The organism is Micromonospora foliorum, from assembly GCF_022229015.1.
Classification (GTDB): Bacteria; Actinomycetota; Actinomycetes; order Mycobacteriales; family Micromonosporaceae; genus Micromonospora; species Micromonospora foliorum.
The window spans coordinates 1-44,679 of sequence record NZ_JAKKFF010000583.1 but is presented as its reverse complement, the minus strand read 5'-3'; the positions used below and the strand labels follow the sequence as shown (position 1 = coordinate 44,679).

The 44,679-nt window shown below is 69.5% G+C and carries 40 protein-coding genes and 2 pseudogenes; 12 read left to right on the top strand and 30 right to left on the bottom strand.

The window, feature by feature from the left end; genetic code table 11:
- Positions 1 to 208: 208 nt before the first annotated feature.
- The 3 genes from PSH25_RS33155 to PSH25_RS33145 form a co-directional block, all read right to left on the bottom strand.
- Complete coding sequence (locus PSH25_RS33155; RefSeq protein ID WP_013734295.1) at positions 209 to 328, bottom strand: SapB/AmfS family lanthipeptide; 120 nt, start codon at positions 326 to 328, stop codon at positions 209 to 211.
- Positions 329 to 333: 5 nt separating this feature from the next.
- Entirely contained in the window at positions 334 to 2,931 is a 2,598-nt protein-coding gene (gene lanKC / locus PSH25_RS33150; protein WP_238662810.1) for a class III lanthionine synthetase LanKC, read from the bottom strand.
- A gap of 154 nt (positions 2,932 to 3,085) precedes the next feature.
- The gene (locus PSH25_RS33145; RefSeq protein WP_238662809.1) at positions 3,086 to 3,619 is read right to left on the bottom strand and encodes a carboxymuconolactone decarboxylase family protein; all 534 of its coding nucleotides are present in this window, start codon (positions 3,617 to 3,619) and stop codon (positions 3,086 to 3,088) included.
- Between the two features lie 489 nt (positions 3,620 to 4,108).
- On the opposite strand from PSH25_RS33145, the gene PSH25_RS33140 reads away from it, so the two are divergent.
- Positions 4,109 to 4,687 (top strand): hypothetical protein, encoded by a 579-nt coding sequence (locus PSH25_RS33140; RefSeq protein WP_238662808.1) that lies wholly within the window; start codon positions 4,109 to 4,111, stop codon positions 4,685 to 4,687.
- A gap of 265 nt (positions 4,688 to 4,952) precedes the next feature.
- Entirely contained in the window at positions 4,953 to 5,558 is a 606-nt protein-coding gene (locus tag PSH25_RS33135; protein WP_238662807.1) for a lytic polysaccharide monooxygenase auxiliary activity family 9 protein, read from the top strand.
- Here the strand turns inward: PSH25_RS33135 and PSH25_RS33130 are convergent.
- From PSH25_RS33130 to PSH25_RS33110, 5 genes are all read right to left on the bottom strand, one after another.
- Positions 5,551 to 5,793 (bottom strand): hypothetical protein, encoded by a 243-nt coding sequence (locus PSH25_RS33130; RefSeq protein ID WP_238662806.1) that lies wholly within the window; start codon positions 5,791 to 5,793, stop codon positions 5,551 to 5,553. The genes PSH25_RS33135 and PSH25_RS33130 overlap by 8 nt on opposite strands.
- A gap of 167 nt (positions 5,794 to 5,960) precedes the next feature.
- Complete coding sequence (locus tag PSH25_RS33125; RefSeq protein WP_238662805.1) at positions 5,961 to 6,827, bottom strand: serine hydrolase; 867 nt, start codon at positions 6,825 to 6,827, stop codon at positions 5,961 to 5,963.
- Positions 6,828 to 6,876: 49 nt separating this feature from the next.
- A complete protein-coding gene (locus PSH25_RS33120) occupies positions 6,877 to 7,491 on the bottom strand; it encodes a hypothetical protein (protein WP_238662804.1) in 615 nt (204 codons plus the stop codon).
- A 217-nt stretch (positions 7,492 to 7,708) separates the two neighbouring features.
- A complete protein-coding gene (locus PSH25_RS33115; protein WP_238662803.1) occupies positions 7,709 to 8,209 on the bottom strand; it encodes a SigE family RNA polymerase sigma factor in 501 nt (166 codons plus the stop codon).
- The gene (locus PSH25_RS33110) at positions 8,202 to 9,095 is read right to left on the bottom strand and encodes a hypothetical protein (RefSeq protein WP_238662802.1); all 894 of its coding nucleotides are present in this window, start codon (positions 9,093 to 9,095) and stop codon (positions 8,202 to 8,204) included. The genes PSH25_RS33115 and PSH25_RS33110 overlap by 8 nt, the downstream gene beginning before the upstream one ends.
- A gap of 356 nt (positions 9,096 to 9,451) precedes the next feature.
- Between PSH25_RS33110 and PSH25_RS33105 the strand changes: the two genes are divergently transcribed.
- From PSH25_RS33105 to PSH25_RS33095, 3 genes are all read left to right on the top strand, one after another.
- On the top strand, positions 9,452 to 9,709 hold the full coding sequence (locus PSH25_RS33105) for a three-helix bundle dimerization domain-containing protein (protein ID WP_238662801.1): 258 nt from the start codon (positions 9,452 to 9,454) through the stop codon (positions 9,707 to 9,709).
- Positions 9,710 to 9,939: 230 nt separating this feature from the next.
- Positions 9,940 to 13,854 carry a Pls/PosA family non-ribosomal peptide synthetase gene (locus tag PSH25_RS33100; protein WP_238662800.1) on the top strand — a complete coding sequence of 1,305 codons (3,915 nt, stop codon included), beginning with the start codon at positions 9,940 to 9,942 and terminating at the stop codon, positions 13,852 to 13,854.
- Positions 13,851 to 15,191, top strand: coding sequence for a M1 family metallopeptidase (locus PSH25_RS33095; protein WP_238662799.1), 1,341 nt, complete (start codon positions 13,851 to 13,853; stop codon positions 15,189 to 15,191). Before PSH25_RS33100 ends, PSH25_RS33095 begins: the two co-directional genes overlap by 4 nt.
- 103 nt (positions 15,192 to 15,294) lie before the next feature.
- On the opposite strand, the gene PSH25_RS33090 is transcribed toward PSH25_RS33095, so the two are convergent.
- Positions 15,295 to 16,566 (bottom strand): CehA/McbA family metallohydrolase, encoded by a 1,272-nt coding sequence (locus PSH25_RS33090; RefSeq protein ID WP_238662798.1) that lies wholly within the window; start codon positions 16,564 to 16,566, stop codon positions 15,295 to 15,297.
- A gap of 210 nt (positions 16,567 to 16,776) precedes the next feature.
- On the opposite strand from PSH25_RS33090, the gene PSH25_RS33085 reads away from it, so the two are divergent.
- The 3 genes from PSH25_RS33085 (at position 16,777) to PSH25_RS33075 (ending at position 20,662) form a co-directional block, all read left to right on the top strand.
- Complete coding sequence (locus tag PSH25_RS33085) at positions 16,777 to 17,688, top strand: GNAT family N-acetyltransferase (protein ID WP_238662797.1); 912 nt, start codon at positions 16,777 to 16,779, stop codon at positions 17,686 to 17,688.
- A gap of 349 nt (positions 17,689 to 18,037) precedes the next feature.
- Entirely contained in the window at positions 18,038 to 18,622 is a 585-nt protein-coding gene (locus PSH25_RS33080) for a DUF642 domain-containing protein (protein WP_238662796.1), read from the top strand.
- Positions 18,623 to 19,270: 648 nt separating this feature from the next.
- On the top strand, positions 19,271 to 20,662 hold the full coding sequence (locus tag PSH25_RS33075; RefSeq protein WP_372492896.1) for an endo-1,4-beta-xylanase: 1,392 nt from the start codon (positions 19,271 to 19,273) through the stop codon (positions 20,660 to 20,662).
- A 178-nt stretch (positions 20,663 to 20,840) separates the two neighbouring features.
- On the opposite strand, the gene PSH25_RS33070 is transcribed toward PSH25_RS33075, so the two are convergent.
- Positions 20,841 to 21,278: an ATP-binding protein gene (locus PSH25_RS33070; protein WP_238662794.1), complete on the bottom strand. Its 438-nt coding sequence runs from the start codon at positions 21,276 to 21,278 to the stop codon at positions 20,841 to 20,843.
- Positions 21,279 to 21,471: 193 nt separating this feature from the next.
- Here PSH25_RS33070 and PSH25_RS33065 point away from each other — a divergent pair, with 193 nt between their 5' ends.
- On the top strand, positions 21,472 to 22,692 hold the full coding sequence (locus PSH25_RS33065) for a PP2C family protein-serine/threonine phosphatase (RefSeq protein ID WP_238662793.1): 1,221 nt from the start codon (positions 21,472 to 21,474) through the stop codon (positions 22,690 to 22,692).
- 5 nt (positions 22,693 to 22,697) lie between these two features.
- Here the strand turns inward: PSH25_RS33065 and PSH25_RS33060 are convergent, their stop codons facing one another.
- Positions 22,698 to 23,153 (bottom strand): hypothetical protein, encoded by a 456-nt coding sequence (locus PSH25_RS33060; RefSeq protein ID WP_238662792.1) that lies wholly within the window; start codon positions 23,151 to 23,153, stop codon positions 22,698 to 22,700.
- Between the two features lie 302 nt (positions 23,154 to 23,455).
- On the opposite strand from PSH25_RS33060, the gene PSH25_RS33055 reads away from it, so the two are divergent.
- Entirely contained in the window at positions 23,456 to 24,541 is a 1,086-nt protein-coding gene (locus PSH25_RS33055; RefSeq protein ID WP_238662791.1) for a hypothetical protein, read from the top strand.
- A 139-nt stretch (positions 24,542 to 24,680) separates the two neighbouring features.
- On the opposite strand, the gene PSH25_RS33050 is transcribed toward PSH25_RS33055, so the two are convergent.
- Positions 24,681 to 25,844 (bottom strand): low temperature requirement protein A, encoded by a 1,164-nt coding sequence (locus PSH25_RS33050; protein WP_238662790.1) that lies wholly within the window; start codon positions 25,842 to 25,844, stop codon positions 24,681 to 24,683.
- 288 nt (positions 25,845 to 26,132) lie between these two features.
- Here PSH25_RS33050 and PSH25_RS33045 point away from each other — a divergent pair, with 288 nt between their 5' ends.
- Complete coding sequence (locus PSH25_RS33045) at positions 26,133 to 27,473, top strand: carbohydrate-binding protein (RefSeq protein WP_372492894.1); 1,341 nt, start codon at positions 26,133 to 26,135, stop codon at positions 27,471 to 27,473.
- 74 nt (positions 27,474 to 27,547) lie between these two features.
- Positions 27,548 to 27,670 carry a hypothetical protein gene (locus PSH25_RS33830; RefSeq protein ID WP_274528300.1) on the top strand — a complete coding sequence of 41 codons (123 nt, stop codon included), beginning with the start codon at positions 27,548 to 27,550 and terminating at the stop codon, positions 27,668 to 27,670.
- A 49-nt stretch (positions 27,671 to 27,719) separates the two neighbouring features.
- On the opposite strand, the pseudogene PSH25_RS33040 reads toward PSH25_RS33830, so the two are convergent.
- The 18 genes and pseudogenes from PSH25_RS33040 to PSH25_RS32955 all read right to left on the bottom strand — a co-directional run.
- Positions 27,720 to 27,839, bottom strand: a pseudogene (locus PSH25_RS33040) (cation transporter); the annotation flags it as partial.
- A 38-nt stretch (positions 27,840 to 27,877) separates the two neighbouring features.
- The gene (locus tag PSH25_RS33035) at positions 27,878 to 28,186 is read right to left on the bottom strand and encodes an ArsR/SmtB family transcription factor (protein ID WP_238662788.1); all 309 of its coding nucleotides are present in this window, start codon (positions 28,184 to 28,186) and stop codon (positions 27,878 to 27,880) included.
- Positions 28,183 to 29,022 (bottom strand): metal ABC transporter permease, encoded by an 840-nt coding sequence (locus tag PSH25_RS33030; RefSeq protein ID WP_238662787.1) that lies wholly within the window; start codon positions 29,020 to 29,022, stop codon positions 28,183 to 28,185. The genes PSH25_RS33035 and PSH25_RS33030 overlap by 4 nt, the downstream gene beginning before the upstream one ends.
- A complete protein-coding gene (locus PSH25_RS33025) occupies positions 29,006 to 29,893 on the bottom strand; it encodes a metal ABC transporter permease (RefSeq protein ID WP_238662786.1) in 888 nt (295 codons plus the stop codon). The genes PSH25_RS33030 and PSH25_RS33025 overlap by 17 nt, the downstream gene beginning before the upstream one ends.
- Positions 29,890 to 30,660, bottom strand: coding sequence for a metal ABC transporter ATP-binding protein (locus PSH25_RS33020; RefSeq protein ID WP_238662785.1), 771 nt, complete (start codon positions 30,658 to 30,660; stop codon positions 29,890 to 29,892). Before PSH25_RS33020 ends, PSH25_RS33025 begins: the two co-directional genes overlap by 4 nt.
- Position 30,661: 1 nt before the next feature.
- Positions 30,662 to 31,651 carry a metal ABC transporter substrate-binding protein gene (locus PSH25_RS33015; protein ID WP_238662784.1) on the bottom strand — a complete coding sequence of 330 codons (990 nt, stop codon included), beginning with the start codon at positions 31,649 to 31,651 and terminating at the stop codon, positions 30,662 to 30,664.
- 121 nt (positions 31,652 to 31,772) lie between these two features.
- Positions 31,773 to 32,534: a methyltransferase domain-containing protein gene (locus tag PSH25_RS33010; protein ID WP_238662783.1), complete on the bottom strand. Its 762-nt coding sequence runs from the start codon at positions 32,532 to 32,534 to the stop codon at positions 31,773 to 31,775.
- A gap of 112 nt (positions 32,535 to 32,646) precedes the next feature.
- The gene (locus tag PSH25_RS33005) at positions 32,647 to 33,837 is read right to left on the bottom strand and encodes an aminotransferase class V-fold PLP-dependent enzyme (protein ID WP_238662782.1); all 1,191 of its coding nucleotides are present in this window, start codon (positions 33,835 to 33,837) and stop codon (positions 32,647 to 32,649) included.
- Position 33,838: 1 nt separating this feature from the next.
- Entirely contained in the window at positions 33,839 to 35,143 is a 1,305-nt protein-coding gene (locus tag PSH25_RS33000) for a pyridoxal-phosphate dependent enzyme (RefSeq protein WP_238662781.1), read from the bottom strand.
- 11 nt (positions 35,144 to 35,154) lie between these two features.
- Positions 35,155 to 36,633, bottom strand: coding sequence for a Y4yA family PLP-dependent enzyme (locus PSH25_RS32995; protein WP_238662780.1), 1,479 nt, complete (start codon positions 36,631 to 36,633; stop codon positions 35,155 to 35,157).
- Positions 36,634 to 37,141: 508 nt separating this feature from the next.
- Positions 37,142 to 37,792 carry a choice-of-anchor M domain-containing protein gene (locus tag PSH25_RS32990; protein WP_238662779.1) on the bottom strand — a complete coding sequence of 217 codons (651 nt, stop codon included), beginning with the start codon at positions 37,790 to 37,792 and terminating at the stop codon, positions 37,142 to 37,144.
- Positions 37,789 to 38,445, bottom strand: a complete 657-nt coding sequence (locus PSH25_RS32985) for a choice-of-anchor M domain-containing protein (protein WP_238662778.1) — start codon at positions 38,443 to 38,445, stop codon at positions 37,789 to 37,791. Before PSH25_RS32985 ends, PSH25_RS32990 begins: the two co-directional genes overlap by 4 nt.
- A 63-nt stretch (positions 38,446 to 38,508) precedes the next feature.
- On the bottom strand, positions 38,509 to 39,414 hold the full coding sequence (locus tag PSH25_RS32980) for an anchored repeat-type ABC transporter permease subunit (protein ID WP_238662777.1): 906 nt from the start codon (positions 39,412 to 39,414) through the stop codon (positions 38,509 to 38,511).
- Positions 39,414 to 40,127 carry an anchored repeat-type ABC transporter ATP-binding subunit gene (locus tag PSH25_RS32975; RefSeq protein ID WP_372492895.1) on the bottom strand — a complete coding sequence of 238 codons (714 nt, stop codon included), beginning with the start codon at positions 40,125 to 40,127 and terminating at the stop codon, positions 39,414 to 39,416. Before PSH25_RS32975 ends, PSH25_RS32980 begins: the two co-directional genes overlap by 1 nt.
- Before the next feature lie 26 nt (positions 40,128 to 40,153).
- Positions 40,154 to 41,134, bottom strand: a complete 981-nt coding sequence (locus PSH25_RS32970; protein WP_502361373.1) for a choice-of-anchor M domain-containing protein — start codon at positions 41,132 to 41,134, stop codon at positions 40,154 to 40,156.
- Positions 41,135 to 41,145: 11 nt separating this feature from the next.
- Positions 41,146 to 42,729, bottom strand: a complete 1,584-nt coding sequence (locus tag PSH25_RS32965; RefSeq protein ID WP_238662774.1) for an anchored repeat ABC transporter, substrate-binding protein — start codon at positions 42,727 to 42,729, stop codon at positions 41,146 to 41,148.
- Complete coding sequence (locus tag PSH25_RS32960; protein WP_238662811.1) at positions 42,726 to 44,309, bottom strand: TIGR03773 family transporter-associated surface protein; 1,584 nt, start codon at positions 44,307 to 44,309, stop codon at positions 42,726 to 42,728. Before PSH25_RS32960 ends, PSH25_RS32965 begins: the two co-directional genes overlap by 4 nt.
- A gap of 148 nt (positions 44,310 to 44,457) precedes the next feature.
- Positions 44,458 to 44,679, bottom strand: a pseudogene (locus tag PSH25_RS32955) (WxL protein peptidoglycan domain-containing protein); the annotation flags it as partial.

The window sequence follows — 44,679 nt, the reverse complement described above, 5'->3', positions numbered from 1 at the left end:
CGCGGCCGAGGGCCGCGGGCAGCAACAGTTCGGCGGCCGCGCCGAGCAGCGCGACCGCCGCGAGTCCGGCGGTCCAGCCGCCGCCCGCCAGGACCGTCTGCCGCAGCAGCCTGTCCCCCACGGCGAACGTCGGCATCGGTCCTCCCGTTGGTACGCGGTTGCCCTGGGTGGGCACGTCTACCCACCCAGGGCCCCACGTGTGCGTGGATCAGTTGCAGGTCGTGACGGAGAGCGAGCTGTCGCCGCAGAGCAGCAGGCTCGCCCGGCTACCGCCACCGGTGCGGTCGGCCGGAGCCATCTCCAGGCCCTGGAGGTCCAGAAGTGCCATGTCGTTCACCTCCCTTCCTTCCGTTCGCCGATCAGGTCGCCCCCGCTGTCGCGAGGGAGTCTCTTCGCGCCCGGCAGGGGCGCGAGGAAGGGCAGCGCCGGCGGCTCGTCGTGCCGCGCGCTGGCCAGCGCGTACAGCACGCCGGCGGTGCCGGTGCCGAAGTCCATGGAGAGCCGCAGCAACTGCTCACCGGGGAACGCGGTCCCCTCCCGGTACGGCAGCGCGTGCCAGGCCAGCCGATCCAGCTGCGCGTGGAGTTCGCGGCGGTCGGCGTCGTCTGTCGAGGCGGCGAGGTAGGCGATGATGCCGGCCCGGCCGGCGAAGAGCCCGGACTGTGCGTAGAACGGTGAGCGTGCCGCGCGGCGGACGCCGGCGCTCGCCTCGGTGAACTGGTCGTCGGCCCGGTGGCGCAGGTACTGGTCGAGGACCAGCCCGATACCGACACTGCCGTGCGCCAGGTAGGGCATGGTGCGCCAGCCCTCGTTCACCTCCAGGGCGCCGTCCGGGCGCAGCACACAGCGGCGCAGATCCTGACGCAGTGCCGTGGCGGCGTGCCCCAACAACTCCTCGTCGCCGCTGAGCTCGTAGAGCCGCACCAGCATCAGCGCCGGTCCCGTCCGGCCGCGCAGCAGCCCGGCGTACGGGTTACGCCCGCCGCTGACGTCCGGGCCGGGGTCGTCAGCCAGCTGCCCGATCACCCGCTCGGCGGCCCGCCACGCGGCGTCGTGCAACGACACCTCCCCGGTACGCGCAGCCATCTCGGCCAGGTTGAGCGCGATCCCGGACAGTCCGCTCGCCAGGCTGTGGTCGAGCCCGTCCAAGGGTTCCCGCAGGCAGATGTCGAGCACGTCCAGCGCGTCCTGCCGACGTCCGAGGTGAACGAGCGCGTACGCGACGCCGTGCAGCCCGTCGTAGAAGCCGCAGCGGGTGCCGGACGGGGGCGCTGTCGCCCGCCGCACCAGCCAGTCTTCGTGCTCGGGCCACCGCCCGGCGCCGCTCTTGTCGAGCGCGTACAGCACTCCCGCCGCTCCGTGGGCGAGGTTGAGGCCGCCACTGCGGAACTGCTCGATGTCACCGGGAAAGAGCCGGTCGTCGCGCTCGGGGGTGGCGCTGGCCACGATCGCCGTCGTCAGCCGGTCCCGCACGGTGCGGAAGTCGTCCGCGCCGACGTCTGTTCGTGGGTCCCCGGTGACCCGCCGAACACCGCTGATCTCCTCCACCGCCGGGTCGAGGAAGGACCTCGGCACCGGGAAGTTCGCGGCGATGATGTCGGCCAGGTGGGTCACCTTCGCCGGGGCGAGGCGGACCAGCTGGGTCAGTGGCAGGAACAGCGCCAACCGCAGGCACGCCAGGGCATATCGGTCGACCGCCGGCCCGCTGCGGTCGCGCGGTGCCGCGAAGCCCTGGTTGCGCAGCCCGGGTCGGCGGTGCCCGGCGATCGGGGCGGCCACCTCGAAATCGACAAGGGCGACCCGGTCGTCCGGCCGGATCATGATGTTGAACAGGTGCAGGTCCCCGTAGACCAGGCCGCGCTCGTGGATCGCCGCCACGACGGATTCGACCTGCTCGTAGGTCTGGCGGGCCCATTGGGCGTACGCCGCCCGGTCGCTGTCGGTCGCGTCGGCGTCGATCAGCGGGTACCGGTCGACCAGCACCTTGTTCAGCGGCCGGCCCTCGATGAACTCGAGCGCGAGGAACCGGTGCTCGCCGAGCGCGAACTCGTCGTGTACCCGCGGCACCTGCGGCAGGTCGGCGAGTTGCCGCAGGGCCTGCGCCTCGCGGGCCAGCCGGGCGACGGCGTCGGTGCCGTCGGCGTCCAGGCCGGCGTGCGGTCGGGCCTCCTTCAGCACCACCTCGGTGTCGGTACGCAGGTCCCTGCCCACGTACAGCCCGCCGCCGTTCGAAAAGTGGATCACCCGCTCGATCCGGTACGGCACCTGGTCCGTGCTGGTGCCGCTCCGGGCGGCCAGGTGCGGGCCGAGGAAGTCGGGCAGGGTGATCCAGGACGGTACGTGGAAGACGGGCTCTCGGCGGTCCGGCACCAGCGTGCCGGAGTCGTCCTCGATCGCCGGCACCACCTGGCCGTCCGGAGAGTGGCAGTAGCGGGCGGCGAAGCCGCCGTAGCGCACGTAGACCGGGCCGGCGCCGTAGCGGAGGTCACTGAGGATGTACGGGCCGGGTTCGCCGGTGAGCAGTTCGTCGAGCTCCTTGCAGGCCAGCTCCAGCTCGGCGTCGTCGCGGGGGTAGACCGTGACGAACTTGCCGCTGGCGGCCCGGGCGGCGTACTTGGAATTGCGCAGCAGCAGCGTGCGCGGCCCGCGCAGGAACTTGAAGGACAGGTCGCGGGGGACGCAGTAGTTCCAGACCGCGTCCAGCACCCGCTCGGCGTTCGCCAGGCCCGCCGAGATGTGGATCTTCCAGCCCTGCTGCGGCAGCGAGCCGCCGTCGGGCGCGTAGATCAGCCAGTCGTCGAGCGGCTCGCGGCGCCAGCCGGTCGGCATCGGCCGTTCGGCGGCCGGGAAGACGGGCTGTGCGACGGCGCTGCCGAGCGAGTCGTAGAACAGCGGATCCGCGGCGCAGTAGCTGTCGTAGCGTTCGTCCACCGTCCCGCCGCCCCTCGAATCCGGCCGGCTGGTTGTTCCGGCGTCGAATCGAGTCTCATCGACAAGACGGGGCGGGCTCCAGTGCGCTTAGTCACGACGTTCGATGCGGGGTGCACAGGTACTCATGACATTAGTCAGGCCCGCACGGCCGCGGTCAGGTCGGTGTCGCGGCACCGTAGACGGCAGCGCCCATCGGCTCGTCGACGTCCAGGTCCGCCACCGCGGCGACCCGGGCGATCATCATGTACTGCCCGATCACCATCAGGAGTTCGACCACCTCGCGCGGGGGGAGCAGCCCGGTCAGTACGATGACGGTGTCGTCGGGCGGGCGGACGTCGCGGACGACTTCGGTCGTGAAACGCAGGACGATCCGCTGGCCTGACGTGAAACAGTCGTCCCCGATCTCGTCGCGCCCGAGCGCGTGGATCATCTCGTCCGTGGCGCCGACGGAGCGGGCGATCGGCGTGTGCTGAACCCACTCGTAGGAGATGTCGCTCAGCTGGGCAACTCGCAGGATCGCGAGTTCGCGGAGCAGCGGGTCGAGGGCCAGGTTCGTGAGCAGCGTGCCTCCCCAGCGCATCCAGTCCGGAAACGCCGTCTCGGCGTTGGCCATGACGCGGAAGAAGTTCAGGGGACGCGCGGCCTGCAGCGCGTCGCGGACCGGCGCCGGGACATCGGCAGGGTTCACATATGGCAAACGGCTCATATTTTCCCTTTACAAGCGTCAAGTCGGGCGTAACGGACCATATCCGATCCCGGTTGCGCTCGCCGCGGATCTGTTCGGGGAGACCAGCGGCGGTGCGGCGATGAGCACTCGTGCGCGACGAAGGTGCGGGCGGCCCGGCCAAATCTACGCTGATGCTCGTCGATGTTGCCAGAGCCGGCCCAGACGTGTTGGAATGGCTCATATCGCCGCAGCGCGGGGGCAACCGCGCTGAGAACGGCCAGCACGGGAGCATCGCAGCGCCGGCAGCGCGCCGCCCTTGGCGGACGCCCGCCTGCCGGATCGCCGGGCCATCTCTACGACGACGGGCATCATGCCGGGCAGTCATCCCCGCCCGCCGTAGGTACACCCCGACACGTGTCCCCGACAGCCGACGCGCCCGACGCCCGAACCACCAGGGGCATCCGATTCGGCCTGCCAGCACCAGAACCGGCGACGAGGTGAGAAGCAATCATGAGTTCCCGAGAGAATTTCGCGGGTTGGTACCGAAACCGCTTCGTGTGGGTGGCGGTGATCCTGCTGGCGGTGTCGGCCGGCGCGGTGGTACTGGTCAACCGGGCCGACCCGGAGGCGGAGCCGGCGGACCTGCAGACGCAGGTCACCGCCCGGATGCGCACCACCCTCGAACAGACGGACCCGGGGCAGCACAACCACGCCGGACACAGTGCCCAGCAGGCCACCACCACGGCGAAGCCGGCGGTGATCTGCGGGGTCCGCGTCTACGGCTACGAGCCGACCGGGGCCACCGCGCTCGCCGACGTGCAGACGGTCTACGGCTTCCACCTCTGCGGGGTCGCCGAACAGAAGCGCCCCTGGGACGTGGCGGTCAAACTGGCCGGTCCCGTGATCATGGACATGTCCACCGAGCCGCCGGGCATCCAGGTGGTCGAGGCGACCGCCGAGGTCATGTTCACCGACCGGGTGCGGCAGATGCTCCCGCCCAAGTACGCGGAACTGGCGCTGAAGGAGGCGCTGACCGAGTCGGAGATGGCCGACCAGCGCAGACGGTACGACGCAGCAGCCGGCCTGTGAGCATCCCGGGGCCGGCGGCGTGGTCGTACCCGCATCCGGATCCGAACCGGGCGGCTACGGACAGCCCGGTCAGCTCGATCCACATCCGACCATAGATAGATGAGTATTGATATCTAGGCCAATAGATGTAACAGTTGGCTTGGGAGCGTTCCCATACTGATTTGTAGTTCCGAAGAGCGGAGGATGAACAGTGCGTTCACTCAAGTCCGATCGATCCGGCGGACGATCCCGGTCACCCGTCCGGCGGTCGCTTCGAGCGCTCGTCATGGTGTTCGCCATCGTGGCCGGCATGCTGCCCTTCACCGGGGCAGCCCAGGCCCACGGCACGATCATCAACCCGATGAGTCGCGCCTACCAGTGCTGGAAGACCTGGGGCAGCCAGCACATGAACCCGGCCATGCAGCAGCAGGACCCCATGTGTTGGCGGGCGTTCCAGGCCAACCCCGACACCATGTGGAACTGGATGAGCCAGCTGCGGGACGGCCTCGCCGGCCAGTACCAGGCTCGCACCCCGGACGGGCAGCTGTGCAGCAACGCCCTGTCCAGGAACGACAGCGTGAACCAGCCCGGGGCGTGGAAGACGACCACCGTCAGCCGCAACCTCACGGTCCAGCTGTACGACCAGGCCAGCCACGGCGCTGACTACTTCCAGGTCTACGTCACCAAGCAGGGGTTCAACCCAGCCACCCAGAAGCTTGGGTGGGGCAACCTCGACCTGCTCACGACGACCGGGCGCTACGCGCCGGCGCAGAACATCTCGTTCAACGTCTCGCTCCCGGCACGCACCGGAAACCACATCCTGTTCGTGCTCTGGAGGGCGTCGCACCTGGACCAGACCTACATGTGGTGCAGCGACATCAACGTCACCTGATCGGCACGACCGACTGCTGCAGCACCACTCCGGCCCAGGGCGTTCGCGCCCTGGGCCGGATTGTTCTTCCGGTACCGCCTACCTGCGGCCGCATCGACGGCGACGCCGAGACCATCGGCGCGCTGGCCGACGTGCTCGGCGCACCGCTGGCGGTGCCCTCGGTGTCGGTGCCGCCGCAGGCGGACAGGGCCAGCACGGCGATTACGCCGACCGTGGCAAACAGGCGCCGCTTCATACGAACTCCTCAGATGCTTGTACTCGATTGCTGCTGTCATGAGGCATTCGAGGCCGACCCGCAGACGGATGGGTACAAGATCTGAATTTTCTTTTCTGCCGACAATGACGAGCGCCCGGCCCGGGCAGGTCGACCGAACCCACGGTCGGCCTGCCCCGACGTCGGGTCTACCCCTGGGAAGGACCGTCGCCCGCTGTGGCGGCGCGCATCTCCTTCAGCACGTACGTGGCGACCTTCTCGACGACGCGGATGCCCTCTTTCTGGCTCACGTGATGGTCGGAGAGCACGGCGATCAGCCAGTCATGACGGGCCTCGACGACCCGTCCGATGCTGTTGACGAGCCAGCGGCCGCCGTCGACATCAACGGTGTCCCAACCGTTCTTGACGTACACGGAACGATTGCCCGGCTCCCGCGCGGCGGTGACTCCCCATCGTTGCTCGGGGATCACCTTTTTCATGAGGCCCATGACGAAGGCACGGTCCTGCGGGGTCAGCGGTCCCGTCGGCGACGTCAGCGCGGTCAGCAGACGCAGCTGGTCGGCAGCCGTGGTCGTGGTGAGTCCCCAGTGCGGGTTGGGTTTGGTCTCCCGCAGACCGAGTGCGCGGTTTGCGGCGGTGAGGCCGCGCGAGCCCTCAATCCGCTGCCACAGGGCTACCGCCGCGTCGTTGTCACTGGACACGATCATGGCCTCGGCCAACCGTCGGGTGTCAGAACCCAGGGCCCTGCCCGGCGGTCGCTGGCGCAGCAGAAGGGCCGCGAGGATGTTGACCTTGACGATGCTGGCGGTCTCGAACCGTCTGCCGCCGACCGTCACCGCAGCCGTTCCCTGTCGGTCCAGTGCCGCGACCGCCACGCGGCCGTCGTACCGCTCCAGGTAGGCCTTGATGCGCGTTCTCGCCTGGTCGACCCGGTCGATGGCCGGCGTCGTGGGGATCGGAATGGCAGGGGACGAACTGCGCGCTGGGCCGGCTATGTTGTCGGAGCGACCGCGCGTGGCACCGAAGGCGGCCGTCGCGACGCCGGCGAGAGACATGGTGACCGCGGAGACGACCCAGCGGCGTTGCAGCTGCCGACCTCTCCCCTCAGCCAAGACGGGCCACCGCCTTCGCCGCGATCGAGTCCACCGCAGCCTGGCTGCCCGAGTCGGGCAGCCTGACCGTCGAGACCGTCTCGCCTCGTCTCAGCATCACGAAGTACGTGACGGTGTCCGGGATGTCGGCATGCGCGATGCGTCCTCGAATGAGCATGCCGACGCCCTCCAGATAATGTGGATCGACGACGTCGAACGAGACCTGCGATCCCAGCACCAGGTAGCTCGCACACCGCAGGAGGACCTGACGGACGTCCTCGACATTCCGCTCGGCCCATCCAGGTTCGTACGTCTCCACCACGTGGTGGGCTGGCGACGAGCCGTCGGACGGCCGGTAGGAGCGCTCCACGGCAGCGCGCCGATGCGACTTGGCCGGGTAGTCGCTGCTCTGGTAGTTGGGGCAGGTGTCCTGCTCCCACGGCCAGGGAGGCAGACCGGTTCGCGCCTCGTCCTCATGCCAGTCCGAACCCAGATCGCCCGCCCCCAGCAGCATGCTCGGATCGGCCCGTGCCGCGGTCGCGGTGTGTCGCTCACCAGGGCCGACGTCGGGCTCCGACCGATGACAGCCTGCGGCCATCACCGCCAACGCCGTCAGGACCGCCGGCACGACCGCGACCGAGCCTCGGCTCCGGCCTCGGCATGTCCTGCTGCTCGATACGGACACCGAAACCTCCCCAAACGCAGACAGTTGCCACCGCAGGTGGCGCTTCAGGCGACGATCCGAGGTGGCACGCTCGCCGCGGCCGCATGACCGGTGCGGCGATTCCCGACCGGCGGCCCGACACCGCCGGGATCCGCCGCACCCCGCCCGGCGACGGGACCGGTCAATGGCGTTCCTCGGCGAACAGCTCCGAACGGGTCTCGCCGAGCAACTCGCGCAGACGGTTGAGGGAGCGCATGCTCTGGCTCTTGACGACGGCGGTGGAGACGCCCACAACCTCGGCAGTTGTCTCCACGCTCAGGTCGTCCCAGTAGCGCAGGACGATGATCGCCCGATCCCGCAACGGCAGGGTGGCGACCGCGTCCAGCAACGTCATGCGCAACTCGGCAGGATGTTCCTCGCCCCGATCCGGGGGCGCCGACACCGCCAACTCGCGGCTGGAGCGACGCCGCTGCTGGTCGATCATGCAGCGCAGCAGGACCTTGCGGGCGTACGCGTGGGGGTCGTCGGCCCGGCGGACCAGCCTCCAGTGGGCGTACACCTTGGCCAGCGTCGTCTGGGTGAGGTCCTGGGCGAGATGCCAGTCGCGGCACATCAGGAACGCGGCGTCGCGCAGGCGGCCAGCGGCCGCCTGCGCGAACTCCACGAAGTCTTCGTCAGCCATTCGACCGGGCCAGCGTCGAGAACCTCTTGGCGCCGTTGACGACGAGCCCGGCCGGCAGTTTCGTCCCCCAGATCGAGTTGGCGGCGATCTCGGTCGCCTCCCTCACGGAGAGAACGGGCAGTGCCGGCGACGTCCCCTTGCCCTCCCAGATCAGACAGGTGCAGATCATCAGATCGATCCGGAGGCCACCGCGGTGGTGCACGGTGACCACCTTGTTCCGCACGCAGTCGCCGGGTACTTCGGTCAGCTCCACCGTCCCCGGGCGCGGGCCGCCGCCGAGGTCGTCCTGGTAGATGGCGAGCCGCACCATGCCCGGTCCATCGCCTCGATCCAGGTAGAGCTGGACGTACGGCATGCCGGGACCCGCGCCGCTGCTCTGCAGACTCGCGTAACCGCTGGTGCTCCCCTTGGGCAGCAGCCGGGTCAGCAGTTCCAGAGCGCCCTGCGGTGTGGTGGTCAGCAGTTCACCGTCCGGCCCCGGGCCCACCCTCACGGTGTCGATCACCGTCGTCGGGGGGTTCGGCGGCGCCGACCGATAGGGGTCTCCTCGCGGCTCCTCGTCGGCGCCCCCCTCGAACCGGCCCGGGGCGGCACCATCGGGGACCTCAGCCGGCGATGGCGTGGTGATGGCGACCGGCCCACCCGGCCCGCCGACGTTCGGCCCGGCGGGCTGACCGGCGTCATCCGCACCGACGCCGAACGGCCCGGCGGCCAGGCCGATCACGAGCAGCACCGCCAACGCCGATCCGCCGGCGCCGAACTGCGCCAGACGGCGCTGGCGACGCAGCCGGCGGCCCTGCACCACCGACTGCTGGACCAGATCACCCAACGGCGGCGCGGGGTGTCGGGCCAGGTCGTCCCTGAAACGCCCACGGACGTCGCCCATATCCCGTACCCCTCCTCGCCCGACCGCCCGCAGCGGCGGTCTGTCACCTGACTGACGGGTCGGCCGGCCGATTTGGTTACCGATTCTGGGCGCGAATTCTCGAACTTCGTGGGCTCGCTCGTCGTCAGCTCGGATTCGTAGGTGACGTGGGTCGGTTGCGGCACAATCCGTAAGGCATCCTAGGAGGTTAGGTTGTTGAATGGCCGCTTAGCGGGTGAGGACCCGAGGTTCTCGAACGTCTCACCGACGGCGCGGGAGGGCCGACATCGAAGGTGAACGTTGCGCGAACGAATGCGTGTCGAGCGGATGTTCAGGGCACCACCACCAAGACACAAAGGACGAAGGCGAGGTGTGTGATGACCGAACCCGCGGCCACCGGCGGTCTCGTTGACCCGGAGATCGCCCTGCAACGTCAGGTCGAGACGCTGAAACAACGCTTTCCGGATGCCGACGAGGCCGAGCTTTCCGCCCGCGTTCACGAAACGCACGCGCGGCTCAAGGACGAGGCGACCGTCGACTCGCACCTTGTCGCCCTGACCGAGAAGCAGGTGACGGAGGATCTGCGCAGCGGCGGCGGGACCGTTCACATCCGCAGCGACGAACGGCCCGAGTAGGCACGCGACATCGTCGGCCGCCGCGGTAGGCGTGGAGGGCGGCGGCACCGACTCGGTCACTTCGCGGCATATCGCAGCCGTTCGACGATCGCTGTGGTGGTGGACACGAAGCCGTTGCCTACCCGCCTTCCCGGCCGGGTGCGACGTAGCGTTGAGGGCTGCCCAGGGCGGGTCCGCATGCCGCACGCCTGGTTGACGCCGATCCGCGAGGTGAAGATGGTGAACACCCGGTGCCCGTGACGAGTGATCTGCAGGTGGTCGCGCCTCCTCCGGTGGCTACCGCACGGGTGACCCCGGCGGTGTTCCGATCCCCCTCGGCCCCGGCCCGCCGCACGCTCGTCGACATACTCGACGACTCCGTGCGCACGCACCCCGAGGCTCCTGCTCTCGACAACGGCGCTACGGCACTGACGTACCGCGACCTGGCCGACGAGGTCGAGGCAGTCCGGAGGTCGCTCGCCGGACACGGCATCGGTGTCGGCGACCGCGTGGGCGTCCGGATCTCCTCCGGTACGGCCGAGCTGTACCTGGCGATCCTCGGCGTTCTCGCGGCGGGCGCGGCCTACGTGCCGGTCGACGCGGACGATCCGGAGGAACGCGCCGAGCTCGTCTTCGCCGAGGCGGGGGTCGTGGCGGTCCTCGGTGACGGGCTGACGGTGTCGTTGCGCCGTACCCCCGCGGGTCGGACCGGCCGGCCCGGCCCGGACGACGACGCCTGGATCATCTTCACCTCCGGCTCGACGGGCACCCCGAAGGGGGTTGCGGTCAGCCACGGGGCGGCGGCCGCTTTCGTGGACGCCGAGGCGCAGTTGTTCCTCGCCGACGAGGCCAGCGAGGCGATCGGCCCGCAGGATCGGGTCCTGGCCGGGCTGTCGGTGGCGTTCGACGCGTCCTGCGAGGAGATGTGGCTCGCGTGGCGGCACGGCGCGTGTCTGGTGCCGGCCACGCGGTCGCTCGTCCGCAGCGGCGTCGACCTCGGTCCGTGGTTGGCCGAGCAGCGCATCTCGGTGGTATCGACGGTGCCGACGCTCGCCGCGCTGTGGCCGGTCGAGGCGCTGGAGGAGGTCCGGCTGCTGATCTTCGGTGGGGAGGCCTGCCCACCGGAACTCGCACAGCGCCTGGCCGTCGAGGGCCGGGAGGTCTGGAACACGTACGGACCGACCGAGGCGACAGTGGTCGCCTGCGCCGCGCGGATGACCGGCGAGGGACCGGTACGCATCGGGCTGCCGCTGGCCGGCTGGGAGCTCGCCGTGGTCGACGGCTCCGGCACTCCGGTGGCGATGGGTGAGACCGGTGAGCTGGTGATCGGTGGGGTGGGCCTCGCCCGCTATCTGGATCCGGGCAGGGACGCCGAGAAGTTCGCGACGCTGCCCGCGCTCGGTTGGCAGCGGGCGTACCGCAGCGGGGACATCGTCCGCGCGGAGCCCGAAGGGCTCCTGTTCGTCGGCCGCGGTGACGAGCAGGTGAAGCTCGGCGGACGCCGGATCGAGCTGGGTGAGATCGACGCCGCGCTGCAGGCACTGCCCGGCGTCGCCGGTGCCGCCGCGGCGGTGCAGCGCACCGCCGCGGGCAACCAACTGCTGGTGGGGTACGTGGTTCCGCACGACGGCGTCGCCTTCGATGCCGCGACGGCGGCGCTGCGGATCCGTGAGCAGCTGCCGGCCGCGCTCGTGCCGCTGCTGGCCGTGGTGGACGCGCTGCCGACCCGGACGTCCGGCAAGGTGGATCGGGCCGCGCTGCCCTGGCCGCTGGCCACCGATGAGAACGCTGCGGGTGAGCTGACCGCGACGGAGGAATGGCTCGCGGGCGGTTGGGCGGAGATCCTCGGTGTACGCCCCATCGAGGCCGACGCCGACTTCTTCACCCACGGCGGCAGCAGCCTGAACGCGGCGCAACTGGTGGCATGGATCAGGCGCCGGTACCCGCGCGTCTCGGTGGCCGACATCTACCTCCACCCGAAACTGTCGCGGCTCGCGGCCGTGCTCGACGCGCTCGACACCACGGCGGCGACGCGCCGAGAGGTCCGTCCGACGCCGAGGCGCGCCGGACTGATCCAGGCCGCGCTGATGGTGCCGATGCTCGCGCTGGTCGGGCTGCGCTGGCTGACCGTCCTGGCCGCCCTCGGCAACGTCCTCGTCCTGCTCGCGCCGGCGTCGTGGGCGCCGGTCGTGTCCTGGTGGTGGGTGGCGCTGGGCTGGCTTCTGCTGTTCAGTCCGCTGGGCCGGATCGCCGTGGCCGCCGCGGGAGCGCGACTGTTGCTCCGCGGGGTACGCCCCGGCAGCTACCCACGCGGTGGCGGCGTGCACCTGCGGCTGTGGGCCGCCGAACGCCTCGCCGAGCTGACCGGCGCCACGAGCGTCGCCGGAGCGTCCTGGATGATCACTTACGCCAGGGCTCTCGGCGCGCAGATCGGGGCTGACGTCGACCTGCACTCCGCGCCGCCGGTGACCGGCCTGCTGAAGCTCGGCCGCGGCGCGGCGATCGAGCCGGAGGTCGACCTGTCCGGCCACTGGGTCGACGGCGATGTGGTCCGGATCGGCAGGGTGCGAGTCGGTGCCGACGCCCGGGTCGGATCGCGCAGCACCCTGATGCCGGGCGCCCGGGTCGGCAAGGGCGCCCGCGTCGCCGCGGGCTCGACGGTGACCGGCGCCGTACCGGCCAACCAACAGTGGGCCGGCTCACCGGCCGCAGCCGCTGGGAAGGACTCGGACGGGTGGCCCGGGCAGCGTCCCCCTCGATCGCGGACGGGGGCGCGCCTCTGGCCGCTCGCATACGGGATGACCGCCCAGTTGCTGGGGCTGGTTCCGGTCGTGGCCGCCCTGCCGGCGCTCGCCCTGCTCGGCTGGACGCTCGCCGTCCGACCGGCGGTCGGCGCCGTGTTGGCCGCCGTCGCGGTGGCGACCGTCGCCTACGTCGTGGGCTATGCGCTGCTGGTGCTCGGGGCCGTCCGGGCGCTGAGCATCGGCCTGCGCGCCGGGTACCACCCTGTGCAGGGGCGGGTGGCGTGGCAGGTGTGGACGACCGAGCGGCTGATGGGGATGGCACGGGTCGGGCTGTTCCCGCTCTACGCCAGTCTTTTCACGCCGGTGTGGTTGCGGTTGCTGGGCGCGAAGGTGGGGCGCGGGGTGGAGGCGTCCACCGTGCTCGCACTGCCGGCGATGACCACTGTCGCCGACGGGGCCTTCCTGGCCGACGACACCATGGTCGCGACATACGAGCTGAGCCACGGGTGGCTGCGGGTGGCCCCGGCCCGCATCGGTAAGCAGGCGTTCCTCGGCAACTCAGGAATGGCGGCGCCCGGGCGTTCGGTGCCGAAGCGTGGGCTGGTCGGGGTGTTGTCGTCGGCGCCGTTCAAGGCGAAGAAGGGTTCGTCGTGGCTCGGCGCGCCGCCGATGCCGCTGCGCCGGACCGTGGAAGCCGCCGACACCAGCCGCACCTTCGACCCGCCGGTCCGGCTGAAGCTGGCCCGGGCCGCGATCGAGCTGTGCCGGATCGTTCCGGTGATGTGCGCCGGCGCCCTGGCGATCGGCGTCCTGGCCGTACTCGCGTTCGTCTGGCGGGCTGCCGGGTGGTGGGCGGCGGCGCTCGCCGCCGGGCCGGTGCTGCTGGGCGCCGCGATCGTCGCCGCCGCCCTCGCGACGGCCGCGAAGTGGCTGCTGGTCGGGCGCTTCCGGGTCGCCGAGCGGGCGCTGTGGACCTCGTTCGTGTGGCGCAACGAGCTGGCCGACACGTTCGTCGAGGTCCTTGCCGCGCCGTGGTTTGTCCGCTTTGCGACCGGCACGCCACTGCTGACGGCGTGGCTGCGCACGCTCGGTGCGAAAATCGGCCGAGGCGTCTGGCTGGAGACCTACTGGCTGCCCGAGTACGACCTGGTGCGCCTCGGCGACGGCGCAACGGTGAACCGCGGTTGTGTGGTGCAGACCCACCTGTTCCATGATCGTGTGATGAGCATGGACGTGGTGACACTGGGCGCGGGAGCCGCGCTGGGCCCGCACGGCATCGTCCTACCAGGCGCGAGCATCGGGGCGCGGACCACCGTCGGGCCCGGTTCGCTGGTGACCCGCGGCGACGCCGTGCCGTGCGACAGCCGGTGGTTGGGTAACCCGATCACCACCTGGGCGGCGCCAGCGGCACGGTCGGCGTGAACCCGAAGGCGTCGGCGCGGAGCGGCGCAACGCCCGGCGCCGGTCGCTCGGGCGACTCCTACCTGCCCGAACACGGCAACGGCGGCTACCGGGTGCTGCACTACGACCTCGACCTCGACTACCGGGTCGTGTCGAACCGTCTCGGTGGCCGGGCGGACATCACCGCGGTGGCCGGGCAGTCGCTGTCGCGGTTCACTCTCGATCTCGGTCGGCTCCGGGTCCAGGACGTCCGGGTGGACGGGCGCCCGGCGAAGTACCTGCACCGGCCGGACAAGCTGCAGATCAAACCCGAGCGGCCGATCGCCGCCGGGGACACCTTCCGGGTGGAGATCCGGTACGCGGGAAAGCCGGTGCCCATCTCCGGCCGGTGGGGCGAACTCGGGTGGGAGGAACTCACCGACGGGGTACTCGTGGCCAGCCAGCCGAACGGGTCGCCGTCCTGGTTTCCGTGCGATGACCAGCCCGGCGCCAAGGCCACCTTCCGGGTGACAGTGACGACCTCCTCCCCGTACACGGTGCTGGTGACCGGTGATCCCGTGCTCCAGCGGCGAGGCGCGGGCGGCACGACCTGGGTGTACGAGCGGCGCGAGCCCACCTCGCCGTACCTGATGAGCGTCCAGATCGGACGTTACGAGGTGGTGGACCTGGCTGTCGGTGAGGTGGTGCAGCGCGCGGCGATCCCGCCCGCGCTGCGCCGGAACGTCGCCCACGACTTCGGTCGGCACGGTGAGATCATGTCGGCGCTGCAGCGGCTCTTCGGGCCGTACCCGTTCCGGGAGTACGTCGTCGTGGTCGCCGACGACGACCTCGACGATCCCGTCGAAGCGCAGGGCATGGCCGTCTTCGGACGGAACCACGTCGACGGGCGGCGCACGCACGAGCGGCTCGTCGTGCACGAACTGGCCCACCAGTGGTTCGGCAACAGCCTCACGGTGGCGGACTGGCGGCATATCTGGCTCAACGAAGGCTTCGCCACGTACGCCGAGTGGTTGTGGTCCGGTGTCTGCGGCGACCTACCGACGGATGCCCTGGCCGCGCGGTGGTACGCGTGGATCGCGGATCGCCCCCGCAGCGTCATCGTCGCGGACCCCGGTGTCGACCGGATGTTCGACCCGCTGGTCTACAAGCGCGGCGCGCTCACGGTGCACGCCCTGCGGAAGCGGGTCGGCGACGAGTCGTTCTTCGCGCTCCTGCGCGCCTGGGTCGCCGAACACCGGCACTCGACGGTGACGAGCGAGCAGTTCCGACTGCACGCCCAGCGCTTCGCCCGCGCGCCCTTGGATGATCTGTTCGATGCCTGGCTCGACAGCCCGACGCTGCCTCCACTACCCCGCTGACCACGCTGGGGCGCGGCCATCCCGCGGAGCCGAATGCCGGTCCCGGAACGACCACGCAGCCGTCTGCGGCTGGCCGGCCGTGCCGGGACCGGCACCTCGACGGTCAGGGCCGGAGCCACCAGGGGCTGGTGTAGGCCACACCGAAGTCGTTACACGGGTGACCGGCCGGGCCGGGGGTGCCGTTGGGCAGGGACGGGTCGGAGATCCGGAGCACCACCCAGTCGCCGTCGGTGACGTTGAGCGGCACGGTGAAGTCGGTGACCTGACCGTTGACGGTGTCGATGACATCGACGACGGTCGGCGCCGAGGTGCCGGGACGGAGGACCTGGATCCGCAGGGGCTTGCCGTCCCAGGCCGAGCCGCGGTCCAAATCCAGCAGGAACCGGACGTCGCCGGAGGTCACGTTCAGCACCCCACCCATGCGTACGCCGTTGGCGGTGGAGTCCACCCGTAGCCCCGACACACGGGTGGCGAAGGAACGGCGAGCGGCCATCGCCTCGAACACCGCGGCGCGGGTGTTCTCGGCGACCCACAGGCCGCTGCGACCCTTGCCCTCGTGGAAGCCCCAGGTGGTGCCGTGCTCGTCGGTGACGCCGGTGAGCGCCGGCCGCCAACCGGCGTTCAGGCACGCCACCAGCGGTGACGCCAGGCCCGACGACCAGCCCTCGAAGAGGAAGTCGTCGGTCCGGTTGAACATCTCCAGGCCCACGAGTTGCTCCCGGGCCGAGGCGGTGAAGGAGAAGTTGTTGAACCGGCCCGCCTCCCGACCGGGGTGGTTGAAGCTCGCCAGACCTCCGGGCCGGCCGGCGAGCCAGGTGTACAGGCTGCCGGGGCTGCCGGCCCGCAGCAGGTCGGCGAAGTCGGAGGTGTTCCAGACGTTGATGTGCCCCTGCAGAGGATGCGACCACTCGAACCCGCGGATCGCGGTGAACTGGCCCGGGTCGTTGGCCGCGTTGGCCAGGTCACCGGTCGTCCGCCACTCGGACGAGCTGAGCCCGTCGATGGAGAAGAGCGTGGCGTGATCGGTCAGCGCGGCGACGTCTAGACCGGCCTCGCGCATCGAGGCGAACGCGGCCTCGGCGCTGCCGTCACCGTCCGACATGACCGTGTGGTTGTGCATGTCGGTGTGGACCAGCATCGTGCCCTGGGTGATCAGGGATGCCCGGCCGGCGCCGACCGCCGCGGTCGGGGCGCCAGCCATCGTCGTGTTGGCCGCCCGGGCCGCGGTCGGTAGCGCGGCCAGCATCAGCGTCCCGCCGGCACCGGCGAGAAGGGCCCGTCGGCCGAAGCCTGCGGGGACCTCGACCTGGCCGTACGGCACCTCGTCGTCGGATCCGTGATCGTGGTGGCAGTGGTGTGGGTGATGTCCAGTCATGAATATATAGATGGTGATGGAGCTGGCTGAGACGTCACACCGAGTCGTCGGTCAGGCGAACAGTGCGGTACGCCTCATGCGGCATCACCAGCCAGACCGACCTTGCGGCGGCAGCCCGTTCGCAGGAATCTCGGCTGGCTCAGCGGATGCAGTCCTCGGCCGTACGAAAATCCCGTGTGCACGTCGTACGACGGTGGCTAGCGTACGCAGATGAGCACTGTCCCGATGGCCAAACTGCGGCTGCGGTTCTTCACCGACCCGGGCGAGTTCCTGGTCGCCGCGGGTGACTACCTGCGCGCCGATCCGGTCGTCAGCACGGTCGTGACCACCGTCGCGCACCGGCTGATGTCCCAGCGGGCCGAGGGGATCTCGCAACCCGACCGCACCTGGTGGCTGGTGGTCAGCGACGACTCCGGTGCCGTGGTCGGTGCCGCGATGCGCACCGCGCCGTACGCCCCCTACCCGCCGTTTCTGCTGCCCATGCCCGACGACGCGGCCGTTGCGCTGGCCCGGGCGTTGCACGAACGCGAGGAGGAGGTGATCGCCGTCAACGGGGCCCTGCCGGCCGTCGAACTGTGCGCCGCCGAGCTGACCCGGCTCGGCGGGGGTCGAGTCCAGGTCACCCAGCACACACGGCTGCACGAGCTCGCCGAGCTGGCGTGGCCGCCACCTGCGCCTGGCGGCCTGGTGGTCGCGACCGTGGATGACGTGGAACTGGTCACGCAGTGGTTCGCCGCGTTCATGGGCGACGCCGACGAACAGGCGGGCCGCCCACGCGGTACCAGTGCGCACGAAGTGCCCGACCACGCCGAGATGCTGCGCCGGCTCCAAGCCGGACGGCTGTGGTTCTGGGCCGACGAGACAGGAAAGCCCGTGCACCTCACCGGCGCCAACCCACCGTCGTTCGGAGTGGCCCGCGTAGGCCCGGTGTACACACCGCCGGCCCAGCGCGGGCGTGGTTGGGCCAGCAACGCGGTCGCCGAAGTTTCCCGACGAATCCAGGCCGAGGGCGCGCGGGTCTGCCTGTTCACCGACCAAGCCAATCCGACCTCGAACAAGATCTACGCCGATCTCGGCTACCGGCCGGTCGTCGACATGGCCAACCTGGTCATCGTCTGCTGACGCCGACGCGTCACGGCAGATCCGGTCCGGAGTTGGTCTGCCAGCCGATGGTCTCCAGAAGGCGCCCTGGACCGCCGTCGCGGTCGACAACCGACTCCAGCCACTGGTTGCGGCGGGTGGATGTCAAGTCCCTCCGATGCTCAATCCTTGTCAATTTTGGCCGGTTTCCGGGAATTGGCGGGCCTTGCCAGGCTTTGCGGCGTCACCGTAACGTCACTCGCGGGCATCGATTCTTCAGCGTTCGGTGGTCGAGTCGCGGAACGGAGCCCGGCCCGCCCCAGCCGATGCCCACGTCGGAAGGACAAGCATGGTGACGAAGCGTCCACGCACCCGTCGCACGGCAATCGGAGTGGCGCTGGCCATGGCGCTGACCGCCCTCCTGACCGCCCTCCCGGCGAGTCCAGCAGCGGCGGCCCCCGTCTTCGCCGACGGTTTCGAGAATCCGGCCATTCCCAGCGACTTCACGGAGTTCGCCGCCGGCCAGCAGTTCGGCGCATGGACCGTCACCGCCGGCACCGTCGGCCTGACCCGCGACTGGCAGGCCGCGGAAGGCAACCAGTCACTCGACCTCAACGGGTTCAGCCCGGGTGCGGTCGCTCGCACGCTGCCCACGAAGCTGCTCACCACCTATCGAGTGAGCTACGCCCTCGCCGGCAACCCCGACAACGGCCCCCTCATCGTGACGGGCAAGGTCACGGCCAACGGCCACACGGTCGACAGCTTCTCCTTCGACACTGCTGGCCACACGCCATCGGCCATGGGATACGTGTACAGAACCTTCTATTTCACGAACATCCTGTCCGCCGCCACGGTTCTGCAGTTCGCCAGCACCACGGCGGATGCCTTCGGCCCGGTTATCGACGACGTACGGGTCGAGAGCTGCCTGCTCGTCATCTGCCCCGCCGGCACGGCCGCTGCGGTCCGAATCGGCTAGCACCGGTCAGCCTGGTCGAGCACGTCCACGCCACCGGAGAGCAACTGAGGTTGCGTGACGCCGTGCGACTCCCAGCAACGTAGGTGGACGATCAACAGAGCGCCTGACCTCGTCATCGACGGGTCAGGCGCTTTGTTGATCTTGTTCGCCCCGAAGGGACTCAAACCTTCAATCTCCGTGCCCGCAACAGCTCCGAAACTACCGGTTGAAAAACTTGGAACTTTCTGCCAGCCTGAGAGCCATCGATAGACGTGAACGTTAACATCATCCCTTCAGCACTGGAGGCGCCTCACGCGAGCGTCTGGCCCACCCACCTGCGAGGTTCCCACGTCCACCACCTAGAGCCAGCGCCCGCAACCACCACCCAGCGGGCGAACGGACCCACTCATCGCAGCCCTCCGCCCGCTGGTCAGGTAGCTCGAGTCGCCTGACATCCGGGCGGACGCCCGAAGTGAGTTCCGGCCTGCTCGGCGGACTGAGCATCGTGGCCGCTGCCATCTGAGCCGGGTCCTCACTCGAACAGCGACAGAGCTTCTCCCATCCCACCACCGGAGGATCACCATGATTACCCGGACCCGTCCCACCGGGCGTACCCGACTACGCACTCTCACTTTTTCCGGAACAGCTGCGATAATTCTGGCCTTGGCCGTGTCGCTGCTGCCGAACCTGGCCCAGGCCGCCGAGACGACCCTCGGCGCGGCCGCGGCCCAGTCTGGCCGCTACTTCGGTGCCGCAGTCGCCGCGAACAAGCTCAGCGACAGCGCGTACACGACGATCCTGAACCGCGAGTTCAACAGCGTCACACCCGAGAACGAAATGAAGATCGACGCGACCGAGCCGCAGCAGAACACCTTCACCTTCGGCAACGCCGACCGGATCGTGAACCACGCCATCTCCCGGGGTTGGAAGGTCCGGGGCCACACCTTGGCCTGGTACTCGCAGCAGCCGGGCTGGATGCAGAGCATGGAGGGCACCGCGCTGCGCAACGCGATGCTCAACCACATCAACCGGGTGGCCACCTACTACCGGGGCAAGATCTACTCGTGGGACGTGGTGAACGAGGCGTTCGAGGACGGCAACAGCGGCGCCCGTCGTAACTCGAACCTGCAGCGCACCGGCAACGACTGGATCGAGGCGGCGTTCCGCGCCGCCGACGCGGCGGACCCGAACGCGAAGCTCTGCTACAACGACTACAACACCGACAACTGGACCTGGGCGAAGACGCAGGCCGTCTACAACATGGTGCGCGACTTCAAGTCTCGTGGGGTGCCGATCGACTGCGTCGGGTTCCAGTCCCACTTCAACGCGAACTCACCGTACAACAGCAATTACCGTACGACGCTCTCCAGCTTCGCCGCCCTCGGGGTGGACGTGCAGATCACCGAGCTGGACATCGAGGGCTCCGGCACGACGCAGGCCAACACCTACCGCAACGTGGTCAACGACTGTCTGGCCGTGGCTCGCTGCAACGGGATCACGGTGTGGGGGGTGCGGGACTGCGACTCGTGGCGGTCCAGCGGCACTCCGCTGCTCTTCGAGTGCAACGGCAACAAGAAGGCCGCCTACACGGCCACCCTCGAGGCGCTGAACAGCGCCGGTCCCGGGCCCACTCCCACGCCCACCACCCCGGGACCCACCCCCACCGTGCCACCGGGCTCCGCCAGCGAGATCGTCGGCACGCAGTCCGGCCGGTGCATCGACGTGCCCAACGCCTCACGCACCAACGGCACCCGGGTGCAGCTCTACGACTGCAACAAACAGACCAACCAGGCATGGACCTACACCTCAACCAAACAACTCCAGGTGTACGGGACCATGTGCCTCGACGCGGCCGGAACCGGTAACGGCGCGGCGGTACAGATCTACAGCTGCCACAGCCAGACCAACCAACAGTGGAACGTCAACTCCAACGGCACCATCAGCAACGCCCAGTCCGGACGATGCCTGGACGCCTGGAGCACCACCAACGGAGCCCAGATCCAGCTCTACGACTGCCACGGACAAACCAACCAGCAGTTCCGGCTCGCCTCCCTCGCGTGATGATCATGGTCGGCTCCGTGCGCGACCCGCGCGAGGGCGCGCAGACCTACAAGCTGCTGGGCGAGATCCACGACGCCTGAACTGGCCGGACTGAAACGGGCGGGCTCGGCATCACGCCGGGCCCGCCCGGACCACCCAGACCGCGGCGACGAACGCCTGCCGGCCGCGCCGGTGACGGCTACCCGAGCAGGTCGCGGGTGCGTGCCGCGATGCGAATGATGGTGCCTGCTGGTCCGCTGTCGACGAGGAGGTAGTCGGCCATCCGCCCGACCACCCACAGGCCCATTCCTCCAGCTTCGGACAGGGGCGGACGCTCGGCGCGCGGAACGTAGTGAGCAGTGTTGAAGCCTCGCCCCTGGTCGGTGACCTCACAGGTGAGCTGACCGTCCAGGAGCAGGCGTAGGTCGCCTCTGCCGCCCCCGTGCCGAATCACGTTGATCATCAATTCGTTGACCGCCGTGACCCAGTTCTCGATCTCGGCGTGGTCAAGGCCGCACCGGCGACTGACGGCCTCAACCTCGTGTCGAACGCGGGCGAGGTCTGCGAGGGTGAACGACGACGAGAACAGCGGCTTTCCGGCGGCGGGAGCATGCTGGTCGAGCGGTGGGTTCGCCACTGCTACTCCTCCCTGTGGAACGTGGAGCCGGTGACCTCACCGATGGACGGGCGAGGAGGGCTCTCCGGAACGTGTTCGCCGGACGACCAATGCATCGATGTGACATGGGAAGGTACCCCACCTCGGAGGCGCGACACTGTTGATCTCGCTGCTGGCATGCTAGTGGCGGCGCTCCGGCGTCTAGGCTTCCTGGGTGGCCGATGCCGAGCTGATGACGAATGAGGAGCGGCTGCGCCGTATCGGAGCGATCACCGATGCCGCTCTGTCGGGGCTCAACGTCGCCGAGTTACTCGACGAGCTGCTCGAACGCATCCGGGACCTACTCAAGGTCGACACCGCCACCATCCTGCTGCTGGACGACCACACCGGCGAACTCGTCGCGACAGCGGCCAAGGGCCTGGAGGAGGAGGTGCGCCGCGGTTTCCGCATCCGGGTCGGACGCGGCTTCGCTGGGCGAGTGGCGGCGACACGGGCGCCGGTCACGATCTACAACGTTACGCCCGACGACGTGGTCAATCCCATCCTGCTTGCCACGGGCATACGTGCCCTGCTGGGCGTGCCCATGCTCGTCAACGGCAACCTCGTCGGCGTACTACACGTCGGCTCCCTGGCTCTGCGGCGGTTCGGCCCCGACGACGTGCAGCTGTTGCAGCTCGTTGCCGATCGAGCCAGCCTCGCAGGTCAAGCCCGAGCTCAGGTCCTCGACCGGCAGGCAGCGCTGGCCCTGCAACACAGCCTGCTACCAGGCCGGCTACCCGACATCCCCGGCCTGGAACTGGCCGCCCGGTACGCACCCGGTCACGACCTGGGCATCGGCGGCGACTGGTACGACGTGTTCACGTTGCCCTCGGGCTGGCTGGGTGCCGTCATCGGCGACGTCTCCGGCCACGGGCTGCCATCCGCCGTCGTCATGGGACGCATCCGCAGCGCGCTACGCGCCTACGCACTCGATGCCGACGATCCCGCCCAGGCGCTGACCTCCCTCGACCGCAAGATTCACCACTTCGAAGCGGGCACCCTCACCACCGCCGTCTACGCCCTGATCGCACCCGACCGCGCGACGGTGCACCTCTCCTCCGCAGGCCATCTGCCACCGCTGCTGGCTGTCCCCGGCCAACCCACCAAGCTCGTCAACCTGACGGTGGACCGGCCACTCGGCGTGGGCCGACCACTGGCCAATCGCCGCACCACCGTGCTGGACCTACCGCCGGGTGCGGCGCTCGTCTTCTACACCGACGGACTGGTCGAACGCCGCAACGAACTCATCGACACCGGCATCGAACGCCTCGCCGACGCCGTACGGTCCGGGCCAGCCGAGACTCTGTGCGACCACATCATGGCCACCACCGCGGAGGAACACCCTAACGACGACATCGCCCTACTGGTCATCCGCCGTCAACCAGCGTCGGAATAGGGCGCTCAGGCAGCTGACTCGGATCTACGACAAGAACGGCTGCCGGTCGCTCCGTTGCTCAGGGCGCTCTCCGCTGATCGGCGGCCGTAGGAAACGGTTGTCCCAACCAGCATCACTGCTCCTGCGAAGAAGTAGGTGTTGATTCCGATGCCGGTCCAGAACTCGCCCGTGGAGATGTCCGACACCCCCATGAGGCCACCGCGCCGGATACCGGTGACCATCAGAAGGTTCTCCACCATTCCTGGAACACCCCGGATGACGAGCAGCATGCTGCCAGACATCAGTGGCATCAGAAGTAACCACCGGGGAAGATGTCGAGCCCGCGGGCGGACTGTGGCCAGAACGACAGCTGCCCCGATGGCCGACATCGAGATGAGCACCACGTTGAAGATCACGTAGGCCCTCATGCCCCACGGTCCATCACCGGTTGGATCGTCCCCGGGGAAGAACACCAGGATCACGTGGGACACCACAAAGAAAATCAACCAGACGAAGGCGCCGTACGCCCAGCGACGACCTCTACAAGCGGACATACCAGCACCCTCGCCAAGCCAACGCCTCAACGCCTCCCTCCCTGAGTGGGTTTCACTCCCTCAGAAGAGCGAGGTGAAGACTCGCCGGCACCCACCTGAGGCGGAGTGGCGGCGGTGTGCGGCCACGAGTGGCGGACAGCCGACACCGGAGCACGATGTAGCCGACTGTGACCATGGGATCACCCCGCGCACACTCCTCTCCGACATGTTCCCGTCGACTGGAGGAACAGATGCGTCTCCGATCGTTCGTCACCGCGGCCCTGGCCGCCGTCCTGGCCGCCGGCGCACTCGCGCCGCCGGCACCGGCCGCGGCGGCCACCGCCGACCGCTGGGGCTTCGCGTACGTCAAGGACCCCACCGTGCCGGTCTGGACGGTGTTGGACACCAGCCGGCAATGGGGTAGCTGGAAGACCGCCTTCCCGGCCGCCTGGGCCGACGGCGTCAAGCTCGCACCCGGCCGGTTCCAGGTCCGCTTTCCGCAGGTGGGTGCCAGCTCGCGGGGCGTGCCGCACGTGACCCCGGTGAACCGGACCGGTCACTACTGCGAGGTGGTTCGCTGGTTCCAGTCCGGCGCCGACGAGATCGTCGACGTGCAGTGCCACAAGCCCGGCGGCACGCGCGAGGACACCCCGTTCACCGTGCTCTGGACGACCAGTTCGGGCGTGCTGCCGGTCGGCACCTCCCACGCGTACGTGCAGTGGGGCGGTGGCGTGGTGGCGCAGTCGTACAACTCCACGGGCGTCGTGAACGCGGTCGGGCCGGTGGGCGTCGGGCAGTATCTGGTGCGGCTGCCCGGGGTGGGGCTGGCCGGAGTGCTCGCCGGCAACGTGCAGGTCACCGCCGTGCAGCCAAACGCCGGTCCCCGTCGTTGCAAGGTCTACTCCTGGAGCGCGGTCGGCAGCGACGTGCAGGTCTACGTCTTCTGCTACGACCAGGCCGGCGCGTTCACCAACACCGACTTCGTCCTCTCGTACCACCGTCGGCGACCCGTGATCGGCTCGCTCGGCCCGCCGTCGTACTTCGGTTACCTGGGTACCGCCGTCGGCGGGCCGACCAACGACAACTCGGTGCTCGGTGTCGGTGCGAACACGGTGGCGCCGCTGGCACCCGCCGGCCGCTACCTGGCGACCTTCCCGCAGGTCGGTATCAAGGAGACGCACGCCCAGGTGGTGGCGCAGGGCGCAGGCAGCAACTACTGCCACCTCACCCAGCCCTGGACGTACACCACCAACGCCGACGTCGACGTCATCTGCTTCGACAACACCGGCGCAGTCACCCCGCACCGCTTCCTGGCCACCTTCACCTCTCGACTCTGACGCCGCCCCGCACCGCGCCGGTGGTGGAGTTCCCATTGCCGGCGCGGTAGAGGCCCAGCACCAGTGGCAGATCCGGACAGCCTCGGCCCGGGGGCAGGCATCAACGCTTGTCATCCCGGTCGACCACCAGGGAGGTGCCTCACGACGACGTGGTCAGCCGACCCTGCCGGACCGATCGCCGAATCAGAACGAGGTCAACGGCCACGGCCCCGAACAGCGCAGCATTGGTGACCAACGAGATGATCAAGGGCTGGAACAGGAGCAGCACGGGGGTCAGCAGGCCGAGAATCGCCAGGCCGACCAGCCCGGGCCACGGCAGACGGTGGAACACCAACAGGTGGTACGTGATCCGACCGATCAGGAAAAGCACGGCTCCACCGACCATGAGCATCACCCAGGCACCCTGCGGATCACCCAGCGGGTCGCTGACGAGCACTTCGTTGCCAACCGCGGTGAGCAGCGTTCCCCCGATCACCATCGCGTGGCACAGTGCGACGGAGACCGCCATCCGTGGGCGATTCTGATCGAGGATGCCGCCGATTCGCAGATCACCGGGAATCAGATAACCGCGCCAGAGCAGCACCACGTTGAGGAACGCCAGTCCGAAGGCGAGTGTGCGCAGCCCAGTGATTTCCGCGCTGGCGTAGGCGAGACCACTGACGAGGATCGCCTCACCCAGGGCGATGATGAACACCTGCTGGTACCGCTCCGACAGGTGCTCGCCGACATTGCGCAGGCTCTCGTCCGGCACTCGGCCCAGCCCCGGAGTTGGCCAGCCCAGCCAGGCTATTCCGTAGTCGATGGCCAGGGCGACCAGCCACAGCACGACCCGCTCGTCCTCCGGCCGGAAAGCACCGACCAGCCACGGCACCGCAGAGATCGTGAACCAGATCATGATCAGCAGCGACCGCTGTTGCAGCGGATGCCCGCGCAGCAGCGTCAGCAACACCGCTCCCCGGAGGACGTGCACGAGGACGTACGCCCCGGCGAAGATGAATCCGTGCGCACCGAACGCGTTCGGTATCGCGGCCACCATCATCAGGCCGATGAACATGATGCTGAGAACGAGCCCCTTGATGATCAGCTGGTTGGGGTTGTACCAGTCGGTCGCCCAGGCGGTCGCGATCCAGATCCAGTAGACGCCTGCGAACAGGATCAAGGTCTCGAACGCGTTGCCCCAGCTCAGGTCATGGAAGAGCCGCCGCGACAGCAGGGTCAGCCCGAGAATGAAGGACAGGTCGAAGAAAAGCTCGAGGGCTGACGCCTGGCGCGGATGCTCGCGCTTACGCAGCAGCCCCGCCACCCGGTCGCCTGCCACTGTTCGTCCGCCTCACCCGATTCGTCGCACTCTTCGTATCACGGGATCCGGATGGGGCGGGACGTTACGACAGACCTCGGCCAGTGGCTCATCCCTCTCACCCTCGGCGAGGTCCGTCATCTCCTGCCGCACCCCGACGACTGCGTTCGGCGGCGGTGGCTGCCGGCCTCCGCGCCCCCCAACTTCCCGGGATCTGTAAACAACCCTTGATATTAAACTTTACGAACGTCAATATGTGGAGGATGCGGGTCGTCGACGCCTGGGGAGTGAGCCATGAGAAGCCGTCGGATTTTCGCAGTGGTAGCCGGGGCGGCGATGACCGTCACGGCCGCGGTCGCCTTCGTCCCCAGCAGCATGGCCGCCGTGTCCTCGGCCAACGCCGTCCCGATGGTCGCCTGCACCGCGCCGGCCTGGGCCGAGGGCAGCACCTACCAGGCGGGTGCCCAGGTCACCTACAGTGGCCGGCTCTACCAGGCACTTGTCACCCACACCGCGCACCCCGGCGCCGGCTGGAACCCCGCCGCGACCCCGTCGCTGTGGCGTGACCTGGGCGCGTGCTCGGGAACCACGCCGCCGCCCACCACGCCACCACCGACGACCCCGCCGCCCACCACGCCACCACCGACCACACCTCCCCCCACCACGCCGCCACCCACCGGTGGGACCTGCGCCGTGAAGTCACGGCCCGCCGGCAAGGTGTTGCAGGGCTACTGGGAGAACTGGGACGGCGCCTCCAACGGCGTACACCCCGGCCTCGGCTGGATCCCGATCACCGACAGCCGGCTCACCCAGCACGGCTACAACGTGATCAACGCGGCGTTCCCGGTGATCCGCTCGGACGGCACGGTCCTCTGGGAAAACGGCATGGACGCTGGCGTGAAGGTGGCCACCCCGGCCGAGATGTGCCAGGCCAAAGCGGCCGGCGCCACCATCCTGATGTCGATCGGCGGGGCCGCCGCCGGCATCGACCTGAGCTCCGCGGCGGTCGCCGACCGGTTCATCGCGACGATCGTGCCGATCCTGACGGCCTACCACTTCGACGGCATCGACATCGACATCGAGACCGGCCTGACCGGCAGCGGCAACATCAACACCCTGTCCACGTCGCAGGCCAACCTGATCCGGATCATCGACGGCGTGCTCGCCCGGATGCCGTCGAACTTCGGCCTGACCATGGCACCGGAAACGGCCTACGTCACCGGCGGCAGCGTGGTCTACGGCTCGATCTGGGGCTCGTACCTGCCGATCATCAAGAAGTACGTGGACAACGGCCGGCTCTGGTGGCTGAACATGCAGTACTACAACGGCAGCATGTACGGCTGCGCCGGCGACTCGTACCCGGCGGGCACCGTGCAGGGCTTCACGGTGCAGACGCAGTGCCTGAACAACGGCCTCTCCATCCAGGGCACCACCATCCGCGTGCCGTACGACAAGCAGGTCCCGGGCCTGCCGGCGCAGATCGGGGCGGGCGGCGGCTACCTGTCGACGTCGTTGGTCACACAGGCCTGGAACTCGGTGCCCGGCCTCAAAGGCCTGATGACCTGGTCGGCGAACTGGGACGGGTCGAAGGGGTGGACCTTCGGCGACAACGTAAAGCGCCTGCAGGGCCGCTGACGGGTAACGGCCCCGGGCCCACCGCCAGTTGGTCAGTGCGGTCGGTTGTCGAACCACCGTGAGTAGCGATCGGCATGGCTGGCCGGATCGAATCGGGTTGGCGGAGCCGGTCGGGGAGTCGGCGGCGCGTCAGCCCGGCACAGATCCCGCTGCCGCCGTACGCCCGCGCCGACGTCTTCATGCAGATGGCGCTCTGACCGCCGCGTCGTCCATCCGTCGCACCAGCCGAAGAACCCCGGATGCCGGTTTCGAGTCGGCGACCGCGGAGACGGAGCCGAGTTCGCGGCCGGCGCGGCACTGCGCGGCGGACAGCATCGGCATGACCGCCAGCTGCACGGCCCCGAGACGGGAAAGGCCGACGAACGACAGCGTGCAGCCGGACGTGGAACCTTCCACGGCGATGGTCAGGCCGAGTGCTCGGCGTGGTGCAGCACTTCCGCGATGAGACGCCTGGTTGCCTCCCCCTGCAGGGTGTAGGTGACCTCTCGTCCGCGTCGCTTGCGCCGGATCAACCGGGCCTCCTTCAGATACCGCAGGTGGCGGGCGATGACCGTCGAATCCGTGGACATGGCCTCCGCCAGCGAGGCAGGCGTCTGTTCACCGTCCTGAAGCAGCACGAGAATACGTATCCGGTGCTCGTAGGCCATGGCGCGCAGCACGACCACCGCCCGGTCCAGGGCGAAGCTCGTCTCGTCGAGGGGTGCGGTGCTCATGCCGCGAGCGCCTGCGGGCGGGCGGCCGCCGTGGGCCTGGATCTGACCAGCCGAGACAGCACTGTCGACAGCGCCAGGACCGCGGTGGCGGTCAGGGTGATGCTCGCGCCGGCGGCGACGTCCCAGCGGCTCGACGCGTACAGGCCACCGAGCCCGCCGAGAGCACCGAACGTGACGGCCAGGGCGGTGATGACGCTCAGCCGGTGCGACCACTGACGTGCCGCCGCCGCCGGCGCCACGATGAGGGCGAGGGCGAGGATCGTGCCGATCGCCGGGACGATCGTCACGACCGCCACCTGGATGGCGAGCAGCAGCACGACGTCCCAGACACCGGTCGCGAAGCCGGCCGCCTGCGCGCCGACCCTGTCGAAGCCGGTGTACCGCAGTGGACGGGCGCAGGCCAGCAGGACGGCCGCGACGACGACGAGCGCCACCGCGGTGGTCACGAGGTCCTGCGGGCTGACCGTGAGGATCGATCCGACGAGGAACGATGTCAGGTCTCGACTGAAGCCGTTCTGGGTGGCGACGAGCCCGGCGCCGAGCGCGAAGCCACCGGAGAGCATGACTCCGGTCGCCGCCGCCGTGTTCTGGCTTCGGTGGCGGCTGAGCGCGGCGACGCCCAGCGCGACGATCGCGCCCGCCACCACGCCGCCGACGACGATGTTGACGCCGATGATGGAGGCGGCCACCACCCCGGGAAACGTGGCGTGGGTCAGTGCCATGGTGAAGAAGGACAGTCGGCGTAGTACGACGTGAACGCCGACGAGTCCGGCGAGCGCGCCGGCGAGCAGCACCTCGGCGGTGGCCCGGTGCAGCGCGTCATCCCACCAGTTCATGAGGCGATCTCCTTGCGTTGGAGGCGATCCGCCCGTGGTTGCGCCTCGCCCGCAGCGCGCCCAGTGGGAGCAGCAGCAGGTAGGCGAGCACGAGCAGCAGGACGACGGCGGAGGCCGAGGTCAGGGAGATGCCGTAGTCGACCGATGCGGTCCAGCTGGCCAGTAGGCCGCCGTATGCGGCGACGAGGGTGAGGCCGGTGCCGATCATCGCCATCAGCGACAGGCGTGTGGTGAGCATGCGGGCGGTCGCGGCCGGCACGATGAGCAACGCCACCACGAGGATGGTGCCGACGGCGCGTACCGCGGCGACGACCACGAGCGCGACGATGATGTTGAGCAGCAGGTCGAGCCAGGCGGTCCGGAAGCCGGCGGCGGCCGCTCCGGCCGGGTCGAAGGTCCGGAAGATCAGAGCGCGGGCGCTGATCAGCAGCAGCCCGAGGATGACGACCGCCAGCACAGCGGTCTCCGCGATCTGGCGCGGCGTCACCGTCAGGATGCGCCCGAAGAGGAACGACGTCAGATCCGAGGTGTACGAGGAGCGCCGCGACACGAGCACCACGCCGATCGAGAACATGGCGGTGAGCACCACTGCGGTGGAGGCATCGTCGGACAGCGCCCCGCCCCGGCTGAACAGGGTCAGCACCACCGCGGTCAGGATGCCGGCGACAAGCGCCCCGACGACGATGCCCTCGATGCCACCGGCCAGGAACCCGATGACGACGCCGGGAAACACGGTGTGCGTCAGCGCGTCGGAGACGAACGACAGGCGGCGGGCGAAGACGAAGACACTTACCGGTCCGCAGATGAGGGCGAGCAGCGCGAGCTCGGCCAGGGCGCGCCCCATGAACGGTACGGTGAACGGCTCGATCACGGTTCTACCAGCACTGTCCGGCCGTCTCTCAACTCGATGGCGTGTCCGCCGTACGCGCGGCGCAGCGTATCGGCCGTCACCGTCTCATCGGGCGGGCCGACCGCCCACTGCCGGCCGTTGAGCACGCAGACCGTGTCGGCGAGCTCACGCGCGACCGTCAGGTCATGGGTACTCAGCACCAGGGTGGTCCCGACCGCGCTGAGGTCGCGCAGGACAGACAGGATGGCTTCCTGGCTCACCGCGTCGACGCCGTTGAACGGCTCGTCGAGGAGCAGCAGCCGTGGCTCGGCGGCGATGGCGCGGGCGAGCAGTACCCGCTGGCGTTGGCCACCGGAGAGGACACCGAAGTGTGTCCTCGCGTGGTCCGCGAGGCCGAGGCGGTCGAGTGCCTCGTGGACGCGGCGTCGGTCGGCGCTGCGGGTGGGACGCCACCAACCGATGCGTCGGTAGCGACCCATCATGACGACCTGACCCGCGGTCACGGGGAAGTCGGCGTCGAGGGAGTCGGTCTGCGGAACGTATCCGATGAGGGCTCGGGCCTGCGACGGTGTGCGCCCGAGCACGGTGGATGTGCCGGCGAGGACCGGAACCAGGCCGAGGATCGACTTGATCAGCGTGGACTTGCCGGCGCCGTTGGGCCCGATCAGGGCCAGGCGCTGCCCGGGGGTCAAGTCGAGGTTGACGTCGGTGAGTACGGGCGTGCCGTGGTAGCCGACGCTTACCTGGGCATAGCGGAGGGTGGCGTCGGCCACCGCGACACCGTCCATGTCAGCCGCCCAGAGCCGTGACGATGACCTGGGTGTTGTGCCGCTCCGCGCCGAGGTAGGTGCCCTCGGGGGTGCCTTCGGCGCCGATGCTGTCGCCGTAGAGGGCGTCCTCACCGCCGATGACCTTGACGTTGGCCTGGTTGGCGATCGCCTCGGCGCTCTTGGGTGGCAGCGACGTCTCCGCGAAGATGGCCTTCGTGCCGGTCGCCTTGATCTTCGCGACGAGGTCGTTGAGCTGCTTCGCGCTCAGCTCGGCGGAGGTGTCGAGGCTGGGGATGACCGAGCCGACGAACTGCAGCTTGTACCGGTCGACGTAGTAGCCGAAGGCGTCGTGGTTGGTCACGAGCTTGCGCTGGTCGGCAGGGATCCGGGCGAAGGCGGCCTCGTTGTCGGCGTCGAGCTTGTCGAGTTCCGCCGTGTAGTTCCTCAGATTGCCGGCGAAGGCGGCAGCGTGCGCGGGGTCGGCGGCGGCGAGGCCCTTCTCGATGTTGGCGACCATCGTCTTGGCGTTCAGCGGGTTGTGCCAGATGTGCGGGTCGTGCTCCTCGCCCTCGTGCGCGCCCTCGCCCTCCTCGTGGCCGTCCTCGCCCTCCTCGTGGCCGCCCTCGCGCAGGGTGACGCCCTGGCTGGAGTCGACGACGGTGCCCTTGAATCCGGCCGACTCGATGGTCTGGTCGAGCCACTCCTCGAGGCCGACACCGTTCTTGACGACGATGGCGGCCTTGCCGATCGCCTGGATGTCGGCCGGGGTGGGCTCGTAGTCGTGCGGGTCCACGTTCGGCTTGATGAGCTGTGTGACGGTGACGTCGCCGCCGCCGATGGTGCGGACGAAGTCGGCCACCTCGGGGGTGGTGGCGACCACGGCGAGCCCGGTGCCGGCCGAGGCGTTGCTACCGCCCTCGGCGGCGTCGTCACCCGAGCCACAACCGCCAAGGAGAACGAGCGCGGCGGCGGTCGCCGCGGCGATGATCGTGCGTGGTGCATGCTTCACGAAAACACTCCATTCCTGAGATCCGGAACGGTAATCGTTTTCACTAAGTATCGTCTAATAGCGAGATGACCACACGTGCATGTGTCGTCCCCGCAGCGCTCGGGGACCGGACGGTCGACTCTCAGGCCACGGCCGCCAGCGCCGCGTGCCTGCCACATCTCCAGAGGATCCCGGCCTCGCCGAACCCGGCCTCACGAGCGGCGGCGGCATGCCAGGAGCCCGGAGCGGTGAACTCGGCCGGCGGGCGGTTCTCGAAGATCGCCGCCCGCTGCGCCAGCAACGGGCGCAGCACCTGCAGGTCCGCGATGCCGCTCCACCACTGCGCCCAGGCCAGCTCCGCGACGGCTTCGTCCGGGGCGGGGTTCAAGGCGCCCATCAGCGATGGAAGGCCCTCGTCGGGCATGAGGTCAGCGACGATGAGCAGCCCGCCGGGAGCCAGGCAACGGCGGGCGTCGTCGTAGAACGCGCGCACCTGAGCCGGGGGCAGGTAGTGCAGGGTCATGACCACTGTGACCAGGTCATAGCCGCCGCCCGCGCGGTCCACCCAGCCCGGCGTCGACAGGTCGCCCTCCAGCGCCCGCACCTCGCCCAACAGGGCGCCGCGCGCCAGCGCGAGTAGCACGGGATCGATGTCCATGAGGGCGATCGTGGCATCGGTCCACCGCCGGACCATCCGCTCGGCGAGCAGCCCTGGTCCGCCACCCAGATCGAGCACCCGGTCGGGCGACCGGCCACGAACAGCCTCGGCGACACGGCACAGCGTGTCCTCAAGGCTGGCCAGGTGCGGCACGAATCCTTCCATGACCTGCGCCCAGCTCTCACGCCACCGGACGGCTTGCGCGCGGTCGAGCACGGCGCCGGGGGCGCGGGCGGTCGTTGCCATGGGTGCACTCCGGGACGGCGCGCGGACAGGACGGCCACACGATAACGGAAGCCATTTCCGACAGCGTAGGCGATCCGCGGCAGACGAACCGGCATATCGCGGTGCGTGTCGGTCAATCGCGGTCGAGCTCCGCCAGGACCGACAGGAGCCGGTCCACCTCCTCGGCGGTGTTGTAGACGTGCGTGCTCACCCGTACGGATGCCGTCTTCTCGCCCTGGTCACCCTGACAGTGACCGTCCGCGCGAACCAGAAGGCCGTGCGCGGCCAGGATGAACCCGAGGTCGTTCGAGCCGATCAGACGGTGGCGAAAAGCCACGATGCCCTGGCGCTGCTGCGTCGGGGAGTCGGCGGCCAGGCTGCTCTGACAGCCCAGCACCTCAACGTTGGACAGCGTGCGCAACCCGTCGGTGAGCCGCGCGCCCAGCGCGGTGTTCCACCGGGCGACGCGGTCCAGGCCGGCGGCGTCGAGCCAGTCCAGCGCGGCGACCAGGCTGATGATGCCACTGGTGTTGGGTGAGCCGTTCCAGCCGGTCGGCGCGTAGGTCGGACCGCGCTTGTTGCGCGCCCAGATCGCGCCGGTGCCCGGCAACGCCATCGCCTTGTGCCCGGAGAACACCACAAAGTCGACGTCGGTCGCCGTGGTGGACAGCGGCAGGTGTCCCACGCCCTGCGCGGCGTCGAGACAGATCGGGACGGTCGGTCCGGCAGCCGCGCGCAGCCGGTGCACGTTCATGTCGTTGCCGTAGACGTGGTGCACGTGGGTCGCGGCGATCAGGCGCGTCCGATCATTGATCATCGCCGCCAGCCGGTCGGTGTCGTAGTCGTGGGCGGCGTCGTAGGGCATCGCCCGCAGGTTGATGGACATGCCGTGGTGCCGCAGCATCTGCGCGATTTCCAGCCAGGGTTCGTTGTTGGCGGCGTGATCGGCGAACGGCACGATGATCTCGTCGCCGTCGCGCAGCTGCGGGGCGAGCCAGTCGCGGGCGATGGCGCGCAGGCCCTCGGTGGTGCCGCTGACGAAATGCACACCCGAACGCTGCGGCGCCGGATCGTCGAGGAAGCGGCGCAGCCGGTCGCGGGCCTGCTCGATGCGGGTGGTGGTCCGGTTCGCCCACGGATAGGTGCCCCGGGCGGCGTTGGCGTTGCCCGTCGTCAGATAGGTCAGGACGGCGTCGAGGACCGCCTGCGGCTTCTGCGAGGTGGCGGCGCTGTCCAGGTACGCCACGTCGGGGTTGGCGGTGATGAGCGGGAACTGGCCGCGCAACGTCTCCTGCCACGGGCGCAGCTCGTCGAGAACATCCATGTCAGTCGCGCACCAGCTCGGCGCCGGCGTCGCGCCAGGCGATGATCCCGCCGTCGAGCGAGCGTACGTCCGGATGCCCCATCCGGGTCAACAGAGCGGCGTAGCGGGCGGACTTCTCCCCCACCGGGCAGACCAGCAGCACCGGCTGGCGGCGGCCGAACGGCAGCCCACCGTGGAGCAACTCGGCGAAGAGCTCGTCGACGATGTTGATCGAGCCGTCGATGTGCAACGCCTGGTACGCGAACGGACTGCGCAGGTCGACCACCAGCCCTCGGCGCTCGGCTATCCACCGCTCGGCTTCCGCGACATCCACGGTCACCGCCTGCCGCACGTCCGCGTCGGTAACCGTGCGGACGGAGTTACGCCGCGGTGGCCGACCGAACAGCTCGGGGCGCCGCTCCCGCAGGTAGCTCATGTAGCTCTCGACGCGGTCACAGACGATGAAGACCGCCGTGCGGCGTTCGGTGAGCTGCGCGTCGATGGCGCGCAGATGGCGTACGGCGCCCTGGTAGGCGCCGCCACCGGTCGGCCCGGCCAGCGTGCCACACCGGCGCACGAGAGTCAGCAGACCATCGATGGCGTCGTCGGCGGTGATCGTCTCCACCGTGTCGTAGACGTCGGGGTCGAAGAGGCCGACCTCGTGCACCTCGTCGATGGTGCGGATCCCCGGGATGAAGTCGGACTTGTGCGCCACCAGCCCGACGACGCGCACGTCAGGGTTGTGCTGGCGCAACGCGGACGCCACGCCGGTAGAGGAGCCGGCCGTTCCGACGCAGGCGATGAAGTAGTCCGGGGCTCGGCCGTCGAGGTCCTTCACGATCTCCGGGCCGGTGCCGTTCAGGTGCGCGTCGACGTTGAGCTCGTTGAAGTACTGGTCGGTGTGCAGGTAGCCGCCACCCGACCCGGCGAGCCGGTGGTACATCCTGGTCAGCGGGTCGTCGGTGTCGGTGGGGTCGAGGCATTCGGCCTGCCCGGGCAGCTCGTCGATCTGCGCGCCGAGCAGCAGCAGCAGGTCCTTGATCTCGGCGACCTTCATGCGGTTGGTGACGCTCTTGAACGTCAGCCCGTGCATCCCGGCGATGACCGCGAGGGCCTTGGCCGTGTTGCCGCTGGACAACTCGACAACTGTGTCACCGCGCTCAACGGCCTGGGCGAGCAGGGGTCGGGCCATGTTCCACGCGGCGCGGTCCTTCAGCGAGCCGAACGGGTTGAGCAGCTCCATCTTGGCGTACAGGTCGATGTTGCGCAGACCGTGCACGGCGGAATCGATGCGTACCAGTGGGGTGTTGCCGATGGCATCGGTCATGCTCTCGAACCTCATGGTGCCTCCGCACGATGGTGAACGGGCCAGTACTGCTCGTCGAGGCACCATCGCCACGCGCCGTCGTCGCGGTACAGCGCGACCTTGCGGCCGATCGGCTGGCGCAGCGCGTGCGTGGCGCTGAAGTCCATCAGGTAGCCGGCGGTGTTGACGAAGGCCAGCAGGTCGCCGGGGCGGGGCCGCGACGGCAGGAAGACCTGGCGTCGGGTGATGAGATCCGCTTCGAGACAAAGGTTGCCGAACAGGTACACCCCCGCGGGCCCCGGAGCGGCCGGGGTCGTCCGGTGCACGACGACCGGGTCCATCAGGACTCCGTGTTCCTCGAGGCTGACATCGCGTGCGTTGCAGTCCAGGCGCACGATCGTGTCACCGTTGGCCTCGTCGCGTACCTCCAGAACGCTGGCCAGGACCAGACCGCACTGGTCGAGCAGCGCCCGACCCGGCTCGACGTGCAGGTCGTACATGTTGTCCAACAGCAGTGTGCCGAGTGGGCGGCGCTGCTCTGGGGACGTTGTTCGCAGCAGCCGATCGAGGTACGCGGGTCCGGAAACGGGCCGGTGGGCGGGGTACAGGTTCAGCGCACCCCGAACGTGGCCACCCTCGGCGCGCAACCCGTAGCCGTGCCCGTTCCAGGTCAGTGGCGCCCGTCTGCCGAGCACTGCCTCGGTCAACGCGGAGGTGTACTGCTCCCACTGCGTGCCGTCAGCGAGGTAGTTCACGCCGAACCCACCGCCGATGTCGACCGACCACGGGCGCAGACCGCGTCGACGGCACTCGTCGAGGGCGCCGAGGCAGCCCTCCAACGCGACAGCCTTTTCCGGCAACCCGATCGTGTCGAGGTGAAACGCCACTCCGACCAGATCGAGGGCAGCGGCGTGTTTTGCGATTGTGTCGAGGACCTCGCTCACTGCGGCGGCCGACACCCCGAAGCGGCTGCGGCGACTGCCGAGCTGCACGCCTGTCGAGGTGAAGCCCGACAGTCGTGCCATCACCCGTACGGGCGGCAACGACCAATCCGTGACCAGTGCGGCGAGCGTCGCCAACTCGCCGACCGAATCGGCGCTGACGGTGACTCCGGTGCGGGCGCACAGCCAGAGGAACTCCTCGTTCTTCGGCCCGGTCGCCATGATCCGCTGCGGCACGAAGCCGGCACCGAGCGCGTGCTGCAGCTCGGCGAGCGACGCCACGTCGATGCCCGCGTCGGTGGCGGCGAGTTCGCGCACCAGGGCACTGGATCGGTTGGCCTTGTGCGCGTAATAGATCTGACCGGATAGTCGGTGGCCGGAAAAGACCGATCGGAATGCGGCGACGTTGTCCGCCAATTGCTGTGGCAGAATCACGCCGAGTGGAGACCCCAACGCGTCGGCTAATTGTGTCATCAGGACGGTTTCGTCGAGCGCCGACCGCAGCGTCGGATCTATTTGCGGGGCCAGATGAAGAGGCAATGCGACTCCTCGGGTGAGTCGTGGCGCCACGGACGCCGCCACCCCACTCGCCGAAAACCCTTAGTGACGACGGCCTGCTTCAACGTAACCGATGTTCCGACGCCCGCCAAGAGGCGGCAGACCAGCGACTGGACACCCCGCCGCCATATATACGAGTGCGCATATGTGGCGATGCTCGTCAATGTATGCGTCGACAATCCAGCAGAACCGACGACCGCGACGCGAAGTCATTGTCTTCACCTGCCGCACCGGGGCACGCTGAACAATCGCGGTACGCGGTGCCGGCGGCGGTTCAGCCTTCGGCGCAGGCCGCGATGCCGACGATCCCCAGCCTGTGGCCCACGGGGCTGATCACGCTGTCCTGTCACCGGCGATGGCGGTCCGCCAACGCCCCACCGCGAAGGTCGGAGCTGGTGGCACTCCTCGGCGCGGCGCCTACGAGTAGTAGACGCCGCGCCGATCGGATCCGCCGGGGCTCACGCGTCCTACCGGGTCGGACAACGACGGTGAGTTGGCTGATCAGGTGCGGTGGGGCGGGTCAGGAGAGAACCTCGAAGGTAAAGGTCTTGGTGCCAGAGCTGACGGTGGCGCCGCTGGAGGCGAGCATGCCGGTGACTTCGAAGGTGACGGCGTAGGTGCCGGCGGCGTCGAAGCCCCAGTTGACGTGGGCGTGGGTGTTGTAGTTGACGTTGAGGCTGTCGGGCAGGCCGTTCCCGCTGTCGAACAGCACGGTGGGGGTGCCGCCGGAGACGGTGTAGACGCTGAAGCCCGCAGGACCGGAGACGCTTGTGAGTTTGAAGGTGACCCGGTTGTTCTGGAAGATGCCGCTGGGCACCTCGGCGGTGTTCCAGCCGACCCAGAGCAGTCCGGCGCTGGACTGCGGCAGGACCCACGCCTGACCGCCGGTGCCGAGGAAGGACCAGGCCGAGGCGCTGGGCACGGTGATTGTGGCGGTGTTCGGCACCCGGAAGAGCACGTCGGCGGGGTTGCGTTCGACGCTGGTGGTGCCGGTGCCGTCCAGGACGTTGACGGTGAGCGCGCCGGCGGCGTAGTCGACGTCGATCATGTCGACATGGCCGCTGGAGAGCACCACCGGTGCCGCGGCGACGGGCGTAGCGGTGCCGACGAGCAGTGCGCCGGTCAGAAGGAGACCGGCGAAGAACCTGTTGCGGGTACGCATGCTGTTCACGCCTTGACCGTGAAGCGGAGCGTGGCGGGGTCGGAGGTCACCTGCTGGCCGGTCGCGGCCAGGGTGCCGGCGGCGCGCACGGTCACGCAGTAGGTGCCAGCCTTGTCGAACGCCCAGTTGGCGTGCGTGTGGCCACCGGCGGTCAGCGTGATGGTGTCCGGGAGGCCGTCGCCGCTGTCGACCAGGACGGTTGGCTGGCCGACGGCGTTCTCGGTGTAGATCGCGAGCTGACCGGGGCCGGCAACCGACTGCACGGACAGCGTCACCGCGTCGCCTGCGAAGACGCCGGCTTCGATCTCCTCGGCGGCGAGGCCCGGCCAGATCAGGTTGGTGTTCTGGATCTGCGGCAGGACCCAGACGGTGGACACGCCTGGGGTGCCGAGGAAAGCGTAGGCGGGGTCGGCGGGGACGGTGACCCTGGCCTGACCCTTGACGACCAGCTTGACCTCGTCGGTGCCGTACTCGACGTCATTGTCCTCGTCATGGATGCCGACCTCCAGCGTGCCGGCCTCGTAGGCCACGTCGACGAGGTCGAGATGGCCGGTGTTGAACACCACGGCAGACGTGGTGGCGGCCTGGGCGGGCAGGGCCGTGGCGACCAGTGCCACGCCCAGGACACCCGACGCCAGCAGATGACGGATGGTGCTACGCACGAAGAGACTCCTCTCCCGCGAAGGTCCCGAGTGGACCGACGCTTAATGAAAACGATAGTCGTTTTACTTTGCCGCCGATAGGGCTGGACGCGCGTCGTCGCCGATCTCCTGCCCGCCGGGGCGTCGCCACCGTCGAGTCAGGAGGCCGTGTCGCGGGGCGAACAGCCAGGCGGCCAGGAAGACCGCGGTGGCGACCAGGACGATGGTGCCGCCGACCGGTGTGTCGTAGCTCCAGGACAGGTACAGCCCGACGGTCGCCGAGACGCCGCCGATCAGCGGGGCGAGCAGCATCATGACGCCGAGCCGGTCGGTGAGCAGACGGGCTGCCGCCGCGGGGGTGATCAGCAGGGCCAGGACGAGGATGTTGCCGATGGTCTGCAGGGAGATCACCACGGCCAGGGTGACCAGGACGTAGAGCACGATGTCGAGCCAGAACACCGACAGCCCCATGGCGCGGGACATCTCCCGGTCCAGGCAGATCGCGACGAATTCCTTGTGCAGGGCGAGCACCAGGCCGAGGATGACCAGGCCGGTGCCCCCGACGACGTACAGGTCCCGGTCCGGGATACCGGTGATCGAGCCGAAGAGAAACTGCTGCAGCGACCCGGCGTAACCGGGGGCCCGCGAAATGATCACGATGCCGAGGGCGAACGCGCCGACCAGGAAGACGCCGATGATTGAGTCCTCCTTCACCCGCCGGTTCTGCGAGAAGATCGCGATCAGCAGGGCGGTGGCGACACCGGCGACGGCGCCACCGAGCACCAGGCTGCCCTGCAGGACGAAGGCGACCGCGATGCCCGGGAAGACCGCGTGCGCCACGGCGTCGCCGATGAACGCCATGCCGCGCAGGACGACGTAGCAGCCGACGACTCCGCAGACGATGCTGGACATGACCGCGATCGCCAGCGCCTTGGGCAGGAACGCAAGGTCGGGGTTGAGCAGGTCGGTGAGGAAATCGGTGATCGACATCAGGTTGCCCTCACGAGCTTCAGTAGCGGGGAGGTTTCACTCACCCCGAAGGTCTTCGTCCACAGCTCGGCGTCCTGCAGGTCCGCCGGCTGTCCGTCGGCGATGATCCGGCCGTTGAGCAGGACCAGACGGGTGCAGGAGTCCACCGCTGCGACGAGATCGTGAGTGGTCATCAGTACCGCGCGATCCTCAGCCGCCAGGCTGGTGAACAGGTCGCCCAGCAGTTCCTGCGTGGGCATGTCGAGCCCGGTGAAGGGCTCGTCCAGCAGCAGGATGCGCGGCGCGAGGGCGAGAGCCCGCGCGACCAGGACGCGTTGACGTTGCCCGCCGGACAGCTCACCGACCGGCCGGCGCCGCAACCCGGTCAGCTGTACCCGGTCCAGTGCGTCGCCGACTGCCCGCCAGTCGGCGACGCCAGGCCGGCGGAGCAGGCCGATGTGGCCGGTCCTGCCGCTCATCACGGCCTGTTCGACCGAGATGGGGAAGTCCCAGGTGAACTCGTGGCGCTGGGGGACGTAGCCGATTTCGGAACGGCCGGGACGCGACGGCTTGCCCTCCACCATCACGGTGCCACCGCGGGTGCGGGTCAGGGCCAGGACGGCGCGCAGCAGAGTGGTCTTCCCGGCGCCGTTGGGGCCCAGCAGCCCGACCAGTTCGCCCCGGTCCAGGTGCAGCCGGATGTCCCGCAGGACCGGCCGGCCGCCGAGGTCCACGTCCAACCCTTCGATGTCGAGTGCTCTCACCGCTGGCCCTCCGACACCGCAGCCGCACGTTCCTGTTCCGCCCGGCGCTTCGCGCCGCGTCCGCGTAGCAGCAGGAGGACCAGCCCGACGGCGAGCAGGGCGGCCGTGCCTCCCAGCGCGATGAGCAGGGGTGTCGTCGACGTGCCGGCAGACCCGTTGTCTGCGGCCCGGTCCTCGCCAGCAGGTGCCTGCCCGGCTGCGGCGGGGATGTCCGCGATGGCGGCGAACGCCTCGTCGGCGCTGGTGGTGTCGCCCACGGCGAGGCGCAGTGTGCGGGTCGCCGAAACCGTCTCGCCGTTGATCAGCTCCGCCGACGCCCGGACCGCGACCAGGTAGACGCCGGGTGCGGTGAACACCCAGTTGGCGTGGGTGTGGGTGTTGACCTCGGCCCAGAACGGCTGCGCGGTGGGGTCGGCGGAGCGCCAGAGCGGCTGGGGTGCGGCGAAGTTGCCCGACTGCAGGTAGGTCGTAAGGTTTCCCGGTCCCCGTACGCCGAGCAGGGTCAGCGTGACGCCCCGGTCGATGGTCTGCATCACCCTGGGGTCCTGGGTGTTCCAGCCGAGCCAGACGACGTTCTGGTTCTGGGTCTGCGGCACCACGTACACCCGCTTGCCGGCGTCGACGCCGAGGAAGGCGTACGCCGGGTCGTCGGGAACGGTCTGCAGCGCGGCGTCGGAGATCCGGAGCAAAGCCTCGTCGGGGTTACGCCACACCGGTCGCGCCTGCGTGCCGTCGTGGATCAGCAGCGTCCACTGGTTGTCGACGTAGCGGGGGCCGATGTCGACGTGCCCGGTGGCCAGTTCCACCCGGCCGGTGGCCAGGGGCTGGTCGGCGGCGATCGACTGGCCGAGGCCCGGTGTCGGCTCCTCGGCCCGGGCCGGGGTCTGCGTCGTGGCCAGCACGATGACCGTGGCCACCACGCATCGCAGGATGGCGCTTGTCGTACCGGGGCGGCGTCGCGCCCGTCCTGCCGTCACTGTCTCCTCCATCACTTGTCCGTGGTCAGGCAGTCGTGCAGCGATTCGGCGTTGAACCGCATCATGTCCGCATACGTGGTGACGTCCCGGTCGAAGGTGTCGCCGTAGATCGGGCAGACCCGCAGCCCTTCCTCGCGGGCCACCTCGGTGAGAGTGGTGGATCGGGCCGCCAGGTTGGGCTCCAGGAAGACGGCGGAGATCTTCAGGTTGCGGATCGTCTCGGTGAGACGGCGGCGGTCGGCGAGGCTCGGCTCGGTGGCGGGATTCGGGGTGACGAAGCCGGAAATCTGCATCCCGTACGCCTGGCCCAGGTAGCCGAACGCGTCGTGGGTGCTGACCAGGTGGCGTCGTGACGGCGGGATGCGGGCGATGGTGTCCCGGACCTGGGTGTCGAGCGTCTCCAGTTCCCGGATATAGGCCGAGGCGTTCGCGCGGTAATCCGCCGTGCCCTGCGGGTCGACGCCGATCAGGGTGTCCCGGATCAGCTCCACATAGGAGATGGCGTTGCGGACGTTTTGCCACAGGTGCGGGTCGATCTCGCCGTGCACGTGCTTGCCGAGCACCGCCTGCGGGAGCTGGTAGACCTGGGTGCCGGGCCGGCCGAGGAACCGGAACCTGCGGTCACCGGGCACCTCCAGCAGCGCCTTGTTCGGCACCTCGATCACGGTGCTGGCCGGGTCGTACACCCGCTGGTTGGCCTCGCCGCTGCCCTCCGGGTCGGCGAACAGGTAGAGCCGGCGCTCGTCGAGGTCGACCGTGACGTCGGCGTGGCCGGCGTTCAGCACCTCCGCGCCCGCCATCCCTGGCACCGAGTGCGGGTCCACTCCGACGGCGAAGGTGAACACCTGCTCCCCCAGGGACACGGGCGCGGTCTCGGGGGTCACCGCCAGGTGCGCCCGCATGGTCAGCCGGTAGACGCCGGGCTTGGTGAACGCCCAGCTCATGTGGGTGTGGGCGTCGGGCGGCAGCGTGGCGGTGTCGTCCCGGTAGCCGTTGGCGGCGTCGAACCCGTCGCCGGAGTCGACGTAGAACGACGGGTTGCCGAACGACTCGGTCAGGTACGCCCGTACCCGACCCGGTCCGTCCGCGGCGGTCGCACTGAGCAGCACGTCGGAGGCGCGGTTCGCGCCCTGCGCCGCACCGGTGCCGCGCACTCGCATGCCCAGCCAGATGGTGTCCAGTGACACGTCCTCGACCAGGGGGATAATCTCCGCGGCGTACTTCACCGCGCCCTCGGCCAGCGAGATGTTCGGTACACCGTCGCGCAGGTTTGCGTCCAGTGCCTTGATGACGGCCTGCTCCTCCAGGAGCAGGTAGTTGCTGAACGCGACGTCGGCGTAGACGACATCCCGGACGTCCCGCAGCGACGGCTCATAGCTGTGCGGGTCGGCGGTGTCCGGCACCAAGGAACTGACGGCCACTCGCTCACCACCGACGTTACTCACCAGGTCCCGCAGGATGCCGGTGGTCGTGATGACCTGGACCCGGTCGTCGTCGGCGGTCAATGCCACCTCCGACCGGCAGCCGGCGATCAGCCCCACGATCAGCAGCGGCAGGATCGCCTTCCGCAGCCGTGGCGCGACCAGATGGCTCATGCGTCTGCCGTCGCGAGGCCGGCGCGGCGGCGACGGGTCAACAGCACCAGCAGCACCCCGACGGCGACGAGAACCACGCCGGCCGCGCCCGCCGTCAGCACCCTATCGGCGCCGGTGCGCGGGAGACGGCCGGCACCGCCCTGGTCTCCCCCGTCGTTGTCCCCGCCACTCCCGGTGCCATCGCCGGAGCCGAAGCCGCTGTTCGGGTCGGTGCTGTCGCCGACGGCGAGGGTAAGCGTCTTCGTGTCGGTGACCGCCTTGCCGGCGCTGGTGGTGCCGTTCATCTGCACGGCGAGGCGGTACAGGCCGGGCGTGCTGAACGCCCAGTTGCCGTGCGCGTGGGTGTTCAGCGGGACGCCCAGTTGCTGCGGGAACGCCTTGGCGGAGTCGAACAAAACGTCGGCCTTGCCGAACGAGCCGGTCAGGAAGAGGGCGAACCGGCCGGGCCCGTTGACGCCCTTCAGCGTCCACGTGACGTTGCCCTTGACACCCGACACGACGGACTCGTGCTGGGTGTTCCAGCCGGGCCAGACGATGCCCGCCTGCTGGGACTGGGGTAGCAGCCACACGGTGTCGCCCTGCTTGCCGAGGAAGTCGGCGCCGGCCGGCACCGTGATCTTGGCGTTGTCCTTGACCTGCAGGACCACGTCGGCGGTTTCCCGCCAGACGGGAGGGCTCGTCCGGTCGTCCTTGATCCGGATCGTCCACCTGTCGCCGGGCAGTTGGGGGCCCATGTCGACGTGCCCGTCGGCAATCACCTGGCGGGCGCCCGTGGCGGTGGTGGCCGCCGCCTTCGGGACCGCCGGTGCGGCAGCGGCGGGCTTCGGCGTGGCGGCGGGCTTCGGCGCAGCCGGGGGTGGGGCGAGTGCGCGCGTTGTCGACTGCCCGTCGGGGCGCGTCGCCGGCTTCGCTGGAGCCGGTAGTGGCGCCTGCTCGACCGGGCTGATCGCGGGGACCCGCACCCGGTACGTCGCCTCGGCGCCGACCTTCTCGCCGGAGCGCAGGGTGGCCGAGCCGGTCAGGGTCAACCGGTAGTCACCGGCCGCGTCGAAGGCCCAGACCACGCCGCCGGTCCGGGTCGCCACCGGCAGCCGCACCGTCCGCTTCAGGCCCGGGCCGCTGCCGAAGAGCGGGGTCGCCGTGCCGAGACCGGACAGGGTGTACGCGGTGAACGTTCCCGGCCCCTCGACCGAGCGCACGGTGAGGGCCACCGCGTCGTCGGTGACGACGCCGGGTCGTACGTCGGTGGTGTCCAGCGCGGGGAACCCGCTGTCGCCCGCGGACAGCGACCACACGACGTGCCCCGGCGGACCGAGGAAGGCGAAGCTCTTCCCTGCCGGCACCCGGCCGGCCAGCCCGCCATCCGGGCCGAGCACCACCTCGGCCGGGTCGTGTCCGGCCACGCCGAGGGACACCTGCGCGGCGTCGCGCAGCCGCAGCGACATCGAGTCGCCGTTCAGCGCGACGGACACCAGGTCCGCACCGACCGCGCTGACCGCAGCCGGTTGCGCGACCGCCGGCACACCCCCAACGGCCAACGCCAGTACGGCAAACGCGAGACCGGCGGCGCCGGCGCGCATGGTTCTCATCCTCATTGCCTGCTCCCCAGACGATTTCGTAGTAGTTCATCGACGTCGTGCCGCGCCGTGACGGCGTGACTCGCGGCGTTGACGCCGCCCGATGCGATGGAGAGGGCCGGCGCGGCACCCCCGGTTCGGCACAGCCGTGTCATCGCTCGTCCCGCACCGCGCGGTCAATGCCCGGCTGTCGGTTGTGGTGGCCCGGTTCGCGACGATCGGCGTCCGGTACCGGGCGATCCGGCGGCACGCTGCCACCACCGCCCCGGGAGCCCGCGCCGATCGCGGCGGGGGCCGCGGCCTGCCCGCCGTCCTGGGTCCGTTCGGTCTCCCTGCTGGCCTCGGCACGGCCCTCCTCCCGGGCGGGGGCCAC

Excerpts from the sequence above, each read along its gene's own strand:
- PSH25_RS33155 (WP_013734295.1), bottom strand. The coding sequence starts at position 328 with ATGGCACTTCTGGACCTCCAGGGCCTGGAGATGGCTCCGGCCGACCGC.
- PSH25_RS33140 (WP_238662808.1), top strand. The coding sequence starts at position 4,109 with ATGAGTTCCCGAGAGAATTTCGCGGGTTGGTACCGAAACCGCTTCGTG.
- PSH25_RS33135 (WP_238662807.1), top strand. The coding sequence starts at position 4,953 with ATGGTGTTCGCCATCGTGGCCGGCATGCTGCCCTTCACCGGGGCAGCC.
- PSH25_RS33130 (WP_238662806.1), bottom strand. The coding sequence starts at position 5,793 with ATGAAGCGGCGCCTGTTTGCCACGGTCGGCGTAATCGCCGTGCTGGCC.
- PSH25_RS33125 (WP_238662805.1), bottom strand. The coding sequence starts at position 6,827 with ATGTCTCTCGCCGGCGTCGCGACGGCCGCCTTCGGTGCCACGCGCGGT.
- PSH25_RS33115 (WP_238662803.1), bottom strand. The coding sequence starts at position 8,209 with ATGGCTGACGAAGACTTCGTGGAGTTCGCGCAGGCGGCCGCTGGCCGC.
- PSH25_RS33110 (WP_238662802.1), bottom strand. The coding sequence starts at position 9,095 with ATGGGCGACGTCCGTGGGCGTTTCAGGGACGACCTGGCCCGACACCCC.
- PSH25_RS33105 (WP_238662801.1), top strand. The coding sequence starts at position 9,452 with ATGACCGAACCCGCGGCCACCGGCGGTCTCGTTGACCCGGAGATCGCC.
- PSH25_RS33090 (WP_238662798.1), bottom strand. The coding sequence starts at position 16,566 with ATGACTGGACATCACCCACACCACTGCCACCACGATCACGGATCCGAC.
- PSH25_RS33085 (WP_238662797.1), top strand. The coding sequence starts at position 16,777 with ATGAGCACTGTCCCGATGGCCAAACTGCGGCTGCGGTTCTTCACCGAC.
- PSH25_RS33055 (WP_238662791.1), top strand. The coding sequence starts at position 23,456 with ATGCGTCTCCGATCGTTCGTCACCGCGGCCCTGGCCGCCGTCCTGGCC.
- PSH25_RS33045 (WP_372492894.1), top strand. The coding sequence starts at position 26,133 with ATGAGAAGCCGTCGGATTTTCGCAGTGGTAGCCGGGGCGGCGATGACC.
- PSH25_RS33830 (WP_274528300.1), top strand. The coding sequence starts at position 27,548 with ATGGCTGGCCGGATCGAATCGGGTTGGCGGAGCCGGTCGGGGAGTCGG.
- PSH25_RS33035 (WP_238662788.1), bottom strand. The coding sequence starts at position 28,186 with ATGAGCACCGCACCCCTCGACGAGACGAGCTTCGCCCTGGACCGGGCG.
- PSH25_RS33030 (WP_238662787.1), bottom strand. The coding sequence starts at position 29,022 with ATGAACTGGTGGGATGACGCGCTGCACCGGGCCACCGCCGAGGTGCTG.
- PSH25_RS33020 (WP_238662785.1), bottom strand. The coding sequence starts at position 30,660 with ATGGACGGTGTCGCGGTGGCCGACGCCACCCTCCGCTATGCCCAGGTA.
- PSH25_RS33010 (WP_238662783.1), bottom strand. The coding sequence starts at position 32,534 with ATGGCAACGACCGCCCGCGCCCCCGGCGCCGTGCTCGACCGCGCGCAA.
- PSH25_RS33005 (WP_238662782.1), bottom strand. The coding sequence starts at position 33,837 with ATGGATGTTCTCGACGAGCTGCGCCCGTGGCAGGAGACGTTGCGCGGC.
- PSH25_RS33000 (WP_238662781.1), bottom strand. The coding sequence starts at position 35,143 with ATGACCGATGCCATCGGCAACACCCCACTGGTACGCATCGATTCCGCC.
- PSH25_RS32980 (WP_238662777.1), bottom strand. The coding sequence starts at position 39,414 with ATGTCGATCACCGATTTCCTCACCGACCTGCTCAACCCCGACCTTGCG.
- PSH25_RS32965 (WP_238662774.1), bottom strand. The coding sequence starts at position 42,729 with ATGAGCCATCTGGTCGCGCCACGGCTGCGGAAGGCGATCCTGCCGCTG.
- PSH25_RS32960 (WP_238662811.1), bottom strand. The coding sequence starts at position 44,309 with ATGCGCGCCGGCGCCGCCGGTCTCGCGTTTGCCGTACTGGCGTTGGCC.